At 73.7% G+C, this 57,671-nt stretch carries 48 protein-coding genes and 1 pseudogene (1 of these 49 only partly in view); 28 read left to right on the top strand and 21 right to left on the bottom strand.

Annotated features, from left to right (window positions below; translation table 11 throughout):
- Positions 1-272 carry the end of a hypothetical protein gene (locus ACIRBX_RS09425; RefSeq protein WP_402294939.1) on the top strand. It extends 955 nt beyond the left edge of the window, so the window shows 272 of its 1,227 coding nt (coding positions 956-1,227); its start codon lies beyond the left edge, outside the window; its stop codon occupies positions 270-272.
- Positions 273-317: 45 nt separating this feature from the next.
- Entirely contained in the window at positions 318-734 is a 417-nt protein-coding gene (locus ACIRBX_RS09420) for a hypothetical protein (protein WP_402294937.1), read from the top strand.
- 7 nt (positions 735-741) lie between these two features.
- Here ACIRBX_RS09420 and ACIRBX_RS09415 read toward each other — a convergent pair whose 3' ends face one another.
- The 5 genes from ACIRBX_RS09415 to ACIRBX_RS09395 form a co-directional block, all read right to left on the bottom strand.
- The gene (locus tag ACIRBX_RS09415; protein WP_402294936.1) at positions 742-1,257 is read right to left on the bottom strand and encodes a hypothetical protein; all 516 of its coding nucleotides are present in this window, start codon (positions 1,255-1,257) and stop codon (positions 742-744) included.
- Between the two features lie 83 nt (positions 1,258-1,340).
- Entirely contained in the window at positions 1,341-3,185 is a 1,845-nt protein-coding gene (ilvD, locus tag ACIRBX_RS09410) for a dihydroxy-acid dehydratase (RefSeq protein WP_402294935.1), read from the bottom strand.
- A 160-nt stretch (positions 3,186-3,345) separates the two neighbouring features.
- The gene (locus ACIRBX_RS09405) at positions 3,346-4,107 is read right to left on the bottom strand and encodes a class I SAM-dependent methyltransferase (protein WP_402294933.1); all 762 of its coding nucleotides are present in this window, start codon (positions 4,105-4,107) and stop codon (positions 3,346-3,348) included.
- A gap of 59 nt (positions 4,108-4,166) precedes the next feature.
- The gene (locus tag ACIRBX_RS09400; RefSeq protein ID WP_402295285.1) at positions 4,167-4,964 is read right to left on the bottom strand and encodes a sugar phosphate isomerase/epimerase family protein; all 798 of its coding nucleotides are present in this window, start codon (positions 4,962-4,964) and stop codon (positions 4,167-4,169) included.
- Positions 4,965-5,449: 485 nt separating this feature from the next.
- Positions 5,450-6,406: a Ppx/GppA family phosphatase gene (locus ACIRBX_RS09395; protein WP_402294932.1), complete on the bottom strand. Its 957-nt coding sequence runs from the start codon at positions 6,404-6,406 to the stop codon at positions 5,450-5,452.
- 118 nt (positions 6,407-6,524) lie between these two features.
- On the opposite strand from ACIRBX_RS09395, the gene ACIRBX_RS09390 reads away from it, so the two are divergent.
- Complete coding sequence (locus ACIRBX_RS09390) at positions 6,525-7,277, top strand: alpha/beta fold hydrolase (protein WP_402294930.1); 753 nt, start codon at positions 6,525-6,527, stop codon at positions 7,275-7,277.
- 289 nt (positions 7,278-7,566) lie between these two features.
- Here the strand turns inward: ACIRBX_RS09390 and ACIRBX_RS09385 are convergent, their stop codons facing one another.
- The 3 genes from ACIRBX_RS09385 to ACIRBX_RS09375 form a co-directional block, all read right to left on the bottom strand.
- A complete protein-coding gene (locus ACIRBX_RS09385; RefSeq protein WP_402294928.1) occupies positions 7,567-8,835 on the bottom strand; it encodes an SUKH-4 family immunity protein in 1,269 nt (422 codons plus the stop codon).
- A gap of 43 nt (positions 8,836-8,878) precedes the next feature.
- Complete coding sequence (locus ACIRBX_RS09380; RefSeq protein ID WP_402294926.1) at positions 8,879-11,953, bottom strand: toxin glutamine deamidase domain-containing protein; 3,075 nt, start codon at positions 11,951-11,953, stop codon at positions 8,879-8,881.
- 126 nt (positions 11,954-12,079) lie between these two features.
- Positions 12,080-12,439: a hypothetical protein gene (locus ACIRBX_RS09375; RefSeq protein WP_402294924.1), complete on the bottom strand. Its 360-nt coding sequence runs from the start codon at positions 12,437-12,439 to the stop codon at positions 12,080-12,082.
- 277 nt (positions 12,440-12,716) lie between these two features.
- On the opposite strand from ACIRBX_RS09375, the gene ACIRBX_RS09370 reads away from it, so the two are divergent.
- Positions 12,717-13,502, top strand: coding sequence for a hypothetical protein (locus ACIRBX_RS09370; protein WP_402295283.1), 786 nt, complete (start codon positions 12,717-12,719; stop codon positions 13,500-13,502).
- A gap of 39 nt (positions 13,503-13,541) precedes the next feature.
- Here the strand turns inward: ACIRBX_RS09370 and ACIRBX_RS09365 are convergent, their stop codons facing one another.
- Together ACIRBX_RS09365 and ACIRBX_RS09360 are read right to left on the bottom strand one after the other, a co-directional pair.
- On the bottom strand, positions 13,542-14,705 hold the full coding sequence (locus ACIRBX_RS09365) for an NADH-quinone oxidoreductase subunit D (protein ID WP_402294923.1): 1,164 nt from the start codon (positions 14,703-14,705) through the stop codon (positions 13,542-13,544).
- The gene (locus ACIRBX_RS09360) at positions 14,702-15,715 is read right to left on the bottom strand and encodes an SAM-dependent methyltransferase (protein WP_402294921.1); all 1,014 of its coding nucleotides are present in this window, start codon (positions 15,713-15,715) and stop codon (positions 14,702-14,704) included. Before ACIRBX_RS09360 ends, ACIRBX_RS09365 begins: the two co-directional genes overlap by 4 nt.
- Positions 15,716-15,855: 140 nt before the next feature.
- On the opposite strand from ACIRBX_RS09360, the gene ACIRBX_RS09355 reads away from it, so the two are divergent.
- Entirely contained in the window at positions 15,856-17,037 is a 1,182-nt protein-coding gene (locus ACIRBX_RS09355) for a sensor histidine kinase (RefSeq protein WP_402294920.1), read from the top strand.
- A 10-nt stretch (positions 17,038-17,047) separates the two neighbouring features.
- The gene (locus ACIRBX_RS09350; RefSeq protein ID WP_402294918.1) at positions 17,048-17,737 is read left to right on the top strand and encodes a response regulator; all 690 of its coding nucleotides are present in this window, start codon (positions 17,048-17,050) and stop codon (positions 17,735-17,737) included.
- A 25-nt stretch (positions 17,738-17,762) separates the two neighbouring features.
- Here ACIRBX_RS09350 and ACIRBX_RS09345 read toward each other — a convergent pair whose 3' ends face one another.
- Complete coding sequence (locus ACIRBX_RS09345; protein WP_402294916.1) at positions 17,763-17,972, bottom strand: hypothetical protein; 210 nt, start codon at positions 17,970-17,972, stop codon at positions 17,763-17,765.
- A gap of 154 nt (positions 17,973-18,126) precedes the next feature.
- On the opposite strand from ACIRBX_RS09345, the gene ACIRBX_RS09340 reads away from it, so the two are divergent.
- From ACIRBX_RS09340 to ACIRBX_RS09275, 14 genes are all read left to right on the top strand, one after another.
- Entirely contained in the window at positions 18,127-19,074 is a 948-nt protein-coding gene (locus ACIRBX_RS09340) for a Rossmann-like and DUF2520 domain-containing protein (protein WP_402294915.1), read from the top strand.
- The gene (gene panC / locus ACIRBX_RS09335; RefSeq protein WP_402294914.1) at positions 19,074-19,970 is read left to right on the top strand and encodes a pantoate--beta-alanine ligase; all 897 of its coding nucleotides are present in this window, start codon (positions 19,074-19,076) and stop codon (positions 19,968-19,970) included. The genes ACIRBX_RS09340 and panC overlap by 1 nt, the downstream gene beginning before the upstream one ends.
- A gap of 50 nt (positions 19,971-20,020) precedes the next feature.
- Positions 20,021-20,473, top strand: a complete 453-nt coding sequence (gene panD, locus ACIRBX_RS09330; RefSeq protein ID WP_402294912.1) for an aspartate 1-decarboxylase — start codon at positions 20,021-20,023, stop codon at positions 20,471-20,473.
- Between the two features lie 15 nt (positions 20,474-20,488).
- On the top strand, positions 20,489-22,150 hold the full coding sequence (locus ACIRBX_RS09325; protein WP_402294910.1) for an L-aspartate oxidase: 1,662 nt from the start codon (positions 20,489-20,491) through the stop codon (positions 22,148-22,150).
- 26 nt (positions 22,151-22,176) lie between these two features.
- Positions 22,177-23,157 carry a carboxylating nicotinate-nucleotide diphosphorylase gene (nadC, locus tag ACIRBX_RS09320; RefSeq protein WP_402294908.1) on the top strand — a complete coding sequence of 327 codons (981 nt, stop codon included), beginning with the start codon at positions 22,177-22,179 and terminating at the stop codon, positions 23,155-23,157.
- A gap of 24 nt (positions 23,158-23,181) precedes the next feature.
- On the top strand, positions 23,182-23,976 hold the full coding sequence (locus tag ACIRBX_RS09315; protein ID WP_402294907.1) for a type III pantothenate kinase: 795 nt from the start codon (positions 23,182-23,184) through the stop codon (positions 23,974-23,976).
- A gap of 119 nt (positions 23,977-24,095) precedes the next feature.
- Positions 24,096-24,773: a hypothetical protein gene (locus ACIRBX_RS09310; RefSeq protein ID WP_402294905.1), complete on the top strand. Its 678-nt coding sequence runs from the start codon at positions 24,096-24,098 to the stop codon at positions 24,771-24,773.
- A gap of 172 nt (positions 24,774-24,945) precedes the next feature.
- The gene (locus ACIRBX_RS09305; protein ID WP_402294903.1) at positions 24,946-26,700 is read left to right on the top strand and encodes a hypothetical protein; all 1,755 of its coding nucleotides are present in this window, start codon (positions 24,946-24,948) and stop codon (positions 26,698-26,700) included.
- A gap of 209 nt (positions 26,701-26,909) precedes the next feature.
- On the top strand, positions 26,910-28,640 hold the full coding sequence (locus ACIRBX_RS09300; RefSeq protein ID WP_402294901.1) for a hypothetical protein: 1,731 nt from the start codon (positions 26,910-26,912) through the stop codon (positions 28,638-28,640).
- A gap of 70 nt (positions 28,641-28,710) precedes the next feature.
- The gene (gene lysX, locus ACIRBX_RS09295) at positions 28,711-30,297 is read left to right on the top strand and encodes a bifunctional lysylphosphatidylglycerol synthetase/lysine--tRNA ligase LysX (RefSeq protein ID WP_402294900.1); all 1,587 of its coding nucleotides are present in this window, start codon (positions 28,711-28,713) and stop codon (positions 30,295-30,297) included.
- 4 nt (positions 30,298-30,301) lie between these two features.
- The gene (locus ACIRBX_RS09290; RefSeq protein WP_402294898.1) at positions 30,302-30,451 is read left to right on the top strand and encodes a hypothetical protein; all 150 of its coding nucleotides are present in this window, start codon (positions 30,302-30,304) and stop codon (positions 30,449-30,451) included.
- Between the two features lie 101 nt (positions 30,452-30,552).
- Complete coding sequence (locus ACIRBX_RS09285) at positions 30,553-30,960, top strand: BlaI/MecI/CopY family transcriptional regulator (protein ID WP_402294896.1); 408 nt, start codon at positions 30,553-30,555, stop codon at positions 30,958-30,960.
- A gap of 9 nt (positions 30,961-30,969) precedes the next feature.
- Positions 30,970-31,497, top strand: a complete 528-nt coding sequence (locus tag ACIRBX_RS09280) for an amino-acid N-acetyltransferase (RefSeq protein ID WP_402294895.1) — start codon at positions 30,970-30,972, stop codon at positions 31,495-31,497.
- A 137-nt stretch (positions 31,498-31,634) separates the two neighbouring features.
- Positions 31,635-31,985, top strand: a complete 351-nt coding sequence (locus ACIRBX_RS09275; protein ID WP_402294893.1) for an Lsr2 family protein — start codon at positions 31,635-31,637, stop codon at positions 31,983-31,985.
- Positions 31,986-31,992: 7 nt separating this feature from the next.
- On the opposite strand, the gene ACIRBX_RS09270 is transcribed toward ACIRBX_RS09275, so the two are convergent.
- Positions 31,993-32,472, bottom strand: a complete 480-nt coding sequence (locus ACIRBX_RS09270; protein WP_402294892.1) for a hypothetical protein — start codon at positions 32,470-32,472, stop codon at positions 31,993-31,995.
- A 450-nt stretch (positions 32,473-32,922) separates the two neighbouring features.
- On the opposite strand from ACIRBX_RS09270, the gene ACIRBX_RS09265 reads away from it, so the two are divergent.
- Both ACIRBX_RS09265 and ACIRBX_RS09260 read left to right on the top strand, forming a co-directional pair.
- Positions 32,923-35,436, top strand: a complete 2,514-nt coding sequence (locus ACIRBX_RS09265; RefSeq protein ID WP_402294890.1) for an ATP-dependent Clp protease ATP-binding subunit — start codon at positions 32,923-32,925, stop codon at positions 35,434-35,436.
- A gap of 361 nt (positions 35,437-35,797) precedes the next feature.
- Positions 35,798-38,161, top strand: coding sequence for an immune inhibitor A domain-containing protein (locus ACIRBX_RS09260; RefSeq protein ID WP_402294889.1), 2,364 nt, complete (start codon positions 35,798-35,800; stop codon positions 38,159-38,161).
- A gap of 74 nt (positions 38,162-38,235) precedes the next feature.
- On the opposite strand, the gene ACIRBX_RS09255 is transcribed toward ACIRBX_RS09260, so the two are convergent.
- The 4 genes from ACIRBX_RS09255 to ACIRBX_RS09240 all read right to left on the bottom strand — a co-directional run bounded on the left by ACIRBX_RS09255 (position 38,236) and on the right by ACIRBX_RS09240 (position 43,056).
- Positions 38,236-40,905, bottom strand: coding sequence for an NACHT domain-containing protein (locus tag ACIRBX_RS09255; protein WP_402294888.1), 2,670 nt, complete (start codon positions 40,903-40,905; stop codon positions 38,236-38,238).
- A gap of 4 nt (positions 40,906-40,909) precedes the next feature.
- Entirely contained in the window at positions 40,910-41,221 is a 312-nt protein-coding gene (locus ACIRBX_RS09250) for a trypco2 family protein (RefSeq protein WP_402294886.1), read from the bottom strand.
- Between the two features lie 34 nt (positions 41,222-41,255).
- A complete protein-coding gene (locus ACIRBX_RS09245; RefSeq protein WP_402294884.1) occupies positions 41,256-42,368 on the bottom strand; it encodes a threonine aldolase family protein in 1,113 nt (370 codons plus the stop codon).
- Positions 42,369-42,483: 115 nt separating this feature from the next.
- Positions 42,484-43,056, bottom strand: a complete 573-nt coding sequence (locus ACIRBX_RS09240; RefSeq protein ID WP_402294882.1) for a hypothetical protein — start codon at positions 43,054-43,056, stop codon at positions 42,484-42,486.
- Between the two features lie 412 nt (positions 43,057-43,468).
- Between ACIRBX_RS09240 and ACIRBX_RS09235 the strand changes: the two genes are divergently transcribed.
- A complete protein-coding gene (locus ACIRBX_RS09235; protein WP_402294881.1) occupies positions 43,469-44,359 on the top strand; it encodes a peptidoglycan DD-metalloendopeptidase family protein in 891 nt (296 codons plus the stop codon).
- A 72-nt stretch (positions 44,360-44,431) separates the two neighbouring features.
- On the opposite strand, the gene ACIRBX_RS09230 is transcribed toward ACIRBX_RS09235, so the two are convergent.
- Positions 44,432-45,046: a TetR/AcrR family transcriptional regulator gene (locus tag ACIRBX_RS09230; protein ID WP_402294880.1), complete on the bottom strand. Its 615-nt coding sequence runs from the start codon at positions 45,044-45,046 to the stop codon at positions 44,432-44,434.
- Between the two features lie 133 nt (positions 45,047-45,179).
- Here ACIRBX_RS09230 and ACIRBX_RS09225 point away from each other — a divergent pair, with 133 nt between their 5' ends.
- Positions 45,180-46,733, top strand: coding sequence for an MDR family MFS transporter (locus ACIRBX_RS09225; RefSeq protein ID WP_402294878.1), 1,554 nt, complete (start codon positions 45,180-45,182; stop codon positions 46,731-46,733).
- A 609-nt stretch (positions 46,734-47,342) separates the two neighbouring features.
- Here ACIRBX_RS09225 and ACIRBX_RS09220 read toward each other — a convergent pair.
- On the bottom strand, positions 47,343-48,239 hold the full coding sequence (locus ACIRBX_RS09220) for an A/G-specific adenine glycosylase (protein WP_402294876.1): 897 nt from the start codon (positions 48,237-48,239) through the stop codon (positions 47,343-47,345).
- A 521-nt stretch (positions 48,240-48,760) separates the two neighbouring features.
- On the opposite strand from ACIRBX_RS09220, the gene ACIRBX_RS09215 reads away from it, so the two are divergent.
- On the top strand, positions 48,761-49,618 hold the full coding sequence (locus tag ACIRBX_RS09215; protein WP_402294874.1) for a hypothetical protein: 858 nt from the start codon (positions 48,761-48,763) through the stop codon (positions 49,616-49,618).
- A 28-nt stretch (positions 49,619-49,646) separates the two neighbouring features.
- Here ACIRBX_RS09215 and ACIRBX_RS09210 read toward each other — a convergent pair whose 3' ends face one another.
- Together ACIRBX_RS09210 and ACIRBX_RS09205 are read right to left on the bottom strand one after the other, a co-directional pair.
- Positions 49,647-50,717: a Fic family protein gene (locus tag ACIRBX_RS09210; protein WP_402294872.1), complete on the bottom strand. Its 1,071-nt coding sequence runs from the start codon at positions 50,715-50,717 to the stop codon at positions 49,647-49,649.
- A gap of 16 nt (positions 50,718-50,733) precedes the next feature.
- Positions 50,734-51,528: a DUF6426 family protein gene (locus ACIRBX_RS09205; protein ID WP_402294871.1), complete on the bottom strand. Its 795-nt coding sequence runs from the start codon at positions 51,526-51,528 to the stop codon at positions 50,734-50,736.
- Positions 51,529-51,718: 190 nt separating this feature from the next.
- On the opposite strand from ACIRBX_RS09205, the gene ACIRBX_RS09200 reads away from it, so the two are divergent.
- Both ACIRBX_RS09200 and ACIRBX_RS09195 read left to right on the top strand, forming a co-directional pair.
- Positions 51,719-54,571 (top strand): LuxR C-terminal-related transcriptional regulator, encoded by a 2,853-nt coding sequence (locus ACIRBX_RS09200; RefSeq protein ID WP_402294870.1) that lies wholly within the window; start codon positions 51,719-51,721, stop codon positions 54,569-54,571.
- Positions 54,572-54,832: 261 nt separating this feature from the next.
- Positions 54,833-56,032: pseudogene (locus ACIRBX_RS09195) on the top strand (S8 family serine peptidase); the annotation flags it as partial.
- Positions 56,033-56,104: 72 nt separating this feature from the next.
- Here ACIRBX_RS09195 and ACIRBX_RS09190 read toward each other — a convergent pair.
- Positions 56,105-56,707 (bottom strand): MBL fold metallo-hydrolase, encoded by a 603-nt coding sequence (locus ACIRBX_RS09190; RefSeq protein WP_402294868.1) that lies wholly within the window; start codon positions 56,705-56,707, stop codon positions 56,105-56,107.
- Between the two features lie 82 nt (positions 56,708-56,789).
- Here ACIRBX_RS09190 and ACIRBX_RS09185 point away from each other — a divergent pair.
- On the top strand, positions 56,790-57,671 hold an 882-nt coding region (locus ACIRBX_RS09185; RefSeq protein ID WP_402294866.1), incomplete at its 3' end, for a GlxA family transcriptional regulator.

The raw sequence follows: 57,671 nt of genomic DNA, 5'->3' as shown, positions 1-57,671 counted from the left end.
CCACCCGCACCGTGGTCCGCCGGGTGTTCGAGTTCCGGTTCGCCGACCCGGCGAAGTTCGAGGTGGAGCCCGGCAAGATCGTGCTGGCGGATTCCGCGAGCGACGCCGCCAACAGCGCCTGCGACGCCACCGACGGTCTCTACCACCCGCGCTTCCCTCACCTTGTAGTCGGGACGCCGGAACCGAAGGCGTCCGGGCCGACCACCGATCCGTACGACCGCAGCAAGGACCTCGGCACGGACGACGATTGCGGCACGGCGAGCCGGACCTGATCGAATTCACGCGTCCCTGACGGAGTGCGGGGGCATACTGACGGCGTGCCGATAGCCGATGAGCCAGAGCCGCGCTCAGCCGACGACCCGTCCGCGAAGGACCCGTTCGAGGGTCTCGTCCTGGACGAGGACTTCGTGCGCGCCGCCACCCTGAAGGAGGCCAGCGGGCGGACCAGGATGCTGGCCGCCCGCTGGAAGCACACCCCGCCGCACGACCCGGGTGGCCGGCGGTCCGTCAACGACGGCCCGCGGCCGGCCCGGAAGCGGCGGTTCGGCCGGGGCACCTCCTGGCAGACCTGGCTGATCGTGGTCGCGGTCTGCGCGATCGTGCTGTTCAGCCTGAAGGTGGCGGCCGACACCCTGGACGAGCAGCCGTCCCGCCCGGTCACCCCGCAGCCGACCGCGCCCGCCGATCCGACGCCGGTGCCCCCGGCCGCCGGGGACGTGCCCCGGCCGGTCTGACACGACGTCAGCGGCGCTTCTTCGGGCGCCCCGGATTGCCGCTACGGGCGGCCTTGGAGGTCCGGCGGCGCTCGGCGGCGGTCAGCGCCTCCTGGTACCGGGCCCGCTTCAGGCCCTCCCCGGGGGCCTCCAGCAGGCTGCGCAGGAAGTAGGCGGCCAGCGCCCCGACGAAGCCGATCAGCCAGACCGCCCCGAGCGACTTCTCCTCGGCCATCCAGCCGGTCAGCGCGTCCTTGCCCTCGCTGAGCACCTTCCAGGTGCGCAGCCCGGAGAGCAGCGAGCAGAGCGCGATGGCGCCGACCAGCAGGGCGTACACCAGCCCGCCCGCCTCGGAGTCCCGGACGCCCTCCACCGCGAAGCGCAGCACCAGGGCACCGGCCGCGGCGGCGGCCAGGGCGCCGAGCGGGACGGCGACCCGGCGGGCCCAGTAGCCCGCGCCGCGCTCCAGCCAGCTGGTGCCGAACCAGCGGATCGGCTCGGGGGTGGCCTCGGGGTGCCGGGGGTGCTCAGTCTGCTCGCTCACGGCTCCGATGATGACACGGGGCACCCCGGGAACGACGAAGCGGCCGCCCCGGGGAAGTCCCGGAACGGCCGCCTGACGGCCGGTCAGCCCAGCTTGCTCACGTCGCGCACCGCGCCCTTGTCGGCGGAGGTGGCCATCGCCGCGTACGCCTTGAGCGCGGCGCTGACCGGGCGCACCCGGTCCTTGGGGCGGTAGCCGGTGCCGGCCTCCAGCTTGAGGCGCCGCTCGTGCAGCTCCTCGAAGGAGACCTTGAGCTCGACCGTGCGGTTCGGGATGTCGATGGCGATCAGGTCGCCGTCCTCGACCAGCGCGATGGTGCCGCCGGAGGCCGCCTCGGGCGAGGCGTGGCCGATCGACAGGCCCGAGGTGCCGCCGGAGAACCGGCCGTCGGTGATCAGCGCGCAGGCCTTGCCCAGGCCCCGGCCCTTGAGGAAGGAGGTCGGATAGAGCATCTCCTGCATGCCCGGGCCGCCCTTGGGGCCCTCGTAGCGGATGACCACCACGTCGCCCTCCTTGACCCGCTTGGTGAGGATCGCGTCCACCGCGTCCTCCTGCGACTCCAGCACGACGGCCGGGCCGGAGAAGGTCCAGATCGACTCGTCCACGCCGGCCGTCTTCACGATGCAGCCGTCCTCGGCGAGGTTGCCGTAGAGCACGGCCAGGCCGCCCTCCACCGAGTAGGCGTGCTCGACCGAGCGGATGCAGCCGTTCTCGGCGTCGGTGTCCAGGGTGTCCCAGCGCTCGGACTGCGAGAAGGCGGTGGCGGAGCGGACGCAGCCGGGGGCCGCGTGGAACAGCTCGACCGCCGTCGGGGAGGGCGAACCGCCCCGGATGTCCCAGGACTTGAGCCACTCGTCCATCGAGGCGGAGTGCACAGTGTGCACGTCCTCGTTGAGCAGCCCGCCCCGGTAGAGCTCGCCCAGGATGGCGGGGATGCCGCCGGCCCGGTGCACGTCCTCCATGTAGTACTTGCCGTTCGGCGCGACCTTGGAGAGGCAGGGCACCTTGCGCGAGATGGCGTCGATGTCCCGCATGTCGAAGTCGAGTTCGGCCTCCTGGGCGGCGGCCAGCAGGTGCAGGATGGTGTTGGTCGAGCCGCCCATCGCGATGTCCAGCGCCATCGCGTTCTCGAACGCGGCGCGGGAGGCGACCGCCCGGGGCAGCACCGAGGCGTCGTCCTGGTGGTAGTACCGCTTGGTGATGTCGACCACCGTGCGGCCGGCGTCCTCGTACAGCGCCCGCCGGGCGGTGTGGGTGGCCAGCACCGAGCCGTTGCCCGGCAGGGCCAGGCCGATCGCCTCGGCCAGGCAGTTCATCGAGTTCGCGGTGAACATGCCCGAGCAGGACCCGCAGGTCGGGCAGGCGTTCTCCTCGATGATCGCGATGTCCTCGTCGGAGACGTTCTCGTTCACCGCGTCGGAGATCGCGTTCACCAGGTCGAGCTTGCGCACCGTGCCGTCCACCAGGACGGCCTGGCCGGCCTCCATCGGGCCGCCGGAGACGAAGACCGTCGGGATGTTGAGCCGCAGCGCGGCCATCAGCATGCCGGGGGTGATCTTGTCGCAGTTGGAGATGCAGATCAGCGCGTCCGCGCAGTGCGCGGAGACCATGTACTCGACCGAGTCGGCGATCAGGTCGCGCGAGGGCAGCGAGTAGAGCATGCCGTGGTGGCCCATGGCGATGCCGTCGTCCACCGCGATGGTGTTGAACTCGCGCGGGATGCCGCCCGCCTCCTTGATCGCCTCGGAGACGATCCGGCCGACCGGCTGGAGGTGGGTGTGGCCCGGGACGAACTCGGTGAAGGAGTTGGCCACCGCGATGATCGGCTTGCCGAAGTCCTCCCGGGCTACGCCCGCGGCCCGGAGAAGCGCCCGGGCGCCTGCCATGTTGCGACCGTGGGTGACCGTACGGGACTTCAGCTCGGGCACTGTGCTCCACTCCTTCGGAGGCTCCGTGACGGGCCCCGCGCAGGTGGGAGGGTGCAGGGCCGCCGTGGCTGTCGAGCCTACGCCCCCGTACCAGCCGACGGACACCGTGTCCGCCATCCGGTCACCCCCGGGCCACTCCCCGGCCCTCTCCTCCCGGCCCTCACTGCTTGCGCAGCACGGTGAGGTGGAGGGTGTACGGCTCGGTCACCTGCCCGTCGGGGAAGTCGGCGAGCAGCGCGGCCCGTTCGGCGGCCAGCACCGGCTCCCGCCGCTCCGGCGGCAGCACCGCGAAGTAGGAGCGCGAGAGCAGGTCGTCCAGCAGCACCCGGAGGTCGATCCGCCGCTCCCAGTGCAGCAGGGCGCTCGCGGTCGGCAGCCCGTGCCGGGCCAGCTCCGTGGTCAGCTCGGCCGGGGAGTCCTGGTGCCGGTAGCTCGGCAGCGCAGCCGCCAGCCGCTCGCCCATCGCGCGGACCCAGGGCACCGAGCTGTCCTTGACGTTCCACCAGGTGGCCAGCGAGCCGCCCGGGCGGAGCACCCGCAGGGCCTCCGGGACGGACCGGGTCGGGTCTGTCCAGTGGAACGCCTGGGCGTAGGTGATCAGGTCCACCGTGCCGTCGTGGAACGGGAGTTCGTCGCCGGTTCCCTTGACCAGCGGCAGCTCCGGGCTGACCTCGCGGAGCCGGGCGGCCATCCCCGGGCTGGGCTCCACCGCCGTGACCCGGGCACCCCGGGCGGCCAGCAGCCGGGTGGCGATGCCGGTACCGGCGCCGACGTCCAGCACCTCGGCGTCCTTCAGCGGGCGGCCGGTCAACTCCTCCAACCGGTCGAAGAGTTCGGCCGGGTAGGAGGGCCGGGCGGCGTCGTACTCGGCGGCCACCGCACCGAAGGAGTTCGCGTGGTCGTGCTTCCGGTACCCCGTCATGGCGCCACCCTACGGCGGACGCTCCGCGCACGGAGGGGCTTTTCCCGCCCTGCCCGCGGCTACCTCGCGACCGTCGCCAGGTGCAGTCGGGTGAAGGCCAGCGCCTCGGCCAGATCGGCCTCGCGTTCGGCGGGGGACGCCGAGCGACGGGTGTTGACCTCCAGCACCACGTGGCCCTCGAAGCCCGTCCGGGCCAGCCGCTCCAGCAGCTCCGCGCACGGCTGGGTGCCCCGGCCCGGGATCAGGTGCTCGTCCTTGGCCGAGCCCAGGCTGTCGGCCAGGTGCACGTGGGCCAACCGGTCGCCCATCCGGTCCACCATCTCGAAGGCGTCCACCCGGGAGGTGGCCACGTGCGAGAGGTCCACGGTGTAGTGCCGGTACGCCTCCTCGGTGACGTCCCAGCCCGGCGCGTAGGCCAGCATCTCGCGGTCCCGGTAGCGCCACGGGTACATGTTCTCCACCGCGAAGCGGACGTCCGTCTCCCCGGCCATCCGGTGCACGCCCTCGACGAACTCCCGGGCGTACTGGCGCTGCCAGCGGAACGGCGGGTGCACCACCACGGTGTCCGCGCCCAGCTTCTCGGCGGCGGCCCGGGCCCGGACCAGCTTGGTCCACGGGTCGGTGCTCCACACCCGCTGGGTGATCAGCAGACAGGGGGCGTGCACCGCCAGGATCGGCATCCGGTACTCGTCGGAGAGCCGGCGCAGCGCCTCGATGTCCTGGCTGACCGGGTCGTTCCAGACCATCACCTCGACGCCGTCGTAGCCGAGCCGGGCGGCCAGGTCGAAGGCGGTGGCGGTGTTCTCCGGGTAGACCGAGGCGGTGGAGAGCACCACCTTGGTGTCTGGCACGTGCAGGCCGTCGGCGTGCGGCGGCAGCACCAGGCGGTCGGTGGTGCGCAGCAGCGGGGCCCGGACGGCCGGCTTCTTCGCGGCCCGGACGGCCTTCACCGCCTGGGTGGCCAGGGCCAGCTGGGACTGCTTCCGGGGCTTGGCCGTCCTGGTCGCCCCGCTCTCCTCCACGGCCTTCGCCGCCTTGGCCGCCTTCGCGGGCCGGCCCGGCTTCGCGGTCTTCGCGACCTTGGCCGCCTTGGCCGCCTTGGCCGGCTTGGCCGGCTTGGCCGTCCGGCTCGTCCCGGTGCGCTTCGCGGGCTCGGGGTCGGCCGGCGAGGCCTCCGGAGCAGGCGTCTTGCGCGCCCGGCGCGGCGACCGGGGAGCGTCCCCGGACGCGCGGCCCGGCCGCGTCCCGTCCTCGTCCGCTGCTTCCGCCACGGGAGACAGCGTAAGCGGCGCGCGCCGGTTGTGGTGTGCGCCCCGTCACGCCGCCTCCCCCGGCGGGCCTGTCACCCCGTCAGGGCGGGGTGCCGGTCGGCCGGACTGTCCAGGGTGTCCAGGCGGCGCAGGATGATGCCCTCGCGCAGCGCCCAGGGGCAGATGTCCAGCTCCTCCAGCCCGAACAGGTCCATCGCGGCGTCCGCCACCAGGGCGCCCGCCAGCAGCTGTCTCGCCCGACCCTCGGAGACGCCCGGGATCTGGGCCCGCTGAGCCACCGTCATCTGGGCCAGCCTGGGCACCCAGGCGGCCAGCCCGGCCCGGCTGAGCTTGCGCACCGCCAGCGGGCCCGCGTCGGCCGGGGCCGCGCCGGTCATCCGGGCCAGCTGCTTGAAGGTCTTGGAGGTGCCCACCGCGTGGTCCGGCGCCCCGCGCCGGGTGAACTCGCCGACCACCTGGGCGATCTCGGCCCGGACGTAGCGGCGCAGCTCCCGGATGTGCTCCGGGTCCGCGATCTCCCCGGGCAGCCGGGCGGTCAGCCGGCCGGCCCCCAGCGGCAGCGAACAGACCACGTCCGGCTGCTCGTCCAGCCCGGCCGCCAGCTCCAGCGAGCCGCCGCCGATGTCCAGGTCCAGCAGCCGCCCGGCGGACCAGCCGTACCAGCGCCGCACCGCCAGGAAGGTCAGCCGGGCCTCGTCCGGACCGGACAGCACCCGCAGCTCCACCCCGGTCTCCTCGGCCACCCGGCGCAGCACCGCCTCGCCGTTGGCCGCCTCCCGGACCGCCGAGGTGGCGAACGGCAGCAGGTCCACCACGCCCTTGTCCTCGGCCACCCGGATCGAGGAGGCGACCATGGCCACCAGCTTGTCCACGCCGACGTCGGTGATCGCGCCGTCCCCGTCCAGCAGCTCCGCCAGCCGCAGCTCCGCCTTGTGGGAGTACGCGGGCAGCGGGGCGGCACCGGGGTGGGCGTCCACCACGAGGAAGTGGACGGTGTTGGAACCTACGTCGAGCACACCGAGTCGCATAACGGCCCACGCTACGCGATCCGGCCGCACAGGTGGCCGGATAACGCCGCACCGGTCGGGACGCGGATACCCGCCGGTCGGCGGGGGTACCGGTCAACCCGACACGGAGGAGGGCGAGATGACGATCACTCACCGCTTGGTGGGGTCCGGCGGGCACGGCGTCCTGGTGCTGCACGACTGGTTCGGCACCAGCGCGGGCTGGGGGCCGTTCCCCGAGTACCTGGACGGCTCGGCCTTCAGCTACGCCTTCCTGGACTACCGGGGCTACGGCGAGCGGGCCGGGGTCGAGGGCGAATACACCCTGGCCGAGATCGCCGGGGACGCCCTGGCGCTGGCCGACCAGCTGGGCTGGCAGCGGTTCTCGCTGGTCGGGCACTCGATGGGTGGCAAGGCGGCCCAGCAGGTGCTGGCACTGGCCCCGGAGCGGGTCCGCAAGCTCGCCGGGGTCGCACCGGTGGCCGCCTCCGCGTACGCCCTGGGCGAGGCGTACGACCTCTTCCACGGGGCCGCCGCCGAGCCCGGCAACCGCCGCGCCATCATCGACCTGGTGACTGGTCACCGGGCCACCGGGGTCTGGCTGGACCGGATGGTCGCCAACTCGCTCGCCGGCTCCCGCCCGGAGGCCTTCGCCGCGTACCTGGAGCAGTGGACCACCCTCGACCTGAGCGCCGAGGTGACCGGACTCCCGCTGCCCGCCCGGGCCTTCGTCGGCGAGCACGACCTGGCACTCGACGCGGAGTACCTCCGCTCCACCTGGCTGACCCACTACCCGGCCGGCGACCTGGAGCTCCTCCCCGCCTCGGGCCACTACCCGATGCACGAGACCCCGGTCGCCCTCGCCACCACCCTGGAGCGCTTCCTGGGCGCCTGAAGGCTCCACCGGCGAGCCGATCCAGGGGCGCGAGGAACCGCGCGCTGCGGAAGGCACCGACCGGACCGCCGTCACCTGACCTGCGCAGGTCCAAGCCTGCCGAGACGAGGGAGCACCACGCAGCGACCCAGGGGCGCGAGGAACCGCGCGCTGCGGAAGGCACCGACCGCCTGCCGGGTACGGACCCCCAACGTGGCGGGTGATTCCCCGTACCCGGCGATCAGGGCCCCTTCTTCCGCCCCGCGCGGTTCCCCGCGCCCCTGGGCGCGCGCCCTGCGGGCACGTTCGGCTAGAGCAGCCCGTGCCAGAGCTGCTCGACGATGACGGACCACCAGTTCTCCGGGTCACCGAAGGCCGTACGGTCCAGTGCCGCCAGGCCCCACTGGAGCTCGGTGACGGCCTGGCCGGCCGCCAGCGGGTGCAGGTCCCGCAGGCGCGGGTAGCGCTCGGCGAACAGGGCCAGCGAGCGGATGAAGGCGGTGAGGTCGGCGTTGACGTAGCGGGCCACGGCGGTGTCCGGGTCGACCGCACGGACCCGTCCCTGGGCGGTGTCCACGGTGAACCGGGACCACCCGTCGGTGCCGATCAGCAGTTGGCCGAGCAGCTCGCGGCGGGCCGCCTCGGTGGCCCGGCCGGCCCGGCCGGCCTCCGCCAGCACGGCGGCCAGCTCGGGCAGCACGGGCGCCGCACCGGAGACGCCGTCCGAGACCGGGTGGTGCACCTCGAAGAAGCCCCGCACCGCCGCCGGCAGCCCGACCGCCACCAGCGGCCGGCCGACCGCCTCGGGCAGGTCGGCCGCGAGCACCGCCGCCCGGTCGAACCGCCGGACCCCGTCCGCCCCGAACTGCGCGGCGAGCCGGGCGGCCAGGGCCGCCTCCGCCTCCGGCTGGGCGGGCGGCACGGCGGCCGGGAAGGGCGTCCGGTTGAGCCGGGGAGTGGAGCGCAGGCTGCGCACCGCCCGGGCCCGGCCGTCGTACCGGGGGCCGTACGCCAGGTCGTGGCTGTGCCGGACGGCGGGGAGTTCGGCCAGTAGGGAGGCGGCGACGTAGCCGCCGGGGAGCATCGAGGGGCGCAGGTCGGTGTGGACCGCGAGCACGTCCTCCGGCGTGACGCCCTGTCCGCTCAGCTGGGCCCAGCCCCGCAGGGCGGGGTGCGGGCGGCCGGGGGCGGAGCGCAGCACCAGGGTGTGCTCCTCGCCGAGGGCGTCCCGGTAGGTGAACTGGGCCCGGCAGCCGGGGCCGGTGGCCGGCGGCAGGGCCGGGTCGTGGTCGCCGGCCCCGGTCCGGTCCCGGTAGAGCTGGATGACCTGCGCCACCGGGACGGAGGGCCAGACCGTGAGCTCGCCGGTGGCCCGGTCGACCACCGCGCAGGCGGCGCCGGGCTCCTCGGGGGCCCGGCGCTCGCCGGTCAACGGGTCGACCCGGATCGGGGCGGGCTCCGGCCAGACCACCCAGCCGAGGTCGAACTCGTGGGCCCTGACCGGCCGGACGGCCTCCGGGGAGAGCTCGGCGTTCACCCAGCGGTGGGCGGCCTCCAGGGCCTTCGCGAGGGTGGTCATCGGCAACTCCTGGCAGTGGTGCGGGCGTTCGGCGTGCAGCGGGTCAACGGGCCCTGCCCCGGTGGATGGTGAGCCGCGAGCGCGGCGGGGCGGGCGGCTCGGGCACCGGCTTGGCCAGCGGATCGGGCGCCGGGGGCGGAGTCAACTCGACCACCGGGATGGCGGGTTGCAGGGACGACAGGTCCACCGGACGGCCCCCCGCCTCCAGCGCGATGGCCCACAGGCCGTGGTCGGCCGGGTGCAGCGGGGTCGAGGAGCGGTAGCCGGTCTGCGGGTCGAGGTAGCTGATGGCGGCGCCGACCACGAAGGCGTTCCACAGGTGGGAGCGGCCGTACTCGTCCACGGTGAGCAGCACGGCCTGTGCACCGGACCCCAACTGAGTGAGCAGATCCGCGAGTTGGCCGAGCGCCGGAGCACCGTGGCCGAGGTCCTTGAACTGGGTGCCGAGCTCGCGCTCGGCCCGGTCCCGGCCGCCGTACTCCCCGGCCGGGCCGTCGGGCAGCCGGGGGGCGCCGCAGGTGGGGTTGCCCAGGTGGCTGTCCAACGCGGAGAGCGCGAGGTCGAGCGCGTTGTTGGCCCGGCCCGGCTCGCGGAAGCCGCCGCCGTTCAGCGCCTCCGGCCAGTCGCCCAGCCTCGGGTCGGCCGGCACGGCGGGCTCGCCGTCCTCGGTGCGCGGCACCCGGCGCTCCACCTCGGCCTGGTGGGCCGGATCGACCGGGCCCAGCCCGCCGGCCGCGCCGTACGGGCGGCCGTCCGCGATGACCCGCGGGCGGGTGCGCTCGCCGGGCTGGTCGGGCGCGGTGCGGCGGTAGTCGTGCAGCAGCAGGAACATCGCGGCCAGCGGCGCGGCCTGGGCCGGGTCGGCCAGCGTCTCGTCCTCGCGGCGGGCCACCGGGAGCACGTCGAAGGCCCGGCCGGCCACCGGGCCGACCACCACCGGGGCGGCCGGCGGCGCGGGCACCGGGTTGGGCACCAGACCGACCGGCTGGGCGGGGCGCGGTGCGGCCGCGCCGGGCTGCTGCGGACCGGCCACGGCACCGACCGCCCCGACCGCACCCGCCTGGCCACCACCACCGGCCGCACCGGCGGCACCGGGCGAGGCGACCGCAGCCGCGCCGCCCGCCGCAGGCGCACCGGCGCCCGCCGCCGCGCCCGCCGCACCACCGGCCGCCGCTCCCGGCGCGGGCGGCGGCACGGCACCGCCACCGGCCGTCGGGGTCGGGGTCACCGGGACGGTCGGCGTCGGCTGGGCACCCATCCCCATCCCGGGCGTACCGAGCGACGACTGGCCGCCGCCCTGGCCGAGCCCGCCACCGGAGCCACCCGGGCCGCCCGAGCCACCGGCGGCACCGGAGGCGGCCGGGGCCGAGGACTCGTGCCGGCCCCAGCCGGTCCCGGCCGACGGGGCGTCACCGAAGGCCGAGGAGAGGTTGCTCGGCGGCGGCGCCACCGCCACCGAGTCGGTGCGCAGCGTCCCGGCCGCACGGTGCACCGGCTGCTCCTCGTACCGGCTGTCCTGGTAACGGTCGTACCCGGTACCGGCGTTGACCGGCCCGGTGTCCACCGAGACCACCGGCCGGGTCTGGCCAGGTCCGCTCCCGCCTCCGCCGCCGGTGCTCTGGCGCACCGTCTCCTGCTGATGGGTCTGACCGCCTCCGCCCCGGCCGTAGGGGTCGTCGTACCGGCTGTCGTAGGAGCCCGCGCCGACCGAGACCGGGCCGACCTGCACCTGAGTACCGCCCTGACCGCTCCCGTAGCCCTGGCCCTGACCTTGGCCCTGACCGGCCCCGACCCCGGCCCCCGCGCCGTGGCCCTGCGGGTCGCCCCCGACCCGGACGTCCGCCTCCACACCGCCCGGCCCGACCCGCACGTCCGCCCCGAGCCCGCCGAGGTCCAGCCCGGCACCCGCGCCCTGCTTGCGGTCGGGCCGCTCCGGCCCGGCGGTCCGGCCCTCGTCGTCCACCATGACCACCCGGCCGTCCCGGTCGGTCACCAGATTCCCGTCGGCGTCCAGCTTCGCGGTGTGGCCGTCGGCGCCCCGGACCGGATTGCCCTCGTGGTCCAACACCACCACCTCGCCGTCGGTGCCGGTCACCGGCTTGCCCTGGCGGTTGAGCGCCACGGTGACACCGGCGGCGGCGATCAGGCCGCCCGCGCCGACCACCATCAGGCCGCCGGTCGAGTCCCGCAGCGGCTTGCCGTCGCTGCCGCAGGCCACCCCGACCACCGGCTCGCCGTCCTCGCCGACCACGGCCACCTTGCCGTCCGGCCCGACCAGCGGCCTGCCGTCCGCGCCGACCTGGGGCACCACGCCCTCGACGCCCTCGACCTGCTTGCCGTTCTCGTCCACCAGCACCGGGCGACCCTGAGGGTCCGTCACCAGCTTGCCCTGCTCGTCGACCACGGCCGACAGGCTGCGCACCTTGGCCACCGCCGCGACACCCAGCGCCGCGCCGACGACCGCGCCGGTCCCGCCCACCGCGCCACCGGACGCACCCGACCGGGACGCCCTGGCGGGCTGGTAGCCGTCGGCCTGGGCGATCCGCTCCAGGGTGATGACGGCGGGCTCCTTCAGCGCCTGCTGGAGCCCCTCCTTCATCTCCCGGCCGAGCTCCTCCAGCAGGTTGCCGACCTTGTGCTTGGCGAGCTCGACCGCGATCTTCTCGCCGGCCCCGACCACCGCGTCGGCCAGCACGTCGCCGACCGTGCCGAGCACGGCGTGGGCCGCCGCCTCGACCTTCTGGGCCACCTTGATCTCGGCGGCCAGCTCGGTCAGCACCGCGATGATCTCCGCCTTGCAGGAGTCGACCGCCCGGGCCGCCCGCTCGAAGGCGCCGGCCAGCAGCTCGGCGGCGGAGTGCGCGTCGTCCAGACTGCCCCGGCCGCTCCCGGCGAAGCCGCGCCAGTGGTCGGCGAACGCCTCCACCGCCCGGCCCCGGTTCTCCCCGGTGACCCGGTGCGCGGAGTCCCCGCCCCGGCGGCCGAGCCGCTCGGCCTCGGCGCCGAACTCACGCCAGACCCCGGCCGCTCGGCGCAGCCCCTCCTCGTCGGCCTGCGGCCACTGGTGGCCCAACCGGGCCAGTACCGGGACGAGTTCCTCGGGCACGTTGCGGGACACGCGGGTCCCTCCTTCTTCCGGGTCGAGCGGAGCGCCCGGCCGCATCGAACGCGGGCACGGGACGGAGACGAACACGAACACGGGCCCACCGCCGGTTCCCGGCGGCGGGCCGCTCCCGACGGAGCGTCAGACCCTCGGCGGGGCCACCGGCGCGACGCCGGGGTGCACCTTGCCGAGGTCGGCGCTGACGTCCCCGTCGGTCCGCTCGACCGAGTCGGCCATCGTGTTGAGGTTGGCACCGACCTGGCCCAGCCGGCTCGCCAGACCGTTCAGCCCGGCCAGCAGCATGCCCTGCGCCTCGGTGTACAGCGCGCCGAAGCCGCTGCCGGGCGCATCGCCGCCCCAGGGCGTGCCGAGACCGGCCATGCCCTGCTCCAGGGCCTTGGCCGCGCCGCCGAAGTCCTGCGAGATCTTCCCGAACTCCCGGCCCTCACCGCGTACTTCCCACGGCTTGATCAGGAACTCACCCGTGCCACCCGTACTCATCCGCCCACTCCCCCAGCGCCCCCGTGCGAATACCAGACGGTCATCCTAGGGCCACCCCACCCGCCCGCCGCAGGGCACGTGCGGCTTTCTCACACGGGCTTCACCAGCACCGGGCCCGTCACCGGGCGTCGATCGGCCGAGGCCATACCCTTACCGGGTGGCAGCAGAGACCAAGCAGAGTGACAAGCAGCGCGACAAGCAGGGCAAGCAGCACGGCAAGAAGAAGCCGAAGGCCGACAAGCCCGCCGGCAAGCCCACCAAGAAGACCGACCTCGGCATGCCCGGCATGCGCCCCGAGGTCCCGCTCGACTTCGCCCGGGCCTGGGTGGAGTTCGCCGACCCGGCCGACGAGGAGCAGGTCTTCCGCTGCGACCTGACCTGGCTGACCTCCCGCTGGAGCTGCATCTTCGGCCAGGGCTGCCAGGGCATCCGGGAGGGCCGGGGCGAGTCCGACGGCTGCTGCACGCTCGGCGCGCACTACTCCGACGAGGACGACGAGCAGCGGGTGGCCGGGCACGCCGCCCGGCTCACCCCGGAGATCTGGGAGAACTTCGCGCACGGCACCGACGTCGAGGGCCGGATCGTGCTGGACGGCGGCATCACCATGTTCGACGAGGACGGCGACCGGCAGACCCGCCGGATCGACGGCGCCTGCCTGTTCCGCAACAGCCCCGGCTTCGCCGGCGGCGGTGGCTGCTCGCTGCACATCCTGGCCCTCCAGGAGGGCCGCGAGCCGCTGGAGACCAAGCCGGACGTCTGCTGGCAGCTGCCGGTGCGCCGCACCTACGACTGGATCGACCGCCCGGACGACAGCCGCTACCTCCAGGTCTCGATCGGCGAGTACGACCGCCGGGGCTGGGGCCCGGGCGGTCACGACCTGCACTGGTGGTGCACCGGCAGCCCGGACGCGCACCAGGCCGCCGACCCGGTCTACGTCTCGTACCGGCCCGAACTCACCGAGCTGATGGGCCCGGAGGGCTACGCGGTGCTGGCGGAGCTGTGCGCCCAGCGGATCAAGGGCGGCATCGCGGTGGCCCCGCACCCGGCCGACCCGCAGGTCTGACGCACCGTCGGCCCCCGGCTCCGGCCGGGGGCCCGGGCGTCACTTGTCGATGTCGCCGACCACGAAGAACATCGAGCCCAGGATCGCCACCATGTCGGCGACCAGGGTGCCGGGCAGCAGCTCGGTCAGGGCCTGGATGTTGTTGAACGAGGCGGACCGCAGCTTCAGCCGCCAGGGGGTCTTGTCGCCCCGGGAGACCAGGTAGTAGCCGTTCACCCCGAGCGGGTTCTCGGTCCAGGCGTAGGTGGCGCCCTCGGGGGCCTTCAGCACCTTGGGCAGCCGCTGGTTGACCGGGCCGGGCGGCAGCCCGTCCAGCCGGTCCAGGCAGGCCTCGGCCAACTCCAGCGCGTTGACCGTCTGTTCGAGCAGGCACTCGAAGCGGGCCAGGCAGTCGCCCTCCTCGCGGACCGCGACGTGCAGCACGTCCGCCAGCTCGCCGTAGGCCAGGTAGGGCTCGTCCCGGCGCAGGTCGAAGTCCAGGCCGCTGGCCCGGGCGATCGGGCCGCTGACCCCGTAGGCGAGCGCGTGCTCGCGGGAGAGCACGCCGACCCCGGCGGTGCGGCCCCGGAAGATCTCGTTGCCGAGCACCAGGTCCTCGAAGACCGGCAGCTGCGCGCGGACGCTGCCGACCGCCGTCCGGCAGCGGCCCAGCCAGCCGGCCGGCAGGTCCTCCTTGAGGCCGCCGACCCGGTTGAACATGTAGTGCATCCGGCCGCCGCTGGCCTCCTCCAGCACGTGCTGGAGCTCCTCGCGGCCGGTGAAGGCGTGGAAGACCGGGGTGATCCCGCCGAGCTCCAGCGGGTACGAGCCGAGGAACATCAGGTGGTTGAGCACCCGGTTCAGCTCGGCCAGCAGGGTGCGCAGCCAGACCGCCCGCTCGGGCACCTCCATGCCGAGCATCCGCTCGACCGCGAGCACCACGCCCAGCTCGTTGGAGAAGGCGGAGAGCCAGTCGTGCCGGTTGGCCAGCATGATGATCTGGCGGTAGTCGCGCGCCTCGAAGAGCTTCTCCGCGCCCCGGTGCATGTAGCCGACCACCGGCTCGGCGGCCACGATCCGCTCGCCGTCCAGCACCAGCTTCAGCCGCAGCACGCCGTGCGTGGACGGGTGCTGCGGGCCGATGTTGAGCACCATGTCACTGGTGCCGAGCTCGCCGACGAGATTCTCGGCACCCGCGCCGACGCCGACCGTGGTCTCCCTCATGGGGTGAGAGTCTGCCATCCCGGCAGCCCCGCCAGGCTCTCCGGTACCGGCATGCGGACGGCCTGGGCCAGCCAGTGGAACGCCCCCAGTCCGGACGGGTCGGTCAGCTCGGCCCCCTCGCCGGCCCCGCCGAGCGCCCGCAGGTAGGCCACCGGATCGGTGGAGGCCAGCGCCAGCGGCGGCCGGGTGCCGTGCACCCCGAGCGCCCGCAGCGCCTCCCGCTGCGTCGTCCACAGGCTGTGGACACCGCGCACCGCCACCGCGTCGATCGCCACGTGCGCGGTCAGGTCGCAGGAGCCGTCCGGCACCGGCCGCACCTCGCGTCCGGCCCGGAAGCCGGTCAGCGTCTCGCCGTACGGGCGGGCGTCCCGGGTGTGCGCGTAGTCCACCGCCACCGCCAGGCCGCGCTCCAGCGCGCCGACCGCCCCGGCCCAGGCCGCGTCCCGGGGGCCGCCGAGCTCCACCGACTCCCCCTCCGGCCACCACTCGGCGGCCCAGGCGGCGTCCGCCCCGCTGACCTCCGCGCCGGTCCGGCGCTCGCCCAGCGCCGTCACCTCCTGGTAGCGCAGCCGTCCGTCCTCGCCGCGCTCGGCCAGGTCGAGCGGCACGTTGTCCAGCCACTCGTTGGCGAACAGCAGACCCGACACCCCGTCAGGCACCCGGTCCGTCCAGACGATCCGGGGGTCGGTGCCGGCCGGCCGCTCCGCCAGCTCCACCGCGTACGGCCGCAGCCGCCCGGCGGTCTCCGGGCCGAGCGCCGCCAGCACCCCGGTCAGCAGCTCGCCCCGGCCGGCCCCGACGTCCACCAGGGCCAGCTCGGCCGGGTGACCGAGCGCCGCGTCGGTCTCCCGCAGCAGCCGGGCCACCGCGGCGGCGTACTTCGGCGAGGCGTGCACCGAGGTGCGGAAGTGCCCGGCCGGGCCCTCCGGCCTGCGGTAGAACCCCTGCGGTCCGTACAGCGCCCGCTCGGTGGCGGTCCGCCAGCTCATCCACTCCGTGCCGTGCTCCATGCCCAGGACGGTAGCCGTCCGGGCGTCGCGCGGCGGACCCGCGCTGCCCGTCCGTGTACTGCCTTCTCCACCCTGCGGAGTAGGACGGATCGCCCTCACGGCTGACCTGACCGGCTTCCCGGGGTGCCTAGGCTTGACCCGTGCATAGACTCAACGCCTGGTTCCGCCGCCACCCGTTGGTGGTCGACTCCGCCTGGGCAGTGCTGCTCTTCCTGTTCTGCCTGCTGGGCTACGCCAGCGGGGAGCACGTGGAGACCCTGCTGCTCGGCGCGGTGATGGCCGGGCTGATGGTCTTCCGCCGGAGATACCCGGACCTGACCACCGTCGCGGCCGTCGGCCTCGGCCTCAGCCAGCTCGCCGCCCACGTCGACCCCAACACCGAGAGCGTCGGCTACCTGCTCTTCGCCTACACCGGCGCCGCCTTCGGCTCCCCGTGGGTCTCCCGGCTCGCCTTCACCGTCGGCCTGGCCGCCGGCCCGCTGACCGTGGCTCGCTTCGGGGTCTCCTCCGAGAGCACCAGCACCCCGGAGCGGGTCTTCCTGGCCGTGCTGATGTCCACCCCCTTCGTGCTCTGCTGGGCCTGGGGCCGGCTGACCCGGGTGCGCCGCGCGTACCTGGTCGAGCTGGAGGACCGGGCCGCCCGGCTGGAGCGCGAGCGGGACGCCCAGGCCAAGGTGGCGGTGGCCGCCGAGCGGGCCCGGATCGCCCGCGAGCTGCACGACGTGGTGGCGCACAACGTCTCGGTGATGATCGTTCAGGCCGACGGCGCCGCCTACGTGTTGGACAACTCCCCGCAGCAGGCCAAGGAGGCGCTCTCCACCATCGCCTCGACGGGCCGTCAGGCGCTGGTCGAGATGCGCCGGCTGCTCGGCGTGCTGCGCACCACCGACACCACCGACGAGTACGTGCCGCAGCCCGGCGTGGCCGAGCTGCCCGAGCTGCTCGACCAGGTCCGGGTGGCCGGCCTGCCGGTCGAGTACGCCGCCACCGGCGACGTCCAGGAGCTGCCCCGGGGCGTCGAGTTGACGGTGTACCGGATCGTCCAGGAGGCGCTCACCAACGTCCGCAAGCACGGCGGCCCGGACGCCCGGGCCAGCGTCTCGGTGGACTTCCGCGACCGCGAGCTGGAGGTGCTGATCGAGGACGACGGCCGCGGCTCCACCGCCGAGCAGCTGACCGCCGGTGGTCCGGACGGCCAGGGCCATGGTCTGATCGGCATGCGCGAGCGGGTCGGCATGGTCAGCGGCAGCCTCGACGTCGGCCCCCGGCCGGGCGGAGGCTTCCGCATCCGGGCCGTGCTCCCCTTCAAGACCACCAAGTGAGGACCGCACTGTGACCATCCGGGTGATGCTGGTCGACGACCAGGAACTGCTCCGCACCGGCTTCCGCATGATCCTGCAGTCCCAGGGGGACATCGAGATCGCCGCCGAGGCGGGCGACGGCCAGCAGGCCCTCGACGTGCTCGCCCGCACCCCCGTGGACGTGATCCTGATGGACGTCCGGATGCCCCGCCTGGACGGCGTCCAGGCCACCCGGCGGATCTGCCTCGACGAGGCGGGCTCCCCGGTCCCCGGCGCCCCGCACGTGCTCATCCTGACCACCTTCGACCTGGACGAGTACGCCTTCGCCGCGCTCAAGGCCGGGGCCAGCGGCTTCCTGCTCAAGGACGTCCCGCCGACCGAGCTGGTGGCCGCCATCCGGGCCGTGCACGGCGGCGACGCGGTGGTCGCCCCGACCACCACCCGCCGCATGATCGACCGCTTCGCCGAGGTGCTCCCGCTCCCCGGCTCCGCCCCGGGCTCCCCGGTGCTGGCCCCGCTCACCGAGCGCGAGCGCGAGGTCTTCCTACTGGTCGCCCAGGGACTGTCCAACGGCGAGATCGCCTTCAAGCTGACCCTCTCCGAGGCCACCGTGAAGACCCACGTCGGCCGGATCCTGGCCAAGCTCAACCTGCGCGACCGGGTGCAGGCCGTGGTCCTCGCCTACGAGGCCGGCCTGATCCGCGCGGGCGCCACCGACTGACCGCCGGGCACCACCCGACCGACCGTCAGGCGCCGCCGTCCGGCGGGTCGGTCGGCACCAGCCAGGCGACCAGCCGGCCCCGGTCGGTGATCCGGCCGACCTCGCCGCGCTCCGTCAGCTCGCGGAGCACCGTCCCCGGGCTCCGCAGGTCCCCGAGCGGCACCGTCCGCACGCCGCCGGGCCGCCCGGGCGCCGGGCTCGCGAGGTCGGGATGATCGGTGGGTTTCGCTGCCATGCCCGCATGGTGGCAGCCGCGCCACCGTCCGGGTGCGGGCCCCGGCCCGGGGCCACCCGATCGGATGAGGCGCCACCCCGGGCGGCCGTAGAATGACGCGGTACGTCTGGTACCGGCAGCGGACTGGAACGGGAATCAGGGACGAGGGCGAGCCGTGAGCAGCTCCGAGGGCGACGGTTTCGGGGTGTTGGCCGATCCGTTCGGGGATCCGGCCGATCCGGGGAACCGGCCGGCCAGACTGGCCGTGGGCGTGGTCGGCACCGGACGGGTGGGGCCCGCGATGGGGGCCGCGCTCCAGCTGGCCGGGCACCGGGTGGTGGCCGCCTCCGGGGTGTCCGCGACCTCGAAGCGCCGGGCCGAGGCGCTGCTGCCGGGGGTCCGGCTGGTCAGCCCGCCGCAGGTGCTGGCCGCCGCCGACCTGGTGCTGCTGACCGTCCCGGACGACGTGCTCCCCGAGCTGGTGGCCGGCCTGGCCGGGACCGGCGCGGTCCGGCCGGGGCAGATCGTGGTGCACACCTCGGGCGCGCACGGCGTCGCGGTGCTGGCCCCCGCCGCCGAGGCCGGGGCGCTGCCGCTGGCGCTGCACCCGGCGATGACCTTCACCGGCACCTCCGTCGACCTGGCCCGGCTGGCCGGCTGCCCGTTCGGGGTGACGGCCCCTCAGGAGCTGCGCCCGGTGGCCGAGGCACTGGTGGTGGAGATGGGCGGCGAGCCCGAGTGGGTGCCGGAGGAGCAGCGGGCCCGCTACCACACCGCCCTGGCGCACGGGGCGAACCACTTGGTGACCCTGGTGTCCCAGTCGCTGGAGCTGCTGCGCACCGCCGGGGTGGCCGAGCCCGGCCGGCTGCTCGGCCCGCTGCTCGGCGCGGCCCTGGACAACAGCCTGCGCTCCGGCGACGCCGCGCTCACCGGCCCGGTGGCCCGGGGCGACGTCGGCACCGTCCGCCGCCACCTCGGCGAACTCGGTACGGTGGCCCCCGACATCGGGCAGTCCTACCGGGCGATGGCCCGCGCCACCGCGCAGCGGGCGCTGCGGAACGGAACGATCGACGAGGCGTCGGCGGCGGCGCTGCTGGACGTACTGAACGAGGAGAGCATCTGATGGCCCGTGGCAAGCAGCAGACCAAGGCCCCCCAGGTCCGCAAGGCCGAGCTGACCCACACCGTCGCCGACTTCGAGTCCGCCTTCTGGCCGGACGAGGAGCCGGTGGACAACGCCGTGGTGATGACCATGGGTGCCCTGCACGAGGGCCACGCCGCCCTGATCAGGGCCGCCCGCAAGCAGGTCGGCCGGGACGGCCGGGTGGCCGTCACGGTCTTCGTGAACCCGCTGCAGTTCGGCGCCGGCGAGGACCTGGACCGCTACCCGCGCACGCTGGCCGCCGACGTCCGGGTGGCCGAGGAGGCCGGCGCCGACGTGGTCTTCGCCCCGCTGCCGGAGGAGGTCTACCCGAACGGCACCCCGCAGGTGCGGATCACGGCCGGCCCGATGGGCGAGCGGTACGAGGGCGCCTCCCGTCCGGGCCACTTCGACGGCGTGCTGACCGTGGTGGCCAAGCTGCTCAACATCACCGACCCGGACTACGCCTTCTTCGGCGAGAAGGACGCCCAGCAGCTGGCGGTGATCCGCCGGATGGTGGCCGACCTGGACTTCGACGTCGAGGTCGTCGGCGTCCCGACCGTCCGCGAGGAGGACGGCCTCGCGCTGTCCTCCCGCAACCGCTTCCTCTCGGAGACCGAGCGGGAGCAGGCCCTCGCCCTGTCCAGGGCACTGCTGGCCGGCCGCGAGGCGGCCGTGCGCGGTGCGAAGGCGGTCCGCGAGGCCGCCGCCACCGCCCTGGACGGCGCCGAGGGCGTCACCCTCGACTACCTCGCCCTGATCGACCCGGACGACTTCACCGAAGCGGCCGACGACTTCCGGGGCGAGGCGGTGCTGGCCGTGGCCGCGAAGGTGGGCTCCACCCGCCTGATCGACAACGTCGGCATGCTCGTTCGCTAAGCACGGCAGGCATATCCCCTCAGGCATGCACTCACAGGAGGCGTGACCCCATGCTCCGCACCATGCTCAAGTCCAAGATCCACCGGGCCACCGTGACCCAGGCCGACCTGCACTACGTCGGCTCGGTCACGGTGGACGAGGACCTGCTCGACGCCGCGGACCTGCTCCCCGGCGAGCTGGTCCACATCGTCGACATCAACAACGGCGCCCGGCTGGAGACGTACACCATCGCCGGCCCGCGCGGCACCGGCGTCATAGGCATCAACGGCGCCGCCGCCCGGCTGGTCCACCCCGGCGACCTGGTGATCCTGATCGCCTACGGGCAGATGGACACCGCCGAGGCCAAGGGCTACGTCCCGAAGGTGGTCTTCGTGGACGGCGACAACCGGATCACCGGCTACGGCACCGACGCCGCCGAGGCCCCCGAGGGCAGCGGGCTGCTGCGCGGGGACCGGGCGTACGGTGACGGGGACGGCGCGGCCACCACCGCCGCCGCGAGCTGAGGAGCAGTCAGAACCATGTCCGCAACGCACCGCCTCACCGCCCCCGCCCCGGGCTGGACCGCCACCACCGACGTGGTGGTGGTCGGCTCCGGCGTGGCCGGGCTGACCGTCGCGCTCAACGTCCGCAAGGCCGGCCTGCGGGCCACGGTGGTGACCAAGGCGCTGCTGGACGACGGCTCCACCCGCTGGGCCCAGGGCGGCGTCGCCGTCGTCCTGGGCGAGGGGGACACCCCCGCCCAGCACCTGGACGACACCCTGGTGGCCGGGGCCGGGCTCTGCGTCGAGGAGGCCGTCCGGCGGCTGGTGACCGAGGGCCCGGACGCCGTCCGGCACCTGATCGCCACCGGCGCCGACTTCGACAAGGACGCCGACGGCGAGATCCTGCTGACCCGGGAGGGCGGCCACCACCGCCGCCGGATCGTGCACGCGGGCGGCGACGCCACCGGCGCCGAGATATCGCGCGCGCTGGTCCAGGCGGTCCGCTCCGACCCCGGGCTCGAACTCATCGAGCACGCCCTGGTGCTGGACCTGCTGACCGACGCCGACGGCCACGCGGCCGGGCTCACCCTGCACGTGATGGGCGAGGGCCAGCGGGACGGCGTCGGCGCCATCCGGGCCCGTGCGGTGGTGCTGGCCACCGGCGGCATGGGCCAGGTCTTCTCGGCCACCACCAACCCGGCGGTCTCCACCGGCGACGGCGTGGCGCTGGCGCTGCGGGCCGGCGCCGAGGTGACCGACCTGGAGTTCGTCCAGTTCCACCCCACCGTGCTCTGGCTCGGCCCGGAGGCCGAGGGCCAGCAGCCGCTGGTCTCCGAGGCGGTCCGCGGTGAGGGCGCCCACCTGGTGGACGCCGACGGCGTGCGCTTCATGCTCGGGCAGCACGAGCTGGCCGAGCTGGCCCCCCGGGACATTGTCGCCAAGGCGATCACCCGGCGGATGCAGGAGCAGGGCGCCGAGCACATGTACCTGGACGGGCGGCACTTCGGCGCCGAGATGTGGGCCGAGCGCTTCCCGACCATCCTGGCCTCCTGCCGCTCGCACGGCATCGACCCGGTCACCGAGCCGATCCCGGTCGCGCCCGCCGCGCACTACGCCTCCGGCGGCATCCGCACCGACCTGGCCGGCCGCACCACGGTGCCCGGCCTGTACGCCTGCGGCGAGGTCGCCTGCACCGGGGTGCACGGCGCCAACCGGCTGGCCTCCAACTCGCTGCTGGAGGGCCTGGTCTTCGCCGAGGCGATCGCCGCCGACCTGACCGGCCGTCACGCCGCCGGCGAGCTCCCCGAGCGCTCGGTCGACGTGGCCGCCGCCCAGGCCTGCAAGGCCGTCCCGCTGCTCGCCCCGGAGGCCCGGGCCGACGTCCAGCGGCTGATGTCCACCGGCGCGGGCGTGCTGCGCTCGGCCGGCTCGATGGCCGCCGCCGCCGGAGGCCTGGCCGCACTGGCCGACGCGGCGCTGGCGCACGCCGCCGAGGAGAAGCCCGCCGACCCCCGGGTGGAGACCTGGGAGGCCACCAACCTCCACCTGGTCGCCACCGCCCTGGTGGCCGCCGCCCGGCTCCGCGAGGAGACCCGCGGCTGCCACTGGCGCGAGGACTTCCCGGACCGCGACGACCGGGCGTGGCAGCGTCACCTGGTCACCACCCTCGACGCCGACGGCGCACTGCGCACCGTCTGACGATCCTTCACCTAGGAGCAGCAGCAATGTCCCACGACCACGACGACCACGCCCACACCGAGCTGCCGATGGCCGGCGGCTGCGGCGACGGCTGCGCCTGCGGCGACGGCGAGGCGTACGAGACCGGCCTGGACCCGGCGCTGGCCGAGCTGCTGGAGGCGGCCGGCCTGGACCCGGTCGAGGTCGAGGACATCGCCACCCTGGCGCTGGCCGAGGACCTGGCCGGCGGCGACGACGTCACCTCGGTCGCCACCGTGCCCGCCGAGGCGGTGGCCACCGCCGACTTCACGGCCCGTCAGGCCGGCGTGGTGGCGGGCCTGCGGATCGCCGAGGCCGTGGTCTCGCTGGTCTGCGAGGAGGAGTTCGAGGTCGAGCGGCACGTCGAGGACGGTGACGTGGTGGAGGCCGGCCAGGTGCTGCTCTCGGTCCGGGGCCGCACCCGCGACCTGCTCACCGCCGAGCGCAGCGCGCTCAACCTGCTCTGCCACCTCTCCGGCATCGCCACCGCCACCCGGGCCTGGGCCGACGCCCTGGAGGGCACCGGCGCGGCCGTCCGGGACACCCGCAAGACCCTGCCGGGCCTGCGCGCCCTGCAGAAGTACGCGGTCCGGGCCGGCGGCGGCGTCAACCACCGGATGGCGCTCTCCGACGCCGCCCTGGTGAAGGACAACCACGTGGTGGCGGCCGGCGGCGTGGCCGAGGCCTTCAAGGCCGTCCGGGAGGCGTTCCCGCACCTGGACGTCGAGGTCGAGGTGGACCGGCTGGACCAGATCCCGCCCGTGCTGGAGGCCGGCGCCGACCTGATCCTGCTGGACAACTTCACCGTCCCGCAGCTCAAGGAGGCGGTCGGGCTGGTGAACGGCCGGGCCAAGCTGGAGGCCTCCGGCGGACTGACCCTGGCCACCGCCCGCGAGGTCGCCCAGACTGGGGTCGACTACCTGGCCGTCGGCGCGCTCACCCACTCCTCGCCGGTGCTGGACATCGGCCTGGACCTCCGCTCCTCCTGACCGCTACTCACCAGAAGGCACCCCGTGCTCCTCACCATCGACGTCGGCAACACCCAGACCACGCTCGGCCTGTTCGACGGCGAGGAGATCGTGGAGCACTGGCGGATCTCCACCGATCCGCGCCGCACCGCGGACGAACTCGCGGTGCTGATGCAGGGCCTGATGGGCTCCCACCCGGTCGTCTCGGCCGAGGACCGGGTGGAGGGCCTGGCCATCTGCTCCTCGGTGCCGGCCGTGCTGCACGAGCTGCGCGAGGTGACCCGCCGCTACTACGGCGACGTCCCGGCGGTCATCGTGGAGCCCGGGGTGAAGACCGGGGTGCACGTCCTGATGGACAACCCCAAGGAGGTGGGCGCCGACCGGATCGTCAACGCGCTGGCCGCCAACCACCTCTACGGCGGCCCGTGCATCGTGGTCGACTTCGGCACCGCCACCACCTTCGACGCGATCAACGAGCGCGGCGACTACGTCGGCGGCGCGATCGCCCCCGGCATCGAGATCTCGGTGGACGCGCTCGGCGGGCGCACCGCGATGCTCCGCAAGATCGAGCTGGTCCGGCCGCGCAACGTGATCGGCAAGAACACCGTCGAGGGCATGCAGTCCGGCATCCTCTACGGCTTCGCCGGCCAGGTGGACGGCCTGGTCGACCGGATGGCCAAGGAGCTCGCCAAGGACCCCGACGACGTCCAGGTGATCGCCACCGGCGGCCTGGCCCCGCTGGTCCTCGGCGAGGCCGGCAGCATCGACGTCCACGAGCCCTGGCTCACCCTGATCGGCCTCCGCCTGGTCTACGAGCGCAACCGCCCGGCCACCGCCTGACCCTCCGTCACCCGTCCAGGTGCCGACACGGCCCCTCGGATCAGCAGACCATCCGCCAATCGGGCCGATCAGCGACGCCAATCGTCATAAATCGGACGTACGCCACGTACTGTCGAGCCATGCCGACGCCACACGGATCCCGGGGCGGCATGGCCTTCAGCGCCGACGAAGTCCGCGTGCTGCGCCGTGCCCTCGCCCAAGCGCTCTACCCGGTCCACCTCCCGCACCCGAGCCCGGTGGGTGAGCTCTGGGCCGAGGACGTCCAGGAGGCCCTGCGCCTCGCCGAGGCGGTGGACGAGGCCGTCCAGGAGGGCGGGCGCCTGCGCACCTTCCTCCTGGCCGACCTGAGCCTCTACCGCGCCGCCCTGCCCGGCAGCGTCTCCGGCTACCTGGAACGCCTGGAGGAGGCCATCGCCGACGGCTACCTCCCGACCGCCGAGGACCTCACCGCCCTGCGCGCGCTCTCCCGGATGCCCTGCGGCAGCGGCGAACGTGCCCGCCGCTCCCGACTGGCCGGCCGCTGCCACGCCCTGGCCGAGGCGGACGTCCGCGAACGCCTCGCCCTGAGCACCGGCCAGCGGCACCTCTCGGCCGTACCGAGCCCCGCCGCTCCGCTGAGCGGCGGCACGCCCACCCTCGTAGGAGGACGGTTCCCGATGACCGACGCCAAGCACCCCGCCGAAGGGCGCCCGCAGCCCCGCCGGATGCCCACCCCCGCCGAACTCTTCGGCCGCCGCATCCGCCCCGAACCGGCTCCCGCCCCCACCCAGGACGACCTCGAACTCGCCACCGGCTGACCGGTGGTCAGGGGGAGGCCGGAGGACCGGCCTCCCCCTGACGGCATAACAATTACGCATCCAGTTCGGCCGATTGTCCGAAACTGGTCGTACCTGACCGATTTAAGTCCTCATGTGATCCCGCACGGAGTCCTAAGGTGCCCACCGAATACTCCGTGATCTAAGGACACCCGTGGGACTCTCCCGTCTGGCCCGCTCCTTCGGCCTGGCCAGCACCCTCGCCCTGGCCGCCGTCGGCACCGTGACCCCGGCCTCGGCCTCGGCCGACATCAAGCTCAAGCTGTACGGCCCCTCCGCCGTCTCCATCGACCCGGCCGCCCCGGCCGACCCGATGAGCTCCGGGAACCTGGGCCTGGACATCGGCCGGACCGGCACCGCCGCGGCCAACGACGTCGTCGTCACCTACGACGTCAAGGACCTGGCCGGCATCGCCACCCTGAAGCTGAGCGACCAGTGCACGGTCTCGGGCACCCTGTACTCCTGCAAGCGCTGGAGTCCGCTGGAGTACGACCGGATCAACCTCACCGACAACGGGCACCTGCTCGCCGCCAAGGGCGCGAAGATCGGCAGCAAGGGCGTCCTGCACGTCACCGCGGCCGCCGGCAACGCCGCCGGGGCCAAGCTGGACGTCGAGGTCTACGTCGGCGGCCCGGTCCTGGAGGTCAAGCAGCTCCAGGTGATCGAGAACGCCGCGATCGGCAGCACGGTGGAGACCCGGCTGGAGATCACCAACAAGGGCACGCTGCCGGCCAACCGAGTGATCATCAGCAGCTACGCCACCGAGTCGCTCAGCTACGAACAGCGCTTCGGCAACTGCGAGTTCGGCAGCGCCAAGTCCTTCGCCGGCATGGAGGAGGACTGGCCGCCGTCCACCGCGCTGCTCTGCACCGTCAACACCGCGATCGCTCCGGGCGAGACCGTCCGGACCGACCCGCTGCGCTTCAAGGTCGGCCCCTCCGCCCGCTACGACTTCGTGTCGTTCAGCGCCCTGGCCAACCAGGAGGAGAAGGACAGCTGGCTGCGGAGCAGCTACGACCTCAAGCCCGCCTCGGGCCCGCACCTGACCTTCGGCAAGCCCGAGGTCCCGGTGGCCGAGGTCGGCGGCCCCAACATCGACGAGAACCACAGCGGCAAGAACTACACCGAGCTCGAAGTGACCGCCGACAGCAACGCCGACTTCGAGGCCCTCGCCGGCTGGACTCCCGCCGGCGGCGGTGCGACCGGCACCCTGACCGTCGGCCTGCTCAACCACGGCCCGGCCGCGATCCTCGACCGCAGCGGCGGCGAGGCGATGCCGAGCGTCGAGTTCACCCTCCCCGCCGGGGTCAAGGCCACCAAGGTCCCGGAGAACTGCCACGAGGCCACCGGTCCGGGTGCCGTGCCCGGCAACTTCAGCTGCTACCACGGCAGTTGGGCTGGCAGTGGGATGCGGGCCACCTTCGACTTCCCGCTCCAGGTGCCGGCCGACGCCCGGGCGAAGAAGTTCGTCGTCTCGCTGCAGAACAGCACCAGCAAGTACGAGCCGGGCCACCCCTCGGCCGTGATGGGCTGGGACAAGAACCCGGGCAACGACCTGGTCGAGATCTCGCTCGGCGAGAAGAGCACCGGCACCAAGCCGACCGCCGTCCCGACCCCGACCAAGGTCCCGACCAAGGCGCCGACCGCCACCCCGAGCAAGAGCGGCACCGCCAAGCCGCAGCCGACCAAGGCGCCCACCAAGGCCCCGGTCAAGGCCACCGCGAGCGGCTCGGCCGCCCCGGCTGCCACCGCCACCGACTCCGCGACGGCCTCCACCGGCCCGCTGGCCTCGACCGGTGGCGGCTCCTCGGCCGCCCCGATCGCGGTGGCCGGTGGCGCGGCAATCGCCCTGGGCCTCGGTCTGATCGTGGTCGTCGCCCGCCGCCGCAAGGCCGGCGCGCACCGCTAGTCACCCCGCCGGCCGCACCGCAGTCACCCCGGGAACGGCCCGGCGGACGCCAACGCGCGTCCGCCGGGCCGTTCCTGACGTCATAACGATTGCGCATCCGCCCATACCGATTGTCCGGTCCTGAGGGCACCTGCCGCATTTAACCCGCACTGACCGTTCGCTCCGGGGCCCTATCGTGCCGATCGAAACCCCGTGACCAAAGGACACCCGTGGGACTCGCCCGCCTGGCCGGCCCGCTCGGCCTCGCTTCCACCCTCACCCTGGCCGCCGCCACCGCCGGTGCGGCCACACCGAGCCCGGCGGCCCCGGAGCTGCGGCTCGAACTCCGCGCACCGGCCTCCGTGGTGCTCGGACCGGGTGGCACCGGGAGCCTGCCGCTGCGGGTCCGGCGGGTCGGCGGCGAGGGCACCCGGGACGTGCTGGTCACCTTCGACGCCCGCCGGCTGCGCGGGGTCGCCGAGCTCCACCTGCCCGACGGCTGCAGCACGGCGGGCACCGTGCAGAGCTGCCCCGGGCCGCTCCTCCCGGACCTCGACCCGGCCCCGAGCGACCCGGGCACCGGTGGCCCGAGCCCGGCCGCGACCGGTCCGGCCGCCCTCCCCGGCGAGCCGAGCGTGACCGCCGCGGCCGGTGCCGGCCCGGGCAGCAGGGGCGTGCTGCACGTCTCCGCCACCGCGGCCGACTCCACTCCGGCCGAGCTGGACGTCGAGGTCCTGGTCGACGGGCCCCGGCTGACCATCGCCCCGCTGCCGAAGGCCGAGCGGGTCCGGCCGGGCAGTGCGCTCGACACCGTCCTGGAGATCACCAACTCCGGTGCGCTGCCCGCCCGTCGGCTGCGCCTGGTGATGCTGACCGAGGAGACGCTGACCTTCGGTCAGCGGTTCGGCAACTGCGAGTACGGCACCCGGCCGCGCGGTACCGACGACGCGGGGCTCCGACCGGCCGGCAGCGCGGTGATCTGCACCCTCGACTCCCCGGTCGGAGCGGGCGAGACGGTCCGGCTGGACCCGCTCCGGATCGGCGTCACCCCGGCCGCGTACCGGGACCGGGTCGGCTTCACGGTGCTCGCCGAGTACCAGGGCGACGCCGAACAGACGCGTGGTGCCTACGAGTTCGGGCCGGGCTCGGGACCGCTGCTGGCGATCGCCGAGCGGCGGACGGGCAGTGCGGACCGGCCCACCACCGGATCGGCGAGCACCGAACTGGAGGTCCGCACCGAGAGCGGCGCGGACTTCGAGGCCGTCGGCCGCTGGGCCCCGGCCGGCGACGGCCGCACCGGCACCCTGACCGTCGGGCTGCACAACAACGGCCCGGCCGCGATCTCCGCGCGCACCGCCGGGAGGGCCCTGCCCACGCTCGGGTTCACCCTGCCCGACGGGGTCCGCGCCACCAAGGTCCCGGCCGGCTGCCGGGCCACGGCCGACGGACACGGGTACGGCTGCCGCCCCGGCGACTGGGCCCCGGCCGACCTGCGGGCCGACTACGACTTCGCGCTCGAACTCGCCCCCGGGGCCGGGGAGACGAGCCTCACCGTCTCGCTCCAGGACGCCACCGGGTCGAGCGGGCCGGTGCCCACCTCGGCCGCCATGGAGTGGGACCAGGACCCGGCCGACGACGTGGTGGTGCTCCGGCTCGCCGGGCCGTCCACCGCCCGGCCGACGGCCGCACCGCGCCCGTCGGTCGCGGGCATCGCCCCCGGCACCACGGCGAGCGCCCCGGCCACCGGCGCCGGCAGCGCCGCAGCCGCCACCGGCTCCCCCGCCGTCACCCGCCACCCCGCCGCCGTACCGGGCCCGCTCGCCTCCACCGGTGGCGGCACCCCGGCGGGCCCGACGGCGGCCCTCGGCGGCGCGGCCGTCACCCTGGGCCTGGGCCTGATCGTCCTGGTCGCCCGCCGCCGCCGTCCCGGCCTGCACCGCCGCCCGCGCCCCCGCCGCTGACCGCCGGGCCCCGTCCCGCCACCACCCACCGCGGCTAGGGACCCGGCGTAACGGTCGATACCCTGGTGCGGTGAGCGATCAGATCAGCGTCCCCGCGACCGACGACCTCCCCGAGCAGATGCGCGTCCGGCGCGAGAAGCTGGACCGGCTCCGGGCCGCCGGCGTCGACCCGTACCCGGTCGGCTTCCCCCGCACCACCACCATCGCCGACCTGCGGGCCGCGCACCCCGGCCTGGAGCCGGACACCGCGACCGGCGAGCGGGCCGGGGTGACCGGCCGCGTGGTGCTGGCCCGGACCGGCGGCAAGCTCTGCTTCGCCACCCTCCGGGACGGCTCCGGCGACCTCCAGGTGATGTTCTCCCTGGACAAGCTCGGCCCGGAGCGGCTGGCGGCCTGGAAGTCCGACATCGACCTGGGCGACCAGGTGGGCGTCGAGGGCGAGGTGATCACCTCCAAGCGCGGCGAGCTGAGCGTCATGGTGGACCGCTGGGAGCTGACCGCCAAGTGCCTGCGCCCGCTGCCGGACAAGCACAAGGGCCTGACCGACCCGGAGGCCCGGGTCCGCCAGCGCTACGTCGACCTGATCGTCAACCAAGAGGCGCGCGACGTCCTCTACCTGCGCTCCAAGGTGGTCCGCTCGATCCGCCGCACCTACGAGGAGCGCGGCTACATCGAGGTCGAGACCCCGATGCTGCAGCCGGTGCACGGCGGCGCCAACGCCCGCCCGTTCACCACCCACATCAACGCGTACGACATCGACCTCTACCTGCGGATCGCCCCCGAGCTCTACCTCAAGCGCCTGGTGGTCGGCGGCGCCGAGAAGGTCTTCGAGATCAACCGCAACTTCCGCAACGAGGGCGCCGACTCCACCCACAACCCGGAGTTCACCTCGCTGGAGTCGTACGAGGCGTACGGCGACTACGACACCCAGGCCGAGCTGATCCGGGCCACCATCGTCAACGCGGCCCGGGACGCGCTCGGCACCACCGTGGTGCGCGGCATCGGCCCGGACGGCCAGGAGCACGAGATCGACCTGGCCGAGCCCTGGGAGGAGGTCCGGGTCTACCCGGGCATCTCCGCGCACCTGGGCACCGAGGTCACCCCGGACACCACGGTCGAGGAGCTGCGCAAGCTGGCCGACGCGGCCGGCATCCCGTACGAGAAGGACTGGGGCCACGGCCAGATCGTGCTGGAGATGGTCGAGCGGCTGCTGGAGCACCACGCGATCAAGCCCACCTTCATCAAGGACTACCCGACCGAGGTCTCGCCGCTGACCCGGCAGCACCGCTCCGAGCCGGGCGTGGCCGAGAAGTGGGACCTGGTCATCTTCGGCACCGAGATCGGCACCGCCTACTCCGAGCTGGTCGACCCGGTCGAGCAGCGGGCTCGGCTCACCGCGCAGTCGCTGCTGGCGGCCGGCGGCGACGTCGAGGCGATGCAGGTGGACGAGGACTTCCTGCGCGCCCTGGAGTACGCGATGCCGCCGACCGGTGGCCTCGGCCTCGGGGTGGACCGCCTGATCATGCTGCTGACGGGCAAGAACATCCGCGAGACGGTGCTCTTCCCGATCGTGAAGCCCGACCTCGGCGGGGCGGCCAAGGGCGCCAAGGCCGCCGACCCCGCCACCGACGCCGACCCCGGCTCTGACGAGGAGTGACCCGATGGACTACGTGAGCGCGATCGTGCCCCCGCTGGTGATGGCGATCGGCTTCGGCTTCCTGGTGCGGGCGATCATCCGCTCCCAGGGCGGCGCCCAGCGCGCCAAGGAGGACGCCGCCGCCGACGCGCTGGTGACCCGCAACGCCGAATGACGGAACTCCCTCTGACGCGCCGTCACCCCTCGGGGTGACGGCGCGCCGTTCTGTTCCGATAAGCAAAATTTGTCCGGTTCTCCCCCTATCCTGGGCCGACTATGGTGCGGCAACTCGGCGAACTCGAGAACGCCATCATGACCAGGGTCTGGCGGTGGAACCGGCCGGTCACCGTTCGCGAGGTTCTGGCGGATCTGCGGGAGGAACGCGAAATCGCGTACACCACCGTCATGACGGTGCTCGACAAGCTCCACAGAAAGGGCTGGCTCCGCCGCGAGCGGGCCGGCCGGGCCTATGTGTACGAGCCGGTCTCGTCCCGGGAGGCGTACACCGCGGCCCTGATGAACGACGCCTGGGCGACCAGTGACAATCCGGCCGCGGCACTGGTGCACTTCTTCGGCCTGATGTCGCCGGAGCAGCGCGAGGCACTCCGGGACGCCTTGCGGGTCGCCTCCCCGGAAGGGCCGGAAGGTGATGCGGGGGAGACCAGCGGCACTCCGGCACGATAGCGTCCCGCCATGGAGGTCACGATCCGCCGGGCGCGGACCAGCGATGTGCGGGCCGTTCGGCGGCTGATCGACGGCTACGCGCGGAACGGCATTCTGCTCGACAAGCCGACCGTCACACTGTTCGAGTCCGTTCAGGAGTTCTGGGTCGCGGAACGCGACGAGGACGGCCTGGTGGTGGCCTGCGGCGCCCTGCACGTGATGTGGGAGGACCTGGCCGAGGTGCGCACCCTGGCGGTTGATCCGGCCTGTCACGGGTACGGCATCGGACACCTGCTGCTGGAGAAGCTGGTGCAGACCGCCCGCTGGCTGGGCGTCCGTCGGATTTTCTGCCTGACCTTCGAGGTCCCGTTCTTCGCGAAACACGGTTTCGTGGAGATCGGCGAAACCGACGACGGTACCTCAGATCCGGCGGCGATCGCTACGGATGTCTATGAGGAGCTTCTCCGTTCGTACGACGAAGGCGTCGCGGAGTTCCTCGACCTGGAGCGTGTGAAGCCCAACACGCTGGGCAACTCGCGCATGCTGCTCCGGCTCTGAAGAGGTACGGAACTGGTACGGAACAGGTACGGAACGGGCCACCGGACACCTTCGGAGCAGCCAGGGGTTTGTGTTTTCACGGAAAAGGCGCTTTCCTTTCCTTAGGCAATGGGTCGTTTACACGGAAAGGGAAGCCCGTGGCACAGAGGGTGCAGGTCATTCTTGAAGACGATCTCGACGGCGGTTCGGCGGACGAGACCGTGACGTTCGCCCTGGACGGCGTGGCCTACGAGATCGACCTGAAGAGCGCGAACGCGGACAAGCTGCGCGGGCTGCTGGCCCCGTACGTCGACAAGGGCCGCAAGCAGAGCGGTCGGCTGGCCGGCGGCCGGCGCACCGGCGGCCGGAGCGCCGCCCGTCCGGCGGCGGGCGCCCCGGACACCGCCAAGATCCGCGCCTGGGCGAAGGAGAACGGCCACGAGGTCAACGACCGCGGTCGCGTCCCGAGCGTGGTGCGCGACGCGTACGAGCGCGAGAACCCGTCCTGACCCTCCGTCAGGGCGCCAGGCCCAGCCGGGCCCGGGCGCAGGCGTCCGCCAGGCAGTCGAGCAGGCGGAGCAGATCGGGTGAGCGCAGGTCCAGCCCGGGGCCGTGGCCGCCGTGACGCAGCCAGACCGCCGGTCGGTCCGTGGGGCGTGGAGGCACCTCCTCCGCGCCCCGCAGCCGTAGACCGGGGCGGCACCGGGGGGCGGGCCTCGGCGGCGGCACCCGGAGCTGTCCGGCCGCCAGCGGCACCAGGTCCAGGCCCAGCCCCGGACCCCAGCCGAGCCAGTCCAGCAGTTCCGGCACCTCCTCGGCGGTGCCGGGGGCGAGCAGGAAGGCGGCCCGGCCGGCCCGGGCCAGCACCGGCCCGCTCGGCCGCCCCAGCCGGTCCAGCCGGACCAGCGCGGCCAGCCCCGCGGGGCGGGCCAGCTCGACCCGGTCCGAGCCGAGCAGCACCGCCGAGCCGGCGGTCCGGCTCCCCTGCACGGTCATGGGCTGTGCAACGCTGGAGGGGCACGGCGGTCACGCGGACACCACCCGGACGGCCCCCGGCCGCAGCTGACCCTCCGTCGGACCGGGGGACTTCTCGACGGGCGAACACCGCCACCGGGGAAACTGCGCGAAACTCGCCGGAATACCGGGTATGAATGCACGTGGGTGGGGCCGACGGCCCCGGCCGAGCAGATCGCGGGGCCTGCCGAGGCGTCCGCGGCGGGCCTTGTTCGCCGTTGGCGTAGCGGAATCGGGTGCATGGAGCCCGACCGTGGGAACACCGTCCCCCAGCATCAGGTTGGGAATGGTGTCGGCTGGTCGCGCAGCTGATAAGGGCTCCACGCGAGTGGAGCCGATCCGTGAGCCGCGCCGCTGAGCGGGACTAGCATGCGGAAGGACAGGGCGGGGACAGTCCCCGAACTGCCCGACCGCTCTGAGGAGCGATAAACGATGTTCGAGAGGTTCACCGACCGCGCGCGGCGGGTTGTCGTCCTGGCTCAGGAAGAAGCCCGGATGCTCAACCACAACTACATCGGCACCGAGCACATCCTCCTGGGCCTGATCCACGAGGGCGAGGGCGTCGCCGCCAAGGCCCTGGAGAGCCTCGGGATCTCCCTGGAGGCCGTCCGGCAGCAGGTCGAGGAGATCATCGGCCAGGGCCAGCAGGCCCCGTCCGGTCACATCCCCTTCACCCCGCGGGCCAAGAAGGTGCTGGAGCTTTCGCTCCGCGAGGCCCTCCAGCTCGGTCACAACTACATCGGCACCGAGCACATCCTGCTCGGCCTCATCCGCGAGGGCGAGGGCGTCGCCGCCCAGGTCCTGGTGAAGCTCGGCGCCGACCTCAACCGGGTGCGCCAGCAGGTCATCCAGCTGCTCTCCGGGTACCAGACCAGCGGCAAGGAGTCGGCCACGGCCGGCGGCCCGGCCGAGGGCACCCCCTCCACCTCGCTGGTCCTGGACCAGTTCGGGCGCAACCTCACCCAGGCCGCCCGCGAGGCCAAGCTCGACCCGGTGATCGGGCGCGAGAAGGAGATCGAGCGGGTCATGCAGGTGCTATCCCGCCGCACCAAGAACAACCCCGTGCTGATCGGTGAGCCCGGCGTCGGCAAGACCGCCGTGGTCGAGGGCCTGGCCCAGGCGATCGTCAAGGGCGAGGTTCCCGAGACGCTCAAGGACAAGCAGCTCTACACCCTGGACCTCGGCGCGCTGGTCGCGGGCTCCCGCTACCGCGGTGACTTCGAGGAGCGCCTGAAGAAGGTGCTCAAGGAGATCCGCACCCGCGGCGACATCATCCTGTTCATCGACGAGCTGCACACCCTGGTCGGCGCGGGCGCCGCCGAGGGTGCGATCGACGCCGCGTCGATCCTCAAGCCGATGCTGGCCCGTGGCGAGCTGCAGACCATCGGTGCCACCACGCTGGACGAGTACCGCAAGCACCTGGAGAAGGACGCCGCGCTGGAGCGCCGCTTCCAGCCGATCCAGGTCGCCGAGCCCTCGCTCCCGCACACCATCGAGATCCTCAAGGGCCTGCGGGACCGCTACGAGGCGCACCACCGGGTGTCCATCACGGACGCCGCGCTGGTCGCCGCCGCGACCCTGGCCGACCGCTACATCTCGGACCGCTTCCTGCCGGACAAGGCGATCGACCTGATCGACGAGGCCGGCTCCCGGATGCGCATCCGCCGGATGACCGCGCCGCCGGACCTCCGCGAGTTCGACGAGAAGATCGCCGACGTGCGCCGGGAGAAGGAGAGCGCGATCGACGCGCAGGACTTCGAGAAGGCCGCCTCGCTGCGCGACGACGAGAAGCAGCTCCTCACCGCGAAGGCGAAGCGGGAGAAGGAGTGGAAGGCCGGCGACATGGACGTCGTCGCGGAGGTGGACGAGGAGCTCATCGCCGAGGTCCTGGCCACCGCCACCGGCATCCCGGTCTTCAAGCTGACCGAGGAGGAGTCCTCCCGCCTGCTGCGCATGGAGGACGAGCTGCACAAGCGCGTCATCGGCCAGACGGACGCCATCAAGGCGCTCTCGAAGGCGATCCGGCGCACCCGTGCGGGCCTCAAGGACCCGAAGCGTCCCGGTGGTTCGTTCATCTTCGCCGGCCCGTCCGGCGTCGGTAAGACGGAGCTCTCCAAGACGCTGGCGCAGTTCCTGTTCGGCGACGAGGACGCGCTGATCTCCCTCGACATGTCGGAGTTCAGCGAGAAGCACACCGTCTCCCGGCTGTTCGGCTCGCCCCCCGGCTACGTCGGGTACGAGGAGGGCGGCCAGCTCACCGAGAAGGTGCGCCGGAAGCCGTTCTCGGTGGTCCTCTTCGACGAGGTCGAGAAGGCGCACCCGGACATCTTCAACTCGCTGCTGCAGATCCTGGAGGACGGTCGTCTGACCGACTCCCAGGGCCGGGTGGTCGACTTCAAGAACACCGTCATCATCATGACCACCAACCTCGGCACCCGGGACATCTCCAAGGGCTTCAACCTCGGCTTCGCGGCCACCGGTGACGCCACCAGCGGGTACGAGCGGATGAAGGCGAAGGTCAGCGAGGAGCTCAAGCAGCACTTCCGCCCCGAGTTCCTGAACCGCGTCGACGACATCGTGGTCTTCCACCAGCTGTCCGAGGACGACATCATCCAGATCGTCGACCTGATGATCGACAAGGTGGACGGCCGGCTCAAGGACCGCGACATGGGCCTGGAGCTCAGCATCGAGGCCAAGAAGCTGCTGGCCAAGCGCGGTTACGACCCGCTGCTCGGTGCCCGTCCGCTGCGCCGCACCATCCAGCGCGACATCGAGGACCACCTGTCGGAGAAGATCCTCTTCGGCGAGCTGCGGGCCGGCCACATCGTGGTCGTCGGCGTGGAGGGCGAGGGCAAGGACGCGACCTTCACCTTCCGCGGTGAGGAGAAGTCCCCCGTGGCCGACTCCCCGGCCGCCGTGACGGCGGGTCCGGACCTCACCAAGTAAGGTTTGTTGCGAGTTCGAAAAGGGCCCCTGCCCCGGTCATAACACCGGAGCAGGGGCCCTTTCGTTATGTCCGCCGCTTCATCTCCAGGTCACAATTCCTGTGATCAACCGCACCCCGATCCCCGCCGTTCGACGGATGGCGCAGGTACTCCGTACCCGATGGACACGCTCACCAGCGGGGCCTTTGCCGGGACTTGACGCATGATCAGGTCATCGGAGCGCCGGAGCATAGCGCCGTGACCATGTCACGGTCAAGGTCTTTCTTTTTCATCCACGCTTGGATCAAATGTCGTCCACCTGTCTTTCATTGGTTCACCGGCGGAGCCAAGAGCTCGGCCGGTATGGGGAGGACGTCACCACGTTGAACATATCCAAGAAGGTTGCTTCGGCGACCGCTGCCGCGGCGGTCATCACCGCCCTCGGCGCCGGACTGCTGCCGGCCACCGCGTCTGCCGCCCCGAGCCCGGTCGTCCCGGTCAGCAATGACCCGGCCGACGCGGTCCAGGCGTCGTCGGTGGACCACAACCTGGCCGGTCCGCTGAGCGCGAAGGTCGAGGCCGAGCAGAAGGCCGCTCTGGACCAGCTGCTGGCCGGCACCGCGAAGATCGAGAAGCACGGCGGCGGCACCAGCATCAAGCTCGGCCGCGACAAGTACGTCGAGCTGGCCCGTGAGCGCACGGACAAGATCTTCACCATCCTGGTCGAGTTCTCCGACCAGGTGGACAACACCACCAAGCTGCCCGACGGCAAGCTCAAGTACGGTGGCACCCCCGGCCCGCAGCGGAACCAGATCCCGCAGCCGGACCGCGCGAAGGACAACTCCACGGACTGGCGGGCGGACTACAACCGCCAGCACTACCAGGACATGTACTTCAGCAAGACCCAGGACTCGCTCAAGACCTACTACGAGCGTCAGTCCTCCGGCCGCTACTCGGTCGACGGCCAGGTCACCGACTGGGTCAAGGTGCCGTGGAACGAGGCCCGTTACGGCTCGGACTACTGCGGCCAGCACGTCTGCAACAACGCCCAGGACCTGATCCGCGACGGCGTCAACGCCTGGGTCGCCGACCAGAAGGCCAAGGGCCAGACGGACGCGCAGGTCAAGGCGGAGCTCGCCAAGTACGACCAGTGGGACCGGTACGACTACGACCACGACGGCAACTTCAACGAGCCCGACGGTTACATCGACCACTTCCAGATCGTGCACGCCGGTGAGGACCAGTCGGCCGGCGGCGGTGCCCAGGGCACCGACGCGCTGTGGGCCCACCGCTCCTACGCCTACGGTTCGCTCCAGGGCCAGACCGGCCCGGCGGACAACAAGCTCGGTGGCACCCAGGCCGGCGACACCGGCATCTGGGTCGGCGACTACACCATGCAGGCCGAGAACGGCGGGCTCGGTGTCTTCGCCCACGAGTACGGCCACGACCTCGGTCTGCCGGACCTCTACGACACCACCGGCTCGGGCAACGACAACTCGGTCGGCTTCTGGTCGCTGATGTCGTCCGGCTCCTGGCTCGGCACCGGCAAGAACGCGATCGGCGACAAGCCGAACGACCTCGACGCCTGGTCCAAGCTGAAGCTCGGCTGGTTCGACTTCGAGAAGGCCAAGGCGGGCAAGCTCTCCGCCCACCTGCTCGGCCCGGCGGAGTACAACAGCAAGCGCCCGCAGGGTCTCGTCGTCGACCTGCCGAACAAGACCGTCACCACCGAGATCAACACCCCCTTCCAGGGCAGCGGTGAGTGGTGGAGCGGCTCGGCCGACGACCTGAACGTCGCCCTCACCCGCGACGTCGACCTCACCGGCAAGACCTCGGCCTCGCTGACGGCCAAGGGCTGGTACGAGATCGAGCAGGACTACGACTACGCCTACGCCGAGGTCTCGACCGACGGCGGCGCCAACTGGGTCGGCCTGAACGGCACCTGGAACGGCACGGCCATCCCGCTCAACCCGGGCAACAAGGCCGGCCTGACCGGCAACTCGGGCGGCCAGTGGGGCGACCTCGCCTACGACCTGACCCCGTTCGCGGGCAAGGCCGTCAAGGTCCGCTTCCACTACACCACCGACGGCGGCGTGCACGAGAAGGGCCTCGCCCTCGACAACATCGGCATCACCGCCAACGGCGCGTCGATCTTCTCCGACACGGTGGAGAACGGCGACAACGGCTGGAAGGCCGACGGCTTCTCCCGCATCAACGGCAAGTTCTCCAAGGACTACCCGCAGCACTACCTGGTGGAGAACCGTCAGTACATCTCGTACGACGAGACCCTGAAGACCGGCCCGTACGTCTTCGGTTCCACCGTGAAGCCCGACTGGGTGGAGCACTACGCCAACCAGAACGGCCTGCTGGTCTGGCTGTGGGACGAGTCGCAGACGGACAACAACGTCACCAACCACCCGGGCCAGGGCCTCGTCCTCCCGGTCGACTCGCACCCGACCCCGCTGAAGTGGGCCGACGGCACCTACATGCGTCCGCGCCTGCAGGGCTACGACTCCACCTTCGGCTTCGACCGCACCGACGGCCTGAAGCTCCACAAGGCGGACGTCCTCACCACCATCCCGTCCTCGAAGGGCGTCTCGTCCTTCAACGACGCGAAGAACAAGTACTGGGACGCCGCGACGCAGTACTCCTCCGTCCAGGTCCCGAACACCAACACCGCGATCTCGGTCCTCTACGAGAGCTGGAACAAGCTCGAGACCCTGGTCCTGGTCAGCCCCGGCAAGTGAGCTCCGCTCAACTGACGTGGTAAGCAGGTGACTTCGGCCCCGCCGGGATTGCTCCCGGCGGGGCCGGAGTGTTCTCAGTCCTCCGACGCGGCCGTTCCGGTGAGCCACGGGATGTCGACGTCCACGCCCGGACTGGCGAACCTCAGCTCCTTCAGTGCGGGGAAGCGTTCACCCACCTGGTCGTTCCCGCCAGTACCCTCTTCGAGCAGCACCAGGCGCTCCACCGTCGGCAGACGCAGCCCAGGTGGTGCAGCCGCAAGTGCCTCCCGGAACAGCAACATCGCCCTGACCGGCAGCTCCCGCTCGACCAGCAGCTCGATCTGCTCCGGTTCGTCCACCCACAGCGCCTGCCGGGTGAAGTCGGCCCGCGACAGTACCTGATCCACGTAGCCCACCCGGTCGAACCGGCGCCAGGATCCCAGACTGCCCCTGCCTCCGAGGGCCACCAGGTCACCAAGCACCCGGAGCGCCTCGGCGCCGCCGATCTCCCCGAGTGCGCTGCCGACCGCCGTGATCTCGATCCTCACCCGCCGCTGTGCCAGTCGGTCGAGGACGACGACCAGGTCCTCGCCGATCTGGTACCACGGGTACCACGGCACCAGCGACGGGGACTCCGTGAGGTGCTCCAGCAGCCGACCCAGCACCAACTCGCGGACGTCCTTATCCAGTTCGGCCGCGTACGGCAGGCAGCTGCCGGCCAGCTGGTGGACCGTCAGCGCGTCCGGGTTGGCGGCCCGGTCGCCGGCCGCGACCAGGCGCCGGAGCAGGTCGGCCCGCTCCCTCGGGCCGCAGTGCCCCACGGTCATCCGGATCGCGTCCCGCCAGTGCTCCTCCTTCGCCATCCCCGCCAGCAGGCCGAAGTCGCCCTGCTCCCGGAACTCCAGGGCGGCCAGGTAGTCCTGGAAGGTCCGGTGGATGAACTGAAAGGTCTCGGTGCTGGTCTCGGCCAGCAGGCCGCTGCGGTTGAGCAGGTGGGTGTACACCTGCTCGGCGTCGCCCTGCCGCGCCACCGCCGGCAGGCTGCCCAGGGCGCCGGAGATCTGCCGGATCGCGGTGTCCCGCTCGCCCTCCACCTGGTTGTTGCGGACCAGCCAGTGCGCGACCCTGCGCAGCAGGGCCAGCTGCTCGGGCTCGGAGAGCGTCAACTGCTCCACCGGCCCCAGCTGCTTGGCGTCGTCCCGCCGGACCAGGAGCATGGACAGCGCGTCCCGGTAGATCTCCATCCGGTGGGCCGGCAGCGCCCCGTCCGACTCCCGGTTGAGCGCGCAGACCATGGCGCAGACCAGCGGGCTGTCCGTGATCTGCGCCAGCCCCTCGGAACGCTCCAGCACCCGCAGCAGCCCGGCCCGGAGCCCGTCGATCTCCTGCTGCCACCGCACCGTCTCGGCCGGGCTCCGCGACTGCTCCACCAACTCGGCCAGCACCGCCCGGTGCCAGCGGTCGATGAACCGCGTCCGGTCCACGGCCGTCATCGGACTCAGCATCAGCTCGTCGAAGTCCAGGTGCGCCAGCCACCCCGGCGGAACGGCCGACGGCCGCACCGTCGCCAGGGTCCAGGTGTGCGGGTAGCGCTCCAGGAAGCGCTCCAGCCACTGCAGGATCTCCTCGCGCCCGGCGTCCGGCACCTCGTCCAGCCCGTCCACCAGGAGCATGGCCCGGCCGGCCGACAGGACCCGGTGCGCCCACCCCGGTGGCTGCCCGTCGGCGTTCAACCGGCCGTCCAGGGCAAGCAGTTCGTCCGGCTGCGGACTGAAGTTGCCCTGGCGGGCCAGCTTGCGGAGCTGGAGGACCAACGGCACCCGCCGGCCGAGCCCGGCCAGCTCCTCCCCCAGGCTCGCGGCTGCGGCCCACGTGGCCAGCCACTGCACCAGGGTCGTCTTCCCCGGCCCCGCCAGCCCTCGGATCAGCACCCGGCTCCTCTCCCGGAGCAGCTCGGGGACCCGGCGGCCCGCCGACCGGCTCCCCCCGGGCAGGTCGGTGGCCTGGAGGGTGAGGTAGGCGGTGTCGAGGCCCCAGCCCCGCCTCCCCTGGCCGTGGGCCCGGTTCAGGCCGAAGATGCGGATGCGGCCGTAGTCGGCCTGGATGGACTTGGCGTACTCCTCCTCGAACTCGGCGTCGGCCAGCTCGCCGTCGTGGACCTTCAGCGCGCTGCCGAGCTGCTCGGTGACGTGGAAGGCGAAGCCCGGAGCGTCCAGCAGGGCCGAGGCCGGGAGCACCTCCAGCTGCGAGCCGTTCCACGACTTGCGCTTGTGGTCGCGCAGCACCAGCCCTAGCAGCACGTCCCGGAAGATCACGCCCGCGCCCGACAGGCCCGCCCACGGGGAGTCCTCGCCCGCCGGTGCGGCCTGCTGGGCGACGAACACCTGACTGCCCTTCAGCAGGCCGGCCTGCGGCAGCAGTGACCCGAGCACCTGGGTGCTCTCCAACTCCCCGGCACCGCCCCGCTCGACGGCCGGGAAGCCGGTGACGTGGCAGCCGGCCACCGGCTCCGTCCGATCGGGCCGGGCCCAGCGGACCGGCGGCACCGCGCCGGCCACCAGGTCACGGTCCGCCAGCAGCAGGGCGGCGTCCAGATCGGGGCTCCGCCAGATCACCTGGCAGCGCACCCACCCCGCGCCGCCCGGGACAGCGGCCTCCGCGTCCTCGCCGCGGACCACGTGATCGGCCGTCAGGACCAGTCTGGGGCGCAGCAGAAGGCCGCTGCCCTGGGTGACCCCCCGGACGGCGGCGACGCGTCGTACCACCGCCTCAGAACCCCGCTCGGCTGCCGAGATCGACGTTCCCGACGTCCACCGAGCCGCCGTCGGCGGTCTTCGAGGCGAGCGTCACGGTGATCTTGTGGCTGCGCTGGCGGGCGACGCCGCCCTCCGCGTCGGCGGTGAAGACCCACGCCTTCACCCCGCCCTTCACCTTGGCATCCAGCTTCAGCTCGACGCCGAACTCCAGCACCACCGACTCCACCCCGAAGCGGACGGCCTGCCCCTCGCCCCGGGCCACCGCCTCGGCCAGCTGCTCGCGCACGGCCTCGACCGCGTCCGCCAGTTCGATCCCCGCGTCCATGACGCCCCCTCCCAGCACCGGATTCCGGACGAGCCTAGAGCAGCCCAAGCAGGTCCGTGAGGGCTTCCTCGATCTCCTCGGCGGTCCACTCCATCGCCTCGGCCGCGACCGTGACCTCGGTCATCGCGCAGCCGGGCACCGGCCCGTCGGCCCAGAAGCCGAACAGCCCGACCCCCTGCTGCTCCGCCAGCCGCACCGTGGCCTCGTTCAACTCGTCCGCCCCGTACGGCAGCCAGAGCTGGAACTGGTGGGTGTGCGGCACCTCCGGCACCACCCGGGCGCCCGCCACGCCGCCCAGCGCCGCCGCGACCACCTTCGCGTGGGCGACGTGGCCCGGCAGCTCCGGCAGCACCCGCTCCAGCCCGGCCAGCGCCGAGAGGGCGGCGGGCCACTGCTGGAAGACCTGGCCGCCGTAGCGGTGCCGCCAGACCTTGGCCTCGCGGATCAGCGACTCCGGGCCGGCCAGCACGGCCCCGCTGATGCCCCCCAGGGTCTTGTAGAGGGAGACATAGACCGAATCCGCCAACTCCGCGATCTCCGGCAGCGAGTGGCCGAGGTGCGGCACCGACTCCCACAGCCGGGCACCGTCCAGGTGCACCTTCACCCCCTCCACCGCCCGGCAGGCCGCGACCAGTTCCTCCCAGGTCGGCAGGACGAATCCGGCGTCCCGGAGCGGGAGTTCGAGCATCAGGGTGCCGAACTGCTCCTCGCAGCCGAGCAGTTCCTCGGCCGTGGGCAGCCGGGGCTCGCTCGTCGGCCAGACGGCGACCAGACCGCTGAGGCGCTGGTAGGCACGGCGCTCCCACCGCTCGGGGTGGGCGAGCGGGTGCATGGCGACCACCGGGCTGCCGGTGCGGGCGGCCCAGTGGCGGAGGGCGACCTGCTGGGCCATGGTGCCGGTGGGGAAGAAGGCGGCGTCGGGCTTGCCGAGCAGTGCGGCCACCCGCTCCTCCAGCAGCCGGACCACGCCGTCGCCGTAGATGTCGGGGCGGGCGTCCAGGTCGAGCCCGAGGGTCTCGGCCTCGGCGGCCAGGCCGGCCATCCGCTCGCGGAGCGACTGCGGGCGGCTGCCCGAGAGCAGCCGCCCGCAGCGGCGGAAGGCGGTGAAGCGACGGTCCTTGAGGGACGTGAGCGAGGAGTCGGTCATACCGACGATGCTGCCCCACCGGGGGAGCGTGCGCCGAGGCCGGGCCGGGGTCTCGCCGGCCGGCGCGTCGGACGGGCCGTCGGACGGGGCGTCAGGCGGGCCGTCCGACGGTCTCTCAGGCGGCGATCCAGCGGTTGACCGAGCCGTCCACCTTGCAGGTGATCCACTCGCCGTTGCGGTCGTGGGTGGAGCGCCCGAGGTCGGCCTTGCGGCAGAACTGGCCGTCGTTGTAGCAGTTGCCCGCGTTGGAGAGGATCTCGCACTTGGGCGCGGCGGCGGCCGGCGGCTTCGGGGTGGCCGGCGCGGCGGGTGCACTGGTGGCGGGCTTCGGTGCGACAGCGGGCGGCGGGGTGGCAGCCGGCTTCGCGGTGGCCGGCTTGGGTGCGGTGGTGGCCGGCTTGGGCGTGGCCGCCTTGGTGGCGGGCGGCGCCGCGACGGGCGGTGCCGCAGCCGGCGGCGGGGCGGCGGCCACCGGGGCCTGCGCGGCCGGAGTGACGGCGGCAGGCGTCTGAGTCGGCGTGGGCGTGGGCGTCGGGCTGGGCGACGGCGACGCGGGCGGCGCGGACGGCAGGGCGGCGGCTGCGGCCGGCGGGCTGGTCGGCGAGGCGACCGGGGTGACGGTGCCGGGCCCGCAGGCGGCGAGGGCGGCGGCGGCCACGGCAAGGAGGGCGGTGCGGAGGAGTCTCATACGACCTGTTCCGGCTCGGTCGGGGGTGCCCCGAAGCTCTGGGTGCGCGGAGGCTATCGCGGGGTCCACGCACCAAGTCGGTTGATCGGGATATCAGCCCGGCTTGTCCGCCGAGTCCGCTTCGTCCCACCCGGACCTTGTCAGCTCTGTGACCGGCCTCACGGTTGGGGTGCCGCATGGCGGGGTAGGGCGGTGGGGCTCGTCACAGGCCCCGGGGGCGGTACGAGTCCGGGTAGTAGGAGGCCGGGGCGGAGGCGGTGCCACCGGGGGCGGCCCGGCCGCCGTCGTCGCGTCAAGGGGGCCGGCCGTGCACTACGGCCCGTCGTACGTCACACCGTTTTGGGCGACCGGCGATGCCCGTTTACACCTGTCTGGTCCCCACCCGTCCCCGCTGCCCCGAGGTGCCGCCCCCATGACGACGTCCATCCGCCACGCCGCCCAGGCGCACCGCGCCGCCGCCCGGACCGCCGCCCGCACTGCCGGGAGTCTGCTCGCCGCCCACCGCACGGTCGCGCTCTGGACCGGCGCCCTGGCCATCGGTTCCGGTGCGCTGCTGGTGCCCGGCACCGCCGTCGCCCAGCCCGCGCAGACCGTGCGGCCGACCACCCCGGGCTCCTCGGTGTTCACCGCGCCGGAGCAGGACGAGCGGCACGCGACGGTCGAGGTGGCCCATCCGGCCGCGTACGAGCTGCCGCACTCCGCGTCCCCGCAGGCCGCCGTCTCGATCGCGGACAACCTCGCCCTGACCCCGGCCAAGACCGAGGACGGAGCGGCGACCGAGGCCCACGAGCACGCTCCCGCCGCCGACCGGTCCGCCGAGCGCTCCGAGGCCCCGGCCCCCGCACCGGCCCCCGCACCGCAGCCCGAGCCCGAGCCCGCTCCGGCTCCCGCCCCGTCCTGGTACTCCCCCGCCCCCGGCGCGAAGATCAGCAACCCCTACGGCGGCAAGAACGCCGGCTACGCGGCCGGCTACCACACGGGCACCGACTTCGCGGTGAGCACCGGCACCCCGCTGCTCGCGGTGGCCGACGCCACCGTGGTCTCGGCCGGCCGGGGCGGCGCGTACGGGAACGAGGTCGTCCTGCGGCTGCCCGACGGCAAGTTCGCCGAGTACGCGCACCTGTCCTCGATCGGGGTGAAGGCCGGTCAGACCGTGAAGGCGGGTCAGCAGATCGGCAAGTCCGGCAGCACCGGCAACTCCACCGGCCCGCACCTGCACTTCGAGATCCGCTCGGTGAACCGCTACGCGGCCGTGATCGACCCGCTCGGCTACCTCAAGGCCCACGGCGCCGTCGGCTTCTGACGGTCCGCCAGGCCCTCCGTCAAACGGTTCGCATGGCCGTCCGCATGGCCGTCCGTCAGGCGGCCCGGAGAATCAGTCGCGCGGGGAGTCGATCCGTGCGGCGATCTCCAGCGCCACCTCCAGCGCCACCTCCGTCGCCTGGTCCAGCGTGGTCACCGTGCCGGTCGCGCAGAGCGCCTCCGGCCCGGCCGCCAGATCCTGCTTGAGCAGGAAGAGCGCGGTGTGGAAGGAGAACAGCGCCATCGCCGCCCGGAGCCGGGCCGCCGGCGTGGCCTCCGGCCCGTGCACCAGCTTGATCATGGCGATCATGCGTTCCTTGAACTCCAGCCCGGCCGAGGAGTCCCGTAGGGCCGGCTGGTTCTCGTGGAAGAACCGCAGCAGCGGCGCCCGCTCGGCCGACCCGGCCGCGAACCGGCGGATCAGCTCGTCCCGCACCTCGGGCGACCACTCCTGCTCCTCGCCCCAGGCGATCACCTCGTCGATCGGCGCCGCCGCCTGTTCGATGATCCCGTGGACGATGTCGTCCTTGGTCTTGAAGTGGTAGTAGAGCGCGGCCTTGGTGACGCCCAGCCGGTCGGCGATCTCCCGCAGCGAGGTCTCCTGGTACCCCTGTTCGGAGAACAGCTCCAGGGCGACGTCGATGATCCGCCCCCGGGTGCCGGTGCGCGGGCGCTGCGTCGTGCTCATCGGTGGGCGGCCTCGACTCCGTCAGTAATCGGCTTGACGCCAGGATAAGGACACCTTACCGTGCCACAGGTCAATCAACTAGCCGGGCGGCAAGTAAGTAGCCCGGCAGCGGTACTGCAGGGAGCCCACACCCATGTCGAAACAGCAGGTCGAAACCGTCGAGCCGCCCGCTCCGGCCGCCGACCCGACGCCGCGCACCCCCCGGGAGATCCGGCTGGTGATGATCGGTCTGGTGGTCGCCATGCTGCTGGCGATGCTGGACAACCTGATCGTCGGCACCGCGATGCCGACCATCGTCGGTGACCTCGGCGGCGCCGAGCACCTCTCCTGGGTGGTGACCGCCTACACCCTGGCGACCGCCGCCTCCACCCCGATCTGGGGCAAGCTCGGCGACCTCTACGGCCGCAAGGGCACCTTCGTCATCTCGATCGCGATCTTCCTGCTCGGCTCGGCGCTCTCCGGCCTGTCGCAGACCATGGGCCAGCTGATCGCGTTCCGCGCCGTCCAGGGCCTGGGCGCCGGCGGTCTGATGGTCGGCGTGATGTCGATCATGGGTGCGCTGGTGGCGCCGCGCGACCGCGGCAAGTACCAGGGCATGTTCGCCGCCGTGATGGCGCTGGCCACCGTCGGCGGCCCGCTGATCGGCGGCTTCATCACCGACCACCTCAGCTGGCACTGGACCTTCTACATCAACCTGCCGCTCGGCGTGGTCGCGCTGGCCTTCATCGTCGTCACGCTGAAGCTGCCCACGGTCCGCTCCAAGGCGAAGATCGACTACCTCGGCGCCGGGCTGCTCACCATCGGCATCACCTCGCTGGTGCTGATCACCACCTGGGGCGGCCAGGAGTACGACTGGGCCTCGAAGCAGATCCTGGGCCTGACCGCGCTCGCGATCGCCTCGCTGATCGCCTTCGTCTACACGGAGCAGAAGGCCGAGGAGCCGATGCTCCCGCTCGACCTGTTCCGCAACCGCAACTTCACCATGGTCTCGCTGATCGGCTTCATCGTCGGCTTCGCGATGTTCGGCGCCGTCACCTTCCTGCCGCTCTACCAGCAGCACGTGCAGGGCGCCTCGGCCACCTCCTCCGGCCTCCAGCTGATGCCGATGATGTTCGGCATGCTGGTGGTCTCGCTGGTGGTCGGCCAGGCCATCACCAAGACCGGCAAGTACCGGATCTACCCGATCATCGGCACCGCCGTGATGGCGGGCGGCTCGCTGCTGCTCTCCACCCTCTCCACCGACACCGACCGCTTCGTCTCCTCCTGCTACATGGTGGTGCTCGGCGCGGGCATGGGCTTCCTGATGCAGGTCACCATGCTGGTCGCACAGAACAGCGTGGAGCTCAAGGACATGGGCGTGGCCAGCTCCACCGCCACGCTGTTCCGCACCATCGGCGGCTCGTTCGGCGTGGCACTGTTCGGCGCGCTCTTCAACGACCGGGTCACCTCGACCATGGCGGAGGCCGGCGTCCAGGGCGGTGGCCACGGCAACATCGCCCAGCTCGGCCCGGAGGCGGTCCGCGCACTGCCCGCCCCGGTCCAGGAGACCTTCCACCAGGCGGTGGCCAACGGCATCCACACCGTCTTCATCTGGGGTGCGGTGATCAGCCTGGTCGCGGTGGCCGCCTCGGTCTTCCTCCGCGAGGTGCCGCTGCGTGGCGCCGGGGAGCCGGTGCTCTCCGAGTGACGTCGCGTCAGCACGCCTGAAGGGCCCGGTCCGCAGTGCGGACCGGGCCCTTCGGCATCGCAGGGAGGCACGACGTGCGTGGCGTACGAGGCGCGGGCGAGGCTTGCTGCGGGAGCCGGTGGGCCCCCTGCGCCACCGGCCCGTCCAGGGCCCGCTGCACAGGGGCCGACCAGGCCTGCGGGACCTCGCCGTGCACCTCCCGAAGTGCTCCCGGCGGCTCCCACCCGGACCCTGACGGTCCGTCACGCACGGCGGCGGTGATGCGGTCACTGCGGGAGCCGGTAGACCCCCTGCGCCACCGGCTCGACCAGCCCGTCCAACGCCCGCTGCACGAGGCCCCGCCGAGCCTGCGGAGCCTCGCCGTGCGCCTCCCGGAGCACCGCCGGAAGCCGCCCGCCGGACCCTGGCGGCCCGTCAGCACGGCGGCGGTGAGGGTCACTGCGGAAGCCGGTAGACCCCCTGCGCCACCGGCTCGACCAACCCGTCAGCCACCAATCCGTCCAACGCCCGCTGCACGGGGCCCGGCCGAGCCTGCGGAGCCTCGCCGTGCACCTCCCGGAAGCCGCCGGCCGGACCTGACGATCCGTCACGCACGGCGGTGGTGAGCGGTCACTGCGGGAGCCGGTAGACCCCCTGCGCCACCGGCTCGACCAGCCCGTCGGCCACCAGTCCGTCCAGCGCCCGGCTGCGCTGCACCGGGTCCGGCCAGACGGCGTCCAGCCGGGCCTGCGGGACCTCGCCGTGCGCCTCCCGGAGCACCGCCAGCAGCTTGCCCCGGACCTGACGATCCGTCCCCTCGTAGGTCTGCCCGCGCCGGGCCGGTCCCTGGTAGGGCGGGCAGCCCGCCGCCTGCCAGGCGCACTGCCGCCGCAGCGGGCAGGCGCCGCACTCGGGGCCGCGCGCGGTGCAGACCAGCGCACCGAGCTCCATCACCGCGACCGCCCAGACCGCCGCCGTGGCGGTGTCGTCGGGCAGCAGGCCGGTGGCGGTGCGGCGCTCGGCGGCGGTGGTGGCCTGGGCCGGGTACTCGACGCCGGTCACCGCGCGGGCGAAGACCCGGCGGACGTTGGTGTCCAGCACCACGTGGCGCTGCTTGAAGGCGAACGAGGCCACGGCGGCGGCGGTGTACTCGCCGACCCCGGGCAGGGCGAGCAGCGCGGCGTGGTCCTCGGGCACCTCGCCGCCGTGCTGCCCGGTGATCGCGGTCGCGGCGGCGTGCAGGCGCAGGGCCCGGCGCGGGTAGCCGAGCCGGCCCCACATCCGGACCGCCTCGCCGGGCGGGTCGGCAGCCAGTGCGGCGGGAGTGGGCCAGCGCTCCATCCAGGCGGCGTACGCGGGCAGCACCCGCTTCACCGGCGTCTGCTGGAGCATGAACTCGCTGACCAGGACCGCCCAGGGGCTCGCCTCCGGCGTACGCCAGGGCAGGTCGCGGGCGTTGGCCGCGTACCAGTCGAGCACGGTCGAGTGGAGCAGCGGGGCGGGGATCTCAGTGGTGGTGACAGCCATGGCCCGGCCATCCTCGCACCGGCCCCAACAGGCCGACAAACGCCCCGGTGGGCGCGCCCGGCACCCGACCACCTCCCCGTTGGCGGGACACCGTCGGCGGACCAGACGCCGGGGGCCGAAGGCCGGGGGCCAGACGCCGGGGAGCTCCGGCCGTGCGCGGCGCGCCGGAAGCACGGCGTTCGCGGGGGTGGGGTACGGCTCCGGAGCAGCGGCTGCCCGTAGCAGCCCTCCTCCCGGGCGTGCCATCAGAGCTGCCGGGCCGCCTCGTCGGCAGGCGCCGCACTCGGCCGGGACGGCCACCCCCGCGCGGAGCCCCGGACCGGCCGCAGGAGGCGGCCCCGCCGGTGGCGGAACGCCGGTACGGGACCCGGCGGCGGGGCGGCTCTCCGGTGGACGGCACTCGCCGGGAGGCCACGCCGGAGGCTCACCCGGCCGGAGCAAAACACGGATGATGTGAAGGAAGCGACTCCAGACCGGTGTTGATGCACCATCGGGTCCTCCGGGTCTCGTAGAGTTTGCCCGTGCCTTCTCTGCGTCAACCCGTGGGACCGCTGCCGGCCTCGATCTACTGGCGTCGGCGGATCGTCGTGCTCGTAGCCCTCGCCATCGTGCTGGCGCTGGCCTTCTGGATGTTCTCCGGCTCCGGGGGCGGGAAGCCGGACAAGCAGGGCAGCGCCCAGCCCGCGCCGGTGCAGTCGATCACTCCCGGCGCCACCCCGACCGGACCGGCCGTGGACAGCCGCCCGAACACCGGCTCCTCCTCCGGTGGATCGACCGGCGGCACCGGCGGGGTCTCCGGCTCCGGCGGCGGCGAGGTCAGCCTGACCACCGGCGGCACGGGCACCGGAGGCGGCCAGGGCTCCGGCTCCGGTGCGGCCGGTGGCTCCACCGCGACCGGCGGAGCGGCGGGCGGCACCGGCGGCGCGGCCACTCCCCCGCCGGTGAACACCCCCGAGGTGATGGCCCTCCAGGTCTGCGCCGCCGGGCAGCTCGCGCTGGAGCTGGCGGGCAGTCAGGACGCCTACAAGGCCAAGGAGAAGCCCCGGCTCTCCCTCACCGTGCGCAACACCTCCGCCGGCGCCTGCCGGGTCAACCTGGGCCGGCTGGCCTCGACCGTCACCGTGACGCTGGCCGAGTCCAACGAGCGGGTCTGGTCCTCCGGCGACTGCCCGACGGACCGTCAGGACACCTGGGCCCAGCTCGGCGCAGGCGGCGGCCTGACCGAGACCTTCACCTGGGAGCGCGGGCGCTCCAAGCCGCAGTGCGCCACGCCGGACACGGCGCCCGCTCCTACCGGCCGCTACCTGGTGCAGGCCACCCTGACCGGCCCGGCCGGCGGTCCGGTCTCGGCCCGCACCTCGATCCGCCTCGACGGCTAGGGCCCGGGCCCGACCGGCCCGGCACGCCTCACGGCCCGTCCCCGTAGCGGGCGTCGAGCAGCGCCAGGCAGCCGGGGTGGACCATGGCACCCGGGAGGCGGGGGTGGGGAGCGAGGACGCCCGCCACCCGCAGGCGGGCGAGCACGGGGCCCGGGTCGTACGGAATCCGGTCGCGCAACCAGGCCGCGGAGACGGCGGGGCTGGAGCGCAGGCAGTGCAGCACCGCCGCCGCGGCGTCGTCCTCCCCGGAGCGTGCGAGGGCGGCGTCGATCAGGGCTCCGTAGGCCTCGACGGTCGCGGTCCGGTGGCGGGCGGTGTCGGTGACGGTCCGGGCGAACAGCTCGCCCCACACCGTCCAGTGCCCGTCGGCAGCCGCGACCACCGCCGCGTCGTGCTCGGCCCGGTGCCGCTCGGTCCAGCCCTCCAGGTCGAGCAGGAGCCCCGGCAGGAGGCCGGCCGCGACCAGGTCGCACTCGGCGAGCAGGCGCGCGGTCCGGCCGTTGCCGTCCGGGAAGGGGTGGACGGTGAGCAGCCGCACCATGGAGAGCGCCGCCGCGTCGAGGGGTGGTGAGGTGGTCGAGGTGCCCCACGCGGACCAGCGCCGGACGTGATCGCGCAGCTCCGCACCGGGGCGGACAGCCATCACGAAGCGCTGCCCGTCCGGCCAGTTGACCCGGCCGGTGGCGGGCCGGAAGCCGCCCCCGCCGGGGATGTTGGGGTCGGCGGCGACCAGCAGCCCGTGCAGCTCGGCGAGGGCGTCCGGGGTGAAGCACGGGCGGCGGCCGGGCCGTTCGGCGCGTTCCGCGCGGACCGAGTGGACGGCGAGCAGGCCGGCCGCCGCCCGGGCCTCGGCGGCCTCGGCGATCCGGGCCCTCACCTGGTCGTCCGGCAGTCCGGCGAGGTGACGGTGGTGCAGCTTCGCGCGGTACCGGGGGCGGTGGAACAGGTCGGGGTCGCCGAGATGGCGCCCGGCGGCCTCGGTGAGCGCGGCCAGGGCGGCCAGCGCCGTGGCGCGGGCCGCCGCCGGGACGGCCTCGGCGTCGAGCGGCGGCACGACGGGGCGGACCCGCCGTGCCGCCACCGGGGGGTGGGGGCGCATCAGGTGAGGACCGGCCTCAGCAGGGACGGGCGGTCACGACGCCGGTCGGGGACGTGATGTTCACGAACTCGGTCTTGTAGCTGAGGCTCCAGTAGTCGAAGGTCGTGATCCGGTAGGCGTTGGTCTGGTACTGGACGGCCAGCGTCCAGCTCTCGCCCGGGCCGAGGTTGATCTCGACGCTCTGACTCCGGACGATCTTGGTGTTGAGCTGGGTGCCGATGGTGGCGGTCAGGACCTCGAACGCCTTCGCCGAAATGTTGGCGCTGACCTGGTAGTTGACCTCGTAGTCGACCTTCTCGGTCGCCTTGTAGGGCATGGAGTTGCCGTTGCGGTAGCAGTTCTCGTTCTTCTCCCAGAGCTTGCCGAAGCTGATCAGCACCGCACTGTCCGAGCCGCCGCCGCCCCCGCTCCCGTCGGAGCCCGAGAAGCCGGGGTCCTCCGGCGTGGGGGCCGGTTCGGCGGAGCCGGTGAGCTCCAGGTAGGGCTGGCCGATCTCCACCGCGGTCTCGGGCAGCCGGCTGATGTTGGTGCCGTTGGTGATGACGGTCGGCAGGGAGCCGCTCACCGGCCCCTGCCCACCACCGCCGTCGCCCCCGCCGTCGCCCCCGCCGCCCGGGCCGCCGGGGCTGCCCGGGACGGTGATGATGACCGGGTCGGGCAGGTCCTGGTCGTTCGGCGGGTCGTCATTCCCACAGGTGGAGTGGTCGTCCACGCAGGATGCGTGGGCCGCGAACGGGACGGTGACGGCCGGGACGGTGGTCAGGACGGTGGCGCCGAGTGCGGCGGCCACGGCCATGCTTCTGAGCTTCACGTTTCCTCCGGGTCGGAAGGTCGGGAGGCCCCAGCTTCTTCGAACGCGTCCGCGAAAGCGTCAGGGGTAGCACGTAGCCTCCGTACGTATCTCCCGGGCCACCGGCGTCAGGGGAAACCCGGCCTGCCGCCGAAGAGGCTTGGGCGGACCGGACATTGACGCCACGTCACCACGGAAGCGAGCAGGCGCTGTGCGGCAGGACGACTCTCGGCGACCCGAACTCGCTTCCTTGGTAAGACTGTTGGATGACCTGGGCCGGGGCCGGGGCTCGGTCGTCGAGATCTCCGGGGAGCCGGGGAGCGGGAAGACCCGGCTGGCCGGGGCGCTCGCGGAGCTGGCGGCGGAGCACGGGTACCCGGTGGCCCGGGCCCACGCCCGGCGCGGCGGGGCCGTCCCGCTCCAGGTCTTCCGCGACGCCCGCGAGGCGGGCCGGGCCGCCACCGGGGGGCAGCCCTGGGACGGTCCGGCCGAGCGGGTCGCCGACTGGGCCGCGGGGTGGGTGGTGGTCCTGGACGACGTCCACCTGTGCGATCCGGCGTCCGCGGCCCTGCTGGTGCGGCTGGTGCGGTCCGCGCCGCCCGCCCCGTTCCTGCTCGTGCTCGTCCACCGCGCCGGACGGACCGCGTCCGCCCTCCGCGAGGCGCTGGCGGAGGGCGCCCGGGCCGGCACGGTGACACGGGTCGAGCCGGCCCCGCTCACCCCCGAGGCGGTGGCCGCACTGCTCGCCGAGCGGCACGTCCCGGCAGCCACCGATCTCCGATCCGGGCCCGAACTGCTCCTGCTCGCCGCCGAGTTGTGCGCGGCGGCAGAGGGCAACCCGAGCTACGTCCAGCTGCTCGCCGCAGCCGGCTGGGACCCGGCGCACTGGCCCGACCGGGCCGGCCCGGACCCGGCCGGCCTGCTCCGGGCGGCCGGTCCGCTGATCGCCGAGTTCGACGCGCTGAGCTCGGCGGCGGCACTCACGGCGGCCTCCGCGGCCGTGGCCGGCAGCCCGTTCCGGCCGGAGGACGTCGCCCTGCTCTCCGGCCTGGGGACGGACCGCACCATCGACGCGCTCGCCGAGCTGGAGGCGGCCGGCCTGGTCCGCCCGGCCGACTGGCAGGGCCGCCTGGCCTTCCGCCATCCGGTCGTCGGCCACGTCGCGCACGACCGGGCCGGGCTCTCCTTCCGTCTGCGGGCCCACCGCCGGGCCCTGGACCTCCACACCGAGCGGGGCGGCCGGGCCCGGGACCGGGCCCGGCACGCCGAGCACCTGCTGGGCAGCGACGCCGGACTCGCCGTGCGGACCCTCGCGGACGGGGCCGCGGAGATCGCGGCCCGGGAGCCGGCGACGGCCGCGCGCTGGTGGGGGCTGGCGTTGGAGTCACTGCCGGACGGCGGCGCGGACGCCACCGACCGGATCCCGATGGAGCTCGCCCGCTGCCGGGCCCTGACCGCCGCGGGCCGGCCGGACGAGGCTCGCGCCCGCGCGCACGAACTGCTGGGGCACCGGGCCGCCGGGCTGGACGGACGGCAGCTGGTCGAGGCCCACGCCCTCTGCGTCGGCGCCGAGCGCCAGCTCGGCCGGTACGCGGAGGCGGCGGCCATCGCCGACGCCGCCCTCGGGCTGCTGCCCCGGCCGCTGCCCGCGCCGCTGCCGACCGAGGCCGCCGAGCTGGTCATCGAGCACGGGCTGGTCCACGTGCTGCGCGGCACCCACGAGCAGGCCACCCCGCTGCTCCGGGAGGCCGTCCGGGCCTCGACCGGGCCGCACGACACGGGCTCCGTACGCGGTGCGGGCAGCACGGGCTCCGCAGGCGGCACGGGCGCGGCGGACCGCACCACGCTGCGGGTGCTCGAAGCGCTCTGCGCCACCCACGCGGGCGAGCCGGCCGAGGCCCTCGACGGCGTCTCCCGCTGCGCCCGGCTGGTGGACGCCCTCCCCGACCCCCTGGCCGGCCGCACGCCGGAGACCCTCGCCCTGCTCGGCAGCGCCGAGCTCTACCTGGAGCGGTTCACCGACGCGGTGCGCCATCTGAGCCGCGGGCTGACGGTGGATCACCCGGGGCCCCAGCGGCCCGTCCGGCTGCACCGGCTGCTCGGGCTCGCCATGGCCGAGCAGTGGACCGGGCACCTGGACGCCTCCGCGCGGCACGCCCGGGAGGCCGAGGAGCTCGCCCGCTCGCTGGGAGCACGGCCCGCCGTCACCCTCGCCCGGGCCATCCTCGCGACGGCGCTCGTCTGGGCCCGGGGCCGGGAGCACGCCGGGGACGCCGTCGCGGCGGCGGAGGAGGCGGCGAGGGGAACCGCCGCGCACGGCCCGAGCTGGTGGTCGGCCTCCGCGACCGGCCTGCTCGCCCAGGCCAGGCTCCTGGCCGGTGACGCGGCCGGCTGCCGGCGGACCCTGCTGGCCGAGGGCCCAGGTGACCGGCTGCCCACGGTCCGGCCCTTCTCCCGGCCGCTGGTGCTGGCTCTGCTGGCCACCGCCGCCCTGGAGTGCGGGGAGCGGGACGAGGCCGAGCGGCTGGTCCGGGACGCCGAGGCGGAGGCCGGCCGGCTCGGGCTGCCCGTCCAGGAGGCCCACGTGCGGTGTGCGCGCGCCCGGCTGCACCAGGCCGAGGGCGACCACGCCCGGGCGGCCGAACTGCTCCGCCACGCCGCCGAGGCCTTCCGGTCGGCCGGGATGCCCGTGCAGTACGCGTGGACCCTCGCGACCGGCGCCCGGTCGTTCCAGGCGGCCCTCGGCCCGGCCGAGGCCTCCGTCCACCTCGACACGGCCGGGACGATCGCCCGCACCCACGCGGCACGGCTGGTGGAGGAGCAGGTGGCGCGGATGCGCGCCGAACTCTCGGCGGACGGCCGCACCGGGCACCCGCTCGGCCTGCTCAGCGACCGCGAACGGGAGATCGCCGGTCTGGCCGCGACGGGGCTGCGCACCCGCGAGATCGCCGAGCGGCTCTTCCTCAGCCCCCGCACGGTGGAGACCCACCTGTCACGCGTCTACCGCAAGCTCGACGTCTCGTCCCGGCTCGCGCTGTCCGACCTGCTGCGCCGGATCGGGTAGCCGTCTGCCGGCGCCCGTCCGCCGCAATCCGGCCACGGCAGGCCGCCGTTCTGCGTCCGGGGCGTCACGCCACCGTGAACGCGGCCCTTCGGCGCCGCGGCCGGCAGCCCGCTCGGTGCGCTTTCGCCCGGCCCCGTGCCAACCCCGAACGACGGTTCCGTGTCCGGTACATGACGACGAGAAAGCCTCTTCGTCGGTGCACCGTCAAGACCGCAGGCTGGTCCTCACTCACCCCGCACCACCGACGAGGAGGATCCCCTCATGGCACAGCTCTCCCGCCGCCGCGCAGTCGTCGCCCTGGCCACCGCCGTCGCCACCGCCGCGCTGTCCGGCGCCGTCACGGCCCCCGCCTTCGCGGCCCCGGCCGAGGGCGTGGTGCTCCAGGCCGGCGCCCCCTCGGCGATCCCCGGCAGCTACCTGGTGACCCTCAAGCCGGGCACGGGCCTGGCCGCCTCCTCGGCGAAGGCCCAGGCCGCCGCCGTCCAGCGCGGCGGCCGGATCACCCAGGTCTGGGACCAGGCCGTGAACGGCTACGCCGTCGAGGGCCTGACGGCCGTTCAGGCCCGCCGGCTGGCCGCCGACCCCTCGGTGGCCACCGTCGAGCAGAACCAGGTCTTCACCGCCACCACCACCCAGGCCAACCCGCCGTCCTGGGGCCTGGACCGGATCGACCAGGCGGCCCTGCCGCTCAACCAGAGCTACACCTACCCGGACCGGGCCGGCACCGGGGTCACCGCGTACGTGATCGACACCGGCGTCCGGGTCAGCCACACCGACCTGGCCCCGCGCGCCGCCAACGGCTGGGACTTCGTCGACAACGACGCCGTCGCCCAGGACGGCAACGGCCACGGCACCCACGTCGCCGGGACCATCGCGGGCACCAAGTACGGGGTGGCCAAGGCCGCCAAGGTGGTCGGCGTCCGGGTGCTCGACAACAACGGCTCCGGCACCACGGCCGGCGTGGTCTCCGGCGTCAACTGGGTCACCAAGAACGCGGTCAAGCCCGCCGTGGCCAACCTCAGCCTGGGCGGCAGCCCCTCCACCACCCTGGACAACGCGGTGGCCGCCTCGATCGCGGCCGGCATCACCTACGCGGTGTCGGCGGGCAATTCGAACGCGGACGCCAACAACTACTCCCCGGCCCGGGTCCCGTCCGCCCTCACGGTCGGCTCGACCACCAACACCGACGCCCGCTCCAGCTTCTCCAACTGGGGCACCCGGGTCGACCTGTTCGCCCCCGGCTCGAACATCACCTCGGCCTGGGGCACCGGGGACACCGCCACCAACACCATCTCCGGCACCTCGATGGCCAGCCCGCACGTGGCCGGTGCGGCGGCCGTCTACCTCTCGTACCACACCACCGCCACCCCGGCGGCGGTCAGCGCGGCCCTGGTGGCGGCGGCCACTTCCAACGTGCTCACCGGCATCGGCACCGGCAGCCCCAACAAGCTGCTCCGCGTCACCAGCTGACACCCCCTCACCCCCGTCCGCTGCCCGCCCGGCCTCCCCGGCCGCGGCGGGCAGCCGCACGCGCTACAGCAGCGCGTCGGCCGCCCGGAACGGGGCGCCGTGGCCGGGCACGATGACATCGGCGACGGCCAGCACCCGCTCCCGGGAGGCGCGCAGCACCGCCTGGTCCGGGGAGACCGGATCCTCGACCGGGCCGTTCGGCCGCCACCAGAGGTCGCCGACGAAGGCCACCACGCCGTCCGGGGTGCCGGCCAGCAGGGTGATGTCCTCCGGGCTGTGGCCGGGGGTGGCGATCAGGCGCAGCGAGGGGGTGAGCGCGTGGCCGTCGGCATCCCGGTCGAGCCACTGGTCGGCCCGGTACTCGGCCTTGTGGTCGTGCACGGTGGCCTCGCCGAACAGGCCGACGTTCAGGGTGTTGTCCGGGTGGTGGTGGCTCAGCACCACGTCGGTGACCCGGTCCGCCGTCAGCCCGAGCTCCGCCAGCGGGCCGAGGATGCGGTCGCGGTGGGCCACCATGCCGGGATCCACCACCACGTGCCGGCCGCCGTCGGTGACGTACGAGACGGTGGCGGCCACCCCCGGGCCGGTGGAGAGGGTGTAGCCGGTGGTCAGGACGGTGAAGGAGGCGCTGCGGCCGGACGGTGCGTCAACTGCGTCAGTGGTCATGCCGTAGAGCCTCGCCGAGCCGCGGGCTCCCGACGAGTGGCCGTGATGCCATCGATCGCGGGTTTCGTGCCAGACTGCGCGGATGCCGCCGCCCGCCCCCTTCCGCTCCGTCGCCGCCTACGCCCCGCCCGGGGTCGGACTGCTGGCCGTCGGGGTGATCGCCGAGGTGTTCGCCGAGCGCGGCGGCGGGCTGCCCTCCTTCGACTTCGCGCTCTGCACCGAGCGCCCCGGGCCGGTGCCGACCGACGTGGGCATCCCGGTCCAGGTCACGCACGGGCTGGACCGGCTGGCCGGGGCCGATCTGGTGCTCTTCCTGCCCTGGGCCGACTTCCGCACCCCGCCGCCGCCCGCCGTGCTGGCCGCGCTGACCGCCGCGCACGCCCGGGGCGCGCTGGTCGGTGCGCACTGCGTGGGCAGCTTCGCGCTGGCCGCCGCCGGCCTGCTGGACGGCCGCCGGGCCACCACCCACTGGCGCTTCGCCGACCTGCTGAGCACCCGTCACCCCGAGGTCGCGGTGCAGCCCGAGGCGCTCTACGTGGACGAGGGCGCCATCGTCACCGGCGCGGGCGCGGCGGCCGGCTTCGACCTCTGCCTGCACCTGCTGCGCCGCGAGTACGGCGCCGCCACCGCCAACGCGATCGCCCGTGACCTGGTGCTCCCGCCGCACCGGGCCGGTGGCCAGGCCCAGTACCTGGCCACCCCCGTCCCCGCCGACACCGAGGACGAGCGGCTGGCCGAGGTGCTCGCCTGGGCCCGGGCCCACCTGGACCGCCCGCTCCCGGTCGCCGAACTGGCCGGCCGGGCCCTGATGAGCCGCCGCTCCTTCGCCCGCCGCTTCACCGCCGCCACCGGCACCACCCCGCACGCCTGGCTGCTGGAGCTGCGACTGTCCCGCGCCGAGGAACTGCTGGAGACCACAGCACTACCGGTCGAGGAAGTCGCCCGACTGGTCGGCTACCGCAGC

Source organism: Kitasatospora sp. NPDC096147, from assembly GCF_044763225.1.
Classification (GTDB): Bacteria; Actinomycetota; Actinomycetes; order Streptomycetales; family Streptomycetaceae; genus Kitasatospora.
This window is presented reverse-complemented; position numbering and strand designations above follow the sequence as displayed.

Excerpts from the sequence above, each read along its gene's own strand:
- ACIRBX_RS09250 (WP_402294886.1), bottom strand. The coding sequence starts at position 41,221 with ATGGACGCGGGGATCGAACTGGCGGACGCGGTCGAGGCCGTGCGCGAG.
- ACIRBX_RS09310 (WP_402294905.1), top strand. The coding sequence starts at position 24,096 with ATGCCGACGCCACACGGATCCCGGGGCGGCATGGCCTTCAGCGCCGAC.
- ACIRBX_RS09390 (WP_402294930.1), top strand. The coding sequence starts at position 6,525 with ATGACGATCACTCACCGCTTGGTGGGGTCCGGCGGGCACGGCGTCCTG.
- ACIRBX_RS09235 (WP_402294881.1), top strand. The coding sequence starts at position 43,469 with ATGACGACGTCCATCCGCCACGCCGCCCAGGCGCACCGCGCCGCCGCC.
- ACIRBX_RS09230 (WP_402294880.1), bottom strand. The coding sequence starts at position 45,046 with ATGAGCACGACGCAGCGCCCGCGCACCGGCACCCGGGGGCGGATCATC.
- ACIRBX_RS09405 (WP_402294933.1), bottom strand. The coding sequence starts at position 4,107 with ATGACGGGGTACCGGAAGCACGACCACGCGAACTCCTTCGGTGCGGTG.
- ACIRBX_RS09365 (WP_402294923.1), bottom strand. The coding sequence starts at position 14,705 with ATGAGGGAGACCACGGTCGGCGTCGGCGCGGGTGCCGAGAATCTCGTC.
- ACIRBX_RS09285 (WP_402294896.1), top strand. The coding sequence starts at position 30,553 with ATGGTGCGGCAACTCGGCGAACTCGAGAACGCCATCATGACCAGGGTC.
- ACIRBX_RS09375 (WP_402294924.1), bottom strand. The coding sequence starts at position 12,439 with ATGAGTACGGGTGGCACGGGTGAGTTCCTGATCAAGCCGTGGGAAGTA.
- nadC (WP_402294908.1), top strand. The coding sequence starts at position 22,177 with ATGTCCCACGACCACGACGACCACGCCCACACCGAGCTGCCGATGGCC.
- ACIRBX_RS09190 (WP_402294868.1), bottom strand. The coding sequence starts at position 56,707 with ATGACCACTGACGCAGTTGACGCACCGTCCGGCCGCAGCGCCTCCTTC.
- ACIRBX_RS09220 (WP_402294876.1), bottom strand. The coding sequence starts at position 48,239 with ATGGCTGTCACCACCACTGAGATCCCCGCCCCGCTGCTCCACTCGACC.
- ACIRBX_RS09345 (WP_402294916.1), bottom strand. The coding sequence starts at position 17,972 with ATGGCAGCGAAACCCACCGATCATCCCGACCTCGCGAGCCCGGCGCCC.
- ACIRBX_RS09270 (WP_402294892.1), bottom strand. The coding sequence starts at position 32,472 with ATGACCGTGCAGGGGAGCCGGACCGCCGGCTCGGCGGTGCTGCTCGGC.
- ACIRBX_RS09290 (WP_402294898.1), top strand. The coding sequence starts at position 30,302 with ATGGACTACGTGAGCGCGATCGTGCCCCCGCTGGTGATGGCGATCGGC.
- panC (WP_402294914.1), top strand. The coding sequence starts at position 19,074 with ATGGCCCGTGGCAAGCAGCAGACCAAGGCCCCCCAGGTCCGCAAGGCC.
- ACIRBX_RS09210 (WP_402294872.1), bottom strand. The coding sequence starts at position 50,717 with ATGCGCCCCCACCCCCCGGTGGCGGCACGGCGGGTCCGCCCCGTCGTG.
- ACIRBX_RS09240 (WP_402294882.1), bottom strand. The coding sequence starts at position 43,056 with ATGAGACTCCTCCGCACCGCCCTCCTTGCCGTGGCCGCCGCCGCCCTC.
- ACIRBX_RS09245 (WP_402294884.1), bottom strand. The coding sequence starts at position 42,368 with ATGACCGACTCCTCGCTCACGTCCCTCAAGGACCGTCGCTTCACCGCC.
- ACIRBX_RS09395 (WP_402294932.1), bottom strand. The coding sequence starts at position 6,406 with ATGCGACTCGGTGTGCTCGACGTAGGTTCCAACACCGTCCACTTCCTC.
- ACIRBX_RS09325 (WP_402294910.1), top strand. The coding sequence starts at position 20,489 with ATGTCCGCAACGCACCGCCTCACCGCCCCCGCCCCGGGCTGGACCGCC.
- ACIRBX_RS09280 (WP_402294895.1), top strand. The coding sequence starts at position 30,970 with ATGGAGGTCACGATCCGCCGGGCGCGGACCAGCGATGTGCGGGCCGTT.
- ACIRBX_RS09265 (WP_402294890.1), top strand. The coding sequence starts at position 32,923 with ATGTTCGAGAGGTTCACCGACCGCGCGCGGCGGGTTGTCGTCCTGGCT.
- ACIRBX_RS09370 (WP_402295283.1), top strand. The coding sequence starts at position 12,717 with ATGCCCGGCATGCGCCCCGAGGTCCCGCTCGACTTCGCCCGGGCCTGG.
- ACIRBX_RS09225 (WP_402294878.1), top strand. The coding sequence starts at position 45,180 with ATGTCGAAACAGCAGGTCGAAACCGTCGAGCCGCCCGCTCCGGCCGCC.
- ACIRBX_RS09385 (WP_402294928.1), bottom strand. The coding sequence starts at position 8,835 with ATGACCACCCTCGCGAAGGCCCTGGAGGCCGCCCACCGCTGGGTGAAC.
- panD (WP_402294912.1), top strand. The coding sequence starts at position 20,021 with ATGCTCCGCACCATGCTCAAGTCCAAGATCCACCGGGCCACCGTGACC.
- ACIRBX_RS09360 (WP_402294921.1), bottom strand. The coding sequence starts at position 15,715 with ATGGAGCACGGCACGGAGTGGATGAGCTGGCGGACCGCCACCGAGCGG.